Source organism: Lentzea sp. NPDC054927 (assembly GCF_053610285.1).
The window spans coordinates 22114-77284 of sequence record NZ_JBSGXZ010000035.1 but is presented as its reverse complement, the minus strand read 5'-3'; the positions used below and the strand labels follow the sequence as shown (position 1 = coordinate 77284).

57 protein-coding genes and 1 pseudogene (1 of these 58 cut by a window edge) are annotated in these 55171 nt (G+C 68.5%); 34 read left to right on the top strand and 24 right to left on the bottom strand.

Going from position 1 to position 55171, the window contains the following annotated elements; all coding sequences use genetic code 11:
- Both ACWGE0_RS33855 and ACWGE0_RS33850 read left to right on the top strand, forming a co-directional pair.
- On the top strand, positions 1-500 hold the 3' portion of the coding sequence (locus tag ACWGE0_RS33855; protein WP_452264966.1) for a GntR family transcriptional regulator. Its footprint begins 247 nt before the window's first position; the window shows 500 of its 747 coding nt (coding positions 248-747); the start codon falls outside the window, past its left edge; its stop codon occupies positions 498-500.
- Positions 497-1150 carry a phosphonatase-like hydrolase gene (locus tag ACWGE0_RS33850; RefSeq protein WP_452264965.1) on the top strand — a complete coding sequence of 218 codons (654 nt, stop codon included), beginning with the start codon at positions 497-499 and terminating at the stop codon, positions 1148-1150. The genes ACWGE0_RS33855 and ACWGE0_RS33850 overlap by 4 nt, the downstream gene beginning before the upstream one ends.
- Here ACWGE0_RS33850 and ACWGE0_RS33845 read toward each other — a convergent pair.
- Positions 1124-1552, bottom strand: coding sequence for a hypothetical protein (locus tag ACWGE0_RS33845; RefSeq protein ID WP_452264964.1), 429 nt, complete (start codon positions 1550-1552; stop codon positions 1124-1126). The genes ACWGE0_RS33850 and ACWGE0_RS33845 overlap by 27 nt on opposite strands.
- Entirely contained in the window at positions 1549-3189 is a 1641-nt protein-coding gene (locus ACWGE0_RS33840) for a DNA repair helicase XPB (RefSeq protein ID WP_452264963.1), read from the bottom strand. The genes ACWGE0_RS33845 and ACWGE0_RS33840 overlap by 4 nt, the downstream gene beginning before the upstream one ends.
- Before the next feature lie 110 nt (positions 3190-3299).
- Here ACWGE0_RS33840 and ACWGE0_RS33835 point away from each other — a divergent pair, with 110 nt between their 5' ends.
- The 4 genes from ACWGE0_RS33835 to ACWGE0_RS33820 all read left to right on the top strand — a co-directional run bounded on the left by ACWGE0_RS33835 (position 3300) and on the right by ACWGE0_RS33820 (position 6057).
- Positions 3300-3884: an LppU/SCO3897 family protein gene (locus ACWGE0_RS33835; RefSeq protein WP_452264962.1), complete on the top strand. Its 585-nt coding sequence runs from the start codon at positions 3300-3302 to the stop codon at positions 3882-3884.
- A 50-nt stretch (positions 3885-3934) separates the two neighbouring features.
- Positions 3935-4417 carry an LppU/SCO3897 family protein gene (locus ACWGE0_RS33830; RefSeq protein WP_452264961.1) on the top strand — a complete coding sequence of 161 codons (483 nt, stop codon included), beginning with the start codon at positions 3935-3937 and terminating at the stop codon, positions 4415-4417.
- A gap of 54 nt (positions 4418-4471) precedes the next feature.
- A complete protein-coding gene (locus ACWGE0_RS33825; RefSeq protein WP_452264992.1) occupies positions 4472-4984 on the top strand; it encodes an LppU/SCO3897 family protein in 513 nt (170 codons plus the stop codon).
- A 224-nt stretch (positions 4985-5208) separates the two neighbouring features.
- Positions 5209-6057, top strand: a complete 849-nt coding sequence (locus ACWGE0_RS33820; RefSeq protein ID WP_452264960.1) for an LppU/SCO3897 family protein — start codon at positions 5209-5211, stop codon at positions 6055-6057.
- Between the two features lie 107 nt (positions 6058-6164).
- On the opposite strand, the gene ACWGE0_RS33815 is transcribed toward ACWGE0_RS33820, so the two are convergent.
- Complete coding sequence (locus ACWGE0_RS33815; RefSeq protein ID WP_452264959.1) at positions 6165-7142, bottom strand: ABC transporter substrate-binding protein; 978 nt, start codon at positions 7140-7142, stop codon at positions 6165-6167.
- Positions 7143-7625: 483 nt separating this feature from the next.
- Between ACWGE0_RS33815 and ACWGE0_RS33810 the strand changes: the two genes are divergently transcribed.
- Genes ACWGE0_RS33810 through ACWGE0_RS33795 form a run of 4 tightly spaced genes read left to right on the top strand, consistent with a single transcriptional unit; the run spans position 7626 to position 12749 of the window.
- Complete coding sequence (locus tag ACWGE0_RS33810) at positions 7626-10970, top strand: nitrate- and nitrite sensing domain-containing protein (RefSeq protein ID WP_452264958.1); 3345 nt, start codon at positions 7626-7628, stop codon at positions 10968-10970.
- Complete coding sequence (locus ACWGE0_RS33805) at positions 10967-11386, top strand: roadblock/LC7 domain-containing protein (RefSeq protein ID WP_030470879.1); 420 nt, start codon at positions 10967-10969, stop codon at positions 11384-11386. Before ACWGE0_RS33810 ends, ACWGE0_RS33805 begins: the two co-directional genes overlap by 4 nt.
- Before the next feature lie 30 nt (positions 11387-11416).
- Entirely contained in the window at positions 11417-12163 is a 747-nt protein-coding gene (locus ACWGE0_RS33800) for a DUF742 domain-containing protein (protein ID WP_452264957.1), read from the top strand.
- Complete coding sequence (locus ACWGE0_RS33795; RefSeq protein WP_093605474.1) at positions 12144-12749, top strand: GTP-binding protein; 606 nt, start codon at positions 12144-12146, stop codon at positions 12747-12749. Before ACWGE0_RS33800 ends, ACWGE0_RS33795 begins: the two co-directional genes overlap by 20 nt.
- Positions 12750-12888: 139 nt before the next feature.
- Here the strand turns inward: ACWGE0_RS33795 and ACWGE0_RS33790 are convergent, their stop codons facing one another.
- Together ACWGE0_RS33790 and ACWGE0_RS33785 are read right to left on the bottom strand one after the other, a co-directional pair.
- Positions 12889-13614 carry a hypothetical protein gene (locus tag ACWGE0_RS33790; RefSeq protein ID WP_452264956.1) on the bottom strand — a complete coding sequence of 242 codons (726 nt, stop codon included), beginning with the start codon at positions 13612-13614 and terminating at the stop codon, positions 12889-12891.
- A gap of 120 nt (positions 13615-13734) precedes the next feature.
- Complete coding sequence (locus tag ACWGE0_RS33785; protein ID WP_452264955.1) at positions 13735-15987, bottom strand: helicase-associated domain-containing protein; 2253 nt, start codon at positions 15985-15987, stop codon at positions 13735-13737.
- Between the two features lie 102 nt (positions 15988-16089).
- Here ACWGE0_RS33785 and ACWGE0_RS33780 point away from each other — a divergent pair, with 102 nt between their 5' ends.
- The 4 genes and pseudogenes from ACWGE0_RS33780 (at position 16090) to ACWGE0_RS33765 (ending at position 19186) form a co-directional block, all read left to right on the top strand.
- Complete coding sequence (locus ACWGE0_RS33780; RefSeq protein WP_109633120.1) at positions 16090-16275, top strand: hypothetical protein; 186 nt, start codon at positions 16090-16092, stop codon at positions 16273-16275.
- A gap of 117 nt (positions 16276-16392) precedes the next feature.
- A complete protein-coding gene (locus tag ACWGE0_RS33775) occupies positions 16393-17775 on the top strand; it encodes an NAD-dependent malic enzyme (protein ID WP_090065350.1) in 1383 nt (460 codons plus the stop codon).
- 48 nt (positions 17776-17823) lie between these two features.
- The gene (gene moaC / locus ACWGE0_RS33770) at positions 17824-18297 is read left to right on the top strand and encodes a cyclic pyranopterin monophosphate synthase MoaC (RefSeq protein ID WP_452264954.1); all 474 of its coding nucleotides are present in this window, start codon (positions 17824-17826) and stop codon (positions 18295-18297) included.
- Positions 18294-19186: pseudogene (locus ACWGE0_RS33765) on the top strand (molybdenum cofactor biosynthesis protein MoaE). Before moaC ends, ACWGE0_RS33765 begins: the two are co-directional and overlap by 4 nt.
- Positions 19187-19777: 591 nt before the next feature.
- Here ACWGE0_RS33765 and ACWGE0_RS33760 read toward each other — a convergent pair.
- On the bottom strand, positions 19778-20416 hold the full coding sequence (locus ACWGE0_RS33760; protein ID WP_452264953.1) for a transglycosylase family protein: 639 nt from the start codon (positions 20414-20416) through the stop codon (positions 19778-19780).
- A gap of 456 nt (positions 20417-20872) precedes the next feature.
- Here ACWGE0_RS33760 and ACWGE0_RS33755 point away from each other — a divergent pair, with 456 nt between their 5' ends.
- Positions 20873-21289 carry a hypothetical protein gene (locus ACWGE0_RS33755; RefSeq protein WP_452264952.1) on the top strand — a complete coding sequence of 139 codons (417 nt, stop codon included), beginning with the start codon at positions 20873-20875 and terminating at the stop codon, positions 21287-21289.
- A 52-nt stretch (positions 21290-21341) separates the two neighbouring features.
- Positions 21342-23774 (top strand): AfsR/SARP family transcriptional regulator, encoded by a 2433-nt coding sequence (locus ACWGE0_RS33750; RefSeq protein WP_452264951.1) that lies wholly within the window; start codon positions 21342-21344, stop codon positions 23772-23774.
- On the opposite strand, the gene ACWGE0_RS33745 is transcribed toward ACWGE0_RS33750, so the two are convergent.
- Positions 23738-24025 carry a MoaD/ThiS family protein gene (locus ACWGE0_RS33745; RefSeq protein ID WP_452264950.1) on the bottom strand — a complete coding sequence of 96 codons (288 nt, stop codon included), beginning with the start codon at positions 24023-24025 and terminating at the stop codon, positions 23738-23740. The genes ACWGE0_RS33750 and ACWGE0_RS33745 overlap by 37 nt on opposite strands.
- Positions 24022-25080 (bottom strand): GTP 3',8-cyclase MoaA, encoded by a 1059-nt coding sequence (moaA, locus tag ACWGE0_RS33740; protein ID WP_452264949.1) that lies wholly within the window; start codon positions 25078-25080, stop codon positions 24022-24024. Before moaA ends, ACWGE0_RS33745 begins: the two co-directional genes overlap by 4 nt.
- Positions 25081-25195: 115 nt before the next feature.
- Here moaA and ACWGE0_RS33735 point away from each other — a divergent pair, with 115 nt between their 5' ends.
- The 4 genes from ACWGE0_RS33735 to ACWGE0_RS33720 are packed head-to-tail and all read left to right on the top strand — an operon-like array spanning position 25196 to position 28887.
- Entirely contained in the window at positions 25196-25642 is a 447-nt protein-coding gene (locus tag ACWGE0_RS33735) for a MarR family winged helix-turn-helix transcriptional regulator (RefSeq protein WP_452264948.1), read from the top strand.
- Positions 25643-25646: 4 nt separating this feature from the next.
- Positions 25647-26438, top strand: a complete 792-nt coding sequence (locus ACWGE0_RS33730) for an HAD-IIA family hydrolase (RefSeq protein WP_452264947.1) — start codon at positions 25647-25649, stop codon at positions 26436-26438.
- 53 nt (positions 26439-26491) lie between these two features.
- Positions 26492-27277, top strand: coding sequence for a metallophosphoesterase (locus ACWGE0_RS33725; RefSeq protein WP_452264991.1), 786 nt, complete (start codon positions 26492-26494; stop codon positions 27275-27277).
- Positions 27278-27291: 14 nt separating this feature from the next.
- A complete protein-coding gene (locus ACWGE0_RS33720) occupies positions 27292-28887 on the top strand; it encodes an AMP-binding protein (protein WP_452264946.1) in 1596 nt (531 codons plus the stop codon).
- 16 nt (positions 28888-28903) lie between these two features.
- Here ACWGE0_RS33720 and ACWGE0_RS33715 read toward each other — a convergent pair whose 3' ends face one another.
- Complete coding sequence (locus ACWGE0_RS33715) at positions 28904-29389, bottom strand: DUF3558 family protein (RefSeq protein WP_452264945.1); 486 nt, start codon at positions 29387-29389, stop codon at positions 28904-28906.
- A 117-nt stretch (positions 29390-29506) separates the two neighbouring features.
- Between ACWGE0_RS33715 and ACWGE0_RS33710 the strand changes: the two genes are divergently transcribed.
- Positions 29507-29899: a VOC family protein gene (locus tag ACWGE0_RS33710; protein ID WP_452264944.1), complete on the top strand. Its 393-nt coding sequence runs from the start codon at positions 29507-29509 to the stop codon at positions 29897-29899.
- 57 nt (positions 29900-29956) lie between these two features.
- Here the strand turns inward: ACWGE0_RS33710 and ACWGE0_RS33705 are convergent, their stop codons facing one another.
- Positions 29957-30331, bottom strand: a complete 375-nt coding sequence (locus tag ACWGE0_RS33705) for a YccF domain-containing protein (protein ID WP_452264943.1) — start codon at positions 30329-30331, stop codon at positions 29957-29959.
- A 22-nt stretch (positions 30332-30353) separates the two neighbouring features.
- On the opposite strand from ACWGE0_RS33705, the gene ACWGE0_RS33700 reads away from it, so the two are divergent.
- Complete coding sequence (locus ACWGE0_RS33700) at positions 30354-31310, top strand: Gfo/Idh/MocA family protein (RefSeq protein ID WP_452264942.1); 957 nt, start codon at positions 30354-30356, stop codon at positions 31308-31310.
- Here the strand turns inward: ACWGE0_RS33700 and ACWGE0_RS33695 are convergent.
- Together ACWGE0_RS33695 and ACWGE0_RS33690 are read right to left on the bottom strand one after the other, a co-directional pair.
- Positions 31289-32494, bottom strand: a complete 1206-nt coding sequence (locus ACWGE0_RS33695; protein ID WP_452264941.1) for an Nramp family divalent metal transporter — start codon at positions 32492-32494, stop codon at positions 31289-31291. The genes ACWGE0_RS33700 and ACWGE0_RS33695 overlap by 22 nt on opposite strands.
- 63 nt (positions 32495-32557) lie before the next feature.
- A complete protein-coding gene (locus ACWGE0_RS33690) occupies positions 32558-33115 on the bottom strand; it encodes a TetR family transcriptional regulator (RefSeq protein WP_452264940.1) in 558 nt (185 codons plus the stop codon).
- A gap of 52 nt (positions 33116-33167) precedes the next feature.
- Between ACWGE0_RS33690 and ACWGE0_RS33685 the strand changes: the two genes are divergently transcribed.
- The gene (locus tag ACWGE0_RS33685) at positions 33168-33785 is read left to right on the top strand and encodes an HAD family hydrolase (RefSeq protein ID WP_452264939.1); all 618 of its coding nucleotides are present in this window, start codon (positions 33168-33170) and stop codon (positions 33783-33785) included.
- Here the strand turns inward: ACWGE0_RS33685 and ACWGE0_RS33680 are convergent.
- Positions 33757-33960, bottom strand: coding sequence for a hypothetical protein (locus ACWGE0_RS33680; RefSeq protein ID WP_452264938.1), 204 nt, complete (start codon positions 33958-33960; stop codon positions 33757-33759). The two genes, ACWGE0_RS33685 and ACWGE0_RS33680, sit on opposite strands and share 29 nt — an antisense overlap.
- 125 nt (positions 33961-34085) lie before the next feature.
- On the opposite strand from ACWGE0_RS33680, the gene ACWGE0_RS33675 reads away from it, so the two are divergent.
- A complete protein-coding gene (locus tag ACWGE0_RS33675; protein ID WP_319971472.1) occupies positions 34086-34475 on the top strand; it encodes a cold-shock protein in 390 nt (129 codons plus the stop codon).
- A 13-nt stretch (positions 34476-34488) separates the two neighbouring features.
- A complete protein-coding gene (locus ACWGE0_RS33670; RefSeq protein ID WP_452264937.1) occupies positions 34489-35076 on the top strand; it encodes an HD domain-containing protein in 588 nt (195 codons plus the stop codon).
- Between the two features lie 10 nt (positions 35077-35086).
- Here the strand turns inward: ACWGE0_RS33670 and ACWGE0_RS33665 are convergent, their stop codons facing one another.
- From ACWGE0_RS33665 to ACWGE0_RS33655, 3 genes are read right to left on the bottom strand one after another with little or no spacing between them, the layout of a single operon-like run.
- The gene (locus ACWGE0_RS33665) at positions 35087-35542 is read right to left on the bottom strand and encodes a DUF2771 family protein (protein ID WP_452264936.1); all 456 of its coding nucleotides are present in this window, start codon (positions 35540-35542) and stop codon (positions 35087-35089) included.
- 10 nt (positions 35543-35552) lie between these two features.
- Positions 35553-37055, bottom strand: a complete 1503-nt coding sequence (locus tag ACWGE0_RS33660) for an MFS transporter (protein ID WP_452264935.1) — start codon at positions 37053-37055, stop codon at positions 35553-35555.
- A 3-nt stretch (positions 37056-37058) separates the two neighbouring features.
- Positions 37059-37811, bottom strand: a complete 753-nt coding sequence (locus ACWGE0_RS33655; RefSeq protein ID WP_452264934.1) for a glutaminyl-peptide cyclotransferase — start codon at positions 37809-37811, stop codon at positions 37059-37061.
- A gap of 58 nt (positions 37812-37869) precedes the next feature.
- On the opposite strand from ACWGE0_RS33655, the gene ACWGE0_RS33650 reads away from it, so the two are divergent.
- Both ACWGE0_RS33650 and ACWGE0_RS33645 read left to right on the top strand, forming a co-directional pair.
- On the top strand, positions 37870-38607 hold the full coding sequence (locus ACWGE0_RS33650) for a DUF3027 domain-containing protein (protein ID WP_452264933.1): 738 nt from the start codon (positions 37870-37872) through the stop codon (positions 38605-38607).
- Positions 38604-41378 (top strand): sacsin N-terminal ATP-binding-like domain-containing protein, encoded by a 2775-nt coding sequence (locus ACWGE0_RS33645; RefSeq protein ID WP_452264932.1) that lies wholly within the window; start codon positions 38604-38606, stop codon positions 41376-41378. Before ACWGE0_RS33650 ends, ACWGE0_RS33645 begins: the two co-directional genes overlap by 4 nt.
- Positions 41379-41557: 179 nt before the next feature.
- On the opposite strand, the gene ACWGE0_RS33640 is transcribed toward ACWGE0_RS33645, so the two are convergent.
- Genes ACWGE0_RS33640 through ACWGE0_RS33630 form a run of 3 tightly spaced genes read right to left on the bottom strand, consistent with a single transcriptional unit; the run spans position 41558 to position 44778 of the window.
- The gene (locus ACWGE0_RS33640; protein WP_452264931.1) at positions 41558-42874 is read right to left on the bottom strand and encodes an MFS transporter; all 1317 of its coding nucleotides are present in this window, start codon (positions 42872-42874) and stop codon (positions 41558-41560) included.
- A gap of 4 nt (positions 42875-42878) precedes the next feature.
- Entirely contained in the window at positions 42879-43304 is a 426-nt protein-coding gene (locus tag ACWGE0_RS33635) for a MarR family winged helix-turn-helix transcriptional regulator (RefSeq protein ID WP_452264930.1), read from the bottom strand.
- A gap of 40 nt (positions 43305-43344) precedes the next feature.
- A complete protein-coding gene (locus tag ACWGE0_RS33630) occupies positions 43345-44778 on the bottom strand; it encodes an NCS2 family permease (protein ID WP_452264929.1) in 1434 nt (477 codons plus the stop codon).
- Positions 44779-44794: 16 nt separating this feature from the next.
- Here ACWGE0_RS33630 and ACWGE0_RS33625 point away from each other — a divergent pair, with 16 nt between their 5' ends.
- Positions 44795-45058 (top strand): DUF2530 domain-containing protein, encoded by a 264-nt coding sequence (locus ACWGE0_RS33625; protein ID WP_452264928.1) that lies wholly within the window; start codon positions 44795-44797, stop codon positions 45056-45058.
- Here ACWGE0_RS33625 and ACWGE0_RS33620 read toward each other — a convergent pair.
- Together ACWGE0_RS33620 and ACWGE0_RS33615 are read right to left on the bottom strand one after the other, a co-directional pair.
- A complete protein-coding gene (locus ACWGE0_RS33620; RefSeq protein ID WP_452264927.1) occupies positions 45055-45357 on the bottom strand; it encodes a hypothetical protein in 303 nt (100 codons plus the stop codon). The genes ACWGE0_RS33625 and ACWGE0_RS33620 overlap by 4 nt on opposite strands.
- 58 nt (positions 45358-45415) lie before the next feature.
- Positions 45416-45880 carry a DUF6247 family protein gene (locus ACWGE0_RS33615; protein WP_452264926.1) on the bottom strand — a complete coding sequence of 155 codons (465 nt, stop codon included), beginning with the start codon at positions 45878-45880 and terminating at the stop codon, positions 45416-45418.
- Between the two features lie 61 nt (positions 45881-45941).
- On the opposite strand from ACWGE0_RS33615, the gene ACWGE0_RS33610 reads away from it, so the two are divergent.
- Complete coding sequence (locus ACWGE0_RS33610) at positions 45942-46706, top strand: ABC transporter permease (RefSeq protein ID WP_452264925.1); 765 nt, start codon at positions 45942-45944, stop codon at positions 46704-46706.
- Between the two features lie 136 nt (positions 46707-46842).
- Here the strand turns inward: ACWGE0_RS33610 and ACWGE0_RS33605 are convergent, their stop codons facing one another.
- Positions 46843-47466, bottom strand: coding sequence for a superoxide dismutase (locus tag ACWGE0_RS33605; RefSeq protein ID WP_319971459.1), 624 nt, complete (start codon positions 47464-47466; stop codon positions 46843-46845).
- Between the two features lie 90 nt (positions 47467-47556).
- Here ACWGE0_RS33605 and ACWGE0_RS33600 point away from each other — a divergent pair, with 90 nt between their 5' ends.
- From ACWGE0_RS33600 to ACWGE0_RS33585, 4 genes are read left to right on the top strand one after another with little or no spacing between them, the layout of a single operon-like run.
- Entirely contained in the window at positions 47557-49209 is a 1653-nt protein-coding gene (locus ACWGE0_RS33600; RefSeq protein WP_452264924.1) for an ABC-F family ATP-binding cassette domain-containing protein, read from the top strand.
- Positions 49206-49616, top strand: coding sequence for a hypothetical protein (locus ACWGE0_RS33595; protein ID WP_089949907.1), 411 nt, complete (start codon positions 49206-49208; stop codon positions 49614-49616). The genes ACWGE0_RS33600 and ACWGE0_RS33595 overlap by 4 nt, the downstream gene beginning before the upstream one ends.
- A 35-nt stretch (positions 49617-49651) precedes the next feature.
- Positions 49652-50503 carry a hypothetical protein gene (locus tag ACWGE0_RS33590; protein ID WP_452264923.1) on the top strand — a complete coding sequence of 284 codons (852 nt, stop codon included), beginning with the start codon at positions 49652-49654 and terminating at the stop codon, positions 50501-50503.
- Positions 50504-50535: 32 nt separating this feature from the next.
- A complete protein-coding gene (locus tag ACWGE0_RS33585; protein WP_452264922.1) occupies positions 50536-51522 on the top strand; it encodes a hypothetical protein in 987 nt (328 codons plus the stop codon).
- Between the two features lie 6 nt (positions 51523-51528).
- Here the strand turns inward: ACWGE0_RS33585 and ACWGE0_RS33580 are convergent, their stop codons facing one another.
- The gene (locus tag ACWGE0_RS33580) at positions 51529-53025 is read right to left on the bottom strand and encodes a glutamate--cysteine ligase (protein ID WP_452264921.1); all 1497 of its coding nucleotides are present in this window, start codon (positions 53023-53025) and stop codon (positions 51529-51531) included.
- 209 nt (positions 53026-53234) lie between these two features.
- Between ACWGE0_RS33580 and ACWGE0_RS33575 the strand changes: the two genes are divergently transcribed.
- Positions 53235-54026, top strand: coding sequence for a TrmH family RNA methyltransferase (locus ACWGE0_RS33575; RefSeq protein WP_452264920.1), 792 nt, complete (start codon positions 53235-53237; stop codon positions 54024-54026).
- Positions 54027-54047: 21 nt separating this feature from the next.
- On the opposite strand, the gene ACWGE0_RS33570 is transcribed toward ACWGE0_RS33575, so the two are convergent.
- Entirely contained in the window at positions 54048-54647 is a 600-nt protein-coding gene (locus tag ACWGE0_RS33570; RefSeq protein ID WP_452264919.1) for a DUF2537 domain-containing protein, read from the bottom strand.
- Between the last annotated feature and the right edge of the window lie 524 nt (positions 54648-55171).

Genomic DNA, 55171 nt, shown 5'->3' with positions numbered 1-55171 from the left:
TCTCCAGCTGGGCTGCGGGCCTCGGACACGTGCCGGGGCAACGAACTCTGGAGATCGCGCGCCGCCCGGCCGACGCGGACATCGCGGACGCCCTCCAGCTCGACGAGGGCACGCCGGTCGTGCAACTCCTCCGGCAACGGCTGATCGACGGCCGGCCGACGATGCTGGAGCGCACGACGTTCGTGGAACCGGTGGGGCGCCTGCTGTTCGACTTCGACTGCGACAGCGGCTCGCTCTACGCCTACCTGGGCGAGCAGGGCGTGGACATGACCGTTGCCCGGCACCAGATCGACGCCGTCGCGGCGGACGAGCACGACAGCGAACTGCTGGAAGTCGCGCTGGGAGCCCCACTTCTGCGGGAACGGCGGCGTGCGTCCGGAATGGACGGCCGGCCGGTCGAGTACTCCGACGACCGCTACCGCCCGGACATGGTCAGCTTTTCGATCGAGAACTCCCAGCAGGCGCACCCGGCGCTGCTGCGGGACTGGAGGGCCTCGTGATCGACCTCGTCGTGCTGGACATCGCCGGTACCACCGTGGAGGAGCACGGACTGGTCTACAAAGCCTTGGCGGACACCGTGATCGCGGCCGGTGGATCGGCGGACGACGTCGGCGACTGGATGGGCGCGGACAAGTACGAGGCGATCTCGTCGATGCTCGGGCGCTCCGATGTGGACGCCGAGTTCAAGGACTTCCACGAGCGGCTCGCGAGCCACTACGCCGAGACGCCGCCGACCCCGATCCCGGGAATCCCAGAAGCGCTCGAACACCTGCGAAGCAACAACATCAAGGTCGCGCTGACCACCGGCTTCGACCGGCCGATCGTGGACGGCCTGCTCGACGTTCTCGGCTGGCGCGAGGGAGTGCTGGACGCGGTGGTCTGCGTGGACGACGTGAAGGCGGGCCGCCCGGCGCCGTACATGATCTTCACGGCGATGGAGCTGACCGGCGTCAGGGACGTCAAGCGCGTGCTGACCGCCGGCGACACCGTGCGCGACCTGGAGGCGGGCACGAACGCCGGTGCCGGGTTCGTGGTCGGCGTGCTCAGCGGCAGCCAGACCGCCGAAGAGCTCCGCACCGCGAAGCACACACACCTGTTGAGGAGCGTCGCCGAGATTCCGGCTCTAATCCAGGGCGGCGGTGTGGCGTAGCTGCTCGGGCGTCGGGTCGGCGACCAGCACGCTCAACGCCCCGGCGAACTGGTCGAAGCGCCGGTCGAACTCGGCCAGTTCGCGCGAGGGCTCCGCGACCAGCGCCGCCCGCCCCGCCTTGGGGATGGCGGTCGCCAGCGCGTCACGAAGCGGCTGAGCCCGGCGCAGGGCCAGGAGCAGCGTCCACAGCCGTTGCTCGACCAGAGCCACCTGGACGGGATCACCGGTCACCCGCAGGAAGTCCGACCGCACGGCCGTGGCGCGGCGGCGCTGCGAGGGGCACGTGAAGTCGTCCGACCGGACCACCTGCGTGTCCGGGGCCGACCTGGCCAGCGACTCCTCCGACCGGAACCGCCGCACAGGCACGGTCCCGGCCGGGTCCCACATCCACCAGAACGTCATCCGACCAGGTCGTCCGCATCGACGATCTTGTACGCGTAGCCCTGCTCCGCCAGGAACCGCTGCCGGTGCGCCGCGTACTCGGTGTCGAGCGTGTCGCGCGAGACGACCGAGTAGAAGTGCGCCTGCCGGCCGTCGCCCTTGGGCCGCAGGATCCGGCCGAGGCGCTGAGCCTCCTCCTGGCGCGACCCGAACGTGCCGGACACCTGGATGGCCACGGACGCCTCGGGCAGGTCGATGGAGAAGTTCGCGACCTTCGAGACGACGAGCGTGCGCAGCTCGCCCTTGCGGAACTTGTCGAACAGTTCCTCGCGCTCTTTGTTCTTCGTCGATCCCTTGATCACCGGTGCGTCCAGCTCCTCACCAAGCTCGTCGAGCTGGTCCAGATAAGCACCGATCACCAGAGCCGGCTCGTCGGGATGCTGGTCCAGCACCCGCCTGACCACCGGGATCTTGGTCCGCGCGGTCGAGCAGAGCTTGTAGCGCTCCTCGGGCTCGGCCGTCGCGTACTGCAGCCGTTCGTTGTCCGTCAGCGTCACCCGGACCTCGGTGCACTCGGCGGGCGCGATCCAGCCCTGCGCCTCGATGTCGCGCCACGGCACGTCGTACCGCTTCGGCCCGATCAACGAGAAGACGTCGCCTTCCTGCCCGTCCTCGCGCACCAGCGTCGCGGTCAGGCCCAGCCGCCGGCGACTCTGCAGATCGGCCGTCATCCGGAACACCGGCGCGGGCAGCAGGTGGACCTCGTCGTAGACGATCAGGCCCCAGTCGCGCGAGTCGAACAGCTCCAGGTGCTTGTACTCGCCCTTCGACTTGCGGGTGATCACCTGGTAGGTCGCGATCGTGACCGGCCGGATCTCCTTGCGCTCACCCGAGTACTCGCCGATCTCCTCCTCGGTGAGCGAGGTGCGCGCGATCAGCTCGCGTTTCCACTGCCTGCCAGCCACGGTGTTCGTGACCAGGATCAGCGTGGTCGCCTGCGCCTCGGCCATCGCCGCCGCGCCGACCAGCGTCTTGCCCGCGCCACAGGGGAGCACGACGACCCCGGAGCCACCGGCCCAGAACGCCTGGGCGGCCAGCCGCTGGTAGTCGCGCAGCTTCCAGTCGGTCTCGTCGAGCGCGATCGCGTGCGCCTCGCCGTCGACGTACCCGGCGTGGTCCTCGGCCGGCCACCCGACCTTGAGCAGCAGCTGCTTGAGCCGCCCGCGCTCGCTGGGGTGCACGACGACGGTGTCGTCGTCGATCCGCGCCCCGAACATCGGTGCGACCTTCTTGTTGCGCAGCACCTCCTCGAGCACCGCACGGTCGTTGGAGTGCAGGACGAGCCCGTGCACGGGGCTGTTGGTGAGGACCAACCGCCCGAACCGGCTCATCGTGTCGACCACGTCCACCAGCAACGGCTGCGGCACGGGGTAGCGGCTGAAGCGCACCAGCGCGTCGACCACCTGCTCGGCGTCGTGCCCGGCCGCGCGGGCGTTCCACAAAGCCAGCGGCGTCACTCGATACGTGTGCACGTGCTCGGGCGCCCGCTCCAGCTCGGCGAACGGCGCGATGGACGTTCGCGCGTCGTTGGCGAGAGGGTGGTCGACCTCGAGCAGCAGCGTCTTGTCCGACTGAACGATCAGTGGGCCATCGGTCACGGTGACCAGTGTCCCTGACGACGCCAAATGGGTTCGACCTGCGTCAACTGGCGACAACCGACTGTGAGGCGACACACGCAGCCAACACGTCGTGTCGTACGTTCTCGCGCATGAGCACCGAGTCGACTGATCCCGTCGAGCCACCGGCCACGGTGGTACCGGCTCCTGAGGAGACCGAGCCCGACGAGTCGCCCAAGAAGAACACCTGGCTGAAGCCCGTCATCGTCGCCGTGCTGGCGATCATCCTGGTCGGCGGCGGCGTGTACGCGCTCACCGCGCTCAACGGCACCAAGGTCGGCGACTGCGTCAGCGCCTCGCCGAAGGACGTCGACAAGCCGGACGGCGACTGGAACGTCTCGTCGCAGGGCTGTGGCGACGCCGCCGCGACGCACCGGGTCGCCAAGGTGCTGAACAGCGCCGAGGACCCCTGCCCCGACGAGGGCATCTACGAGCCGGTGAAGTCGGGCGGCGACTCGCTGTGCCTGATGCCGAACCTCGCGGAGGGCAACTGCTACACGTCCGGTGACGACGGCGCCTTCAAGAAGGAGGCGTGCACCACCGAGTCGCCGGTGAAGATCGTGAAGAAGGTCGACGGCCTGCCCGAGGAGGGCTCGGTGTGTCCCGAGGGTTCGAGCGAGCTGCGGTTCAGCGAGCCGGCCTCGGTCTACTGCATGGGTGTGCACGAGGGGTCCTGATCGGGTGAACTCGGTTGAGTTGACCACCGTCTGACGCCGATACCCAGGCCATGAAGAAGGTCGGCCTGGGTATCGCCGTTGTGTTTGCGCTCGTCCTGCTCGGCGGGTTCGTGCTGAACCAGCTCGGTGACGTGAGCAAGACGGCCCAGGTGGGCGACTGCGCCCGCATCTCCGGCGCACTCGACAACCCGAGGTACGAGGCGCTCGACTGCGCCTCGGAGAAGGCGAACGTCAAGATCGCCAAGGTCCTGCAGTGGAACGAGAACAAGTGCCCCGACGGCGGCATGGACTACTCGACCTACACGGGCGACTCCACGTTCTGCCTCATGCCGAACTTCGTCGAGGGCGCCTGCTACGGCCAGAGCCAGGAGACCGGCATCGCCAAGGTCGACTGCGCGACCAAGGACTCCGTGAAGGTCGCCAAGGTGCTCGCCGGCAAGACCGACGGTGCCGCCTGCGGGAACTCACGCGCGGCGGTCTTCCCGGAACCTGCCGTCACCTTCTGCCTCGAGCGCGGCGACCAGCAACCGTGATCTTCAGCTAAAGCGCTCCGCCGTTCTGACCTGCATGACACCCTCTGCGGCGTGATGAGGGACGAGGGTGCCGCGCCCAAGGCGAGCGTGCCGAAGCGGATCGTGACCTACGGCGCCACGCTGATCGTCGCGGCCGTCGTGATCTACGGCCTCTCCGAGTACCTGACTCCGATCCAGAAGCCGAAGCAGGGCGACTGCGCGTACCTGACCGGCTCGTCCGACGAGGGCCGCTACAACGCCGTCGACTGCTCGGCGCCCAACGCGAACTACGTGGTCGCGGGGACCGTGGCCAGGTCGGCGGCCTGTCCCAATCCCGCGGACGCCGACTGGGTGCCGGTCAGGGCGATCGACCCGAAGATCCGGTTCTGCCTGGTGCCGATCTACGCCGAGGGCGAGTGCTACGACGCCGGGTCCGGCTTCGACCTCGCCGTCGTGGACTGCGGCTCCGAAGGGTCGTTCCGGGTGGCGAGGGTGAGCAAAGAGGTGCCGGCGCCGGCGTGCCCGGCGGGTGCGGACACCCGCGCGTTCCCCGAGGTGAAGCTGACCTACTGCGTCGCCTCGCAGTGAGCGGCACAAGCGGCAGTAACGTTTCCGTAAAGCCCCGGCGGATTCCCTCGCCGCGTGGCAACCTCTGCTCCGGCCATGTCGGGGGGCGTGGGCCGTTCGGAGCATGCGTGCGAAACGGCTAGAGGCGCGTCGACGACTCATCTGACATCAGCTTCCCCGGAACCGGAGCCCGTCCACGGCTCCGGTTCCGACGTCTTTCGCACGACCCATCGGAGAGGAATCCAGTGACAACCCCCAACTACCCGCAGCAGCCTGGGCCTTATGGCCCGCCTCCCGGTGGGCAGCCCCAGCAGCCCTACGGTCAGCCGCAGCAGCCGTACACGCCGTCGCAGGGCATGCCCCAGCAGGGCGGCTACCCCGCCGACCCCTACGCCCAGCCGCAGCCAGGTCAGCCGATGGGCCAGCCGGGTCAGCCCGGCCAGTACGGTCCGCCTCCCGGCGACCCCTACGGCCCGCCGCCCGGTCAGGTGCCGCCCGGCCAGCCCATGGGCCAGCCGATGCCGTACGGCCCGCCGCCCAAGAAGAAGGGTGGCGCGGGCAAGGTCATCGGTGCGATCGTCGCGTTCGTGCTGGTCGCCGGCGGTGTCTTCCTGGTGAAGTCGCTGATCGGTGGCGGCCTGAACGCGATCACCGAGCCGTCGGCGAAGGCCGGCGACTGCGCGAGCGTCACGGGCACCACGATCAGCCCGAAGTACAAGAAGGTCGACTGCGGTTCGGCCGAGGCGAACTACTTCATCGCCAAGGCCATGAACTCGACCACCGAGGCGTGCCCGAGCGAGGACTACGCCGAGTACACCGAGTCCGGTCGCCGCAGTTCCTCGCTGAAGCTCTGCCTGGTCGAGAAGCTCGAAGAGGGCAAGTGCTACCAGGAGGAGATCGTCAAGATCAACATGGAGGGCATGAAGCCCGTCACGTGCCCGGCGACCCCCAACGAGTTCGCCATCACGAAGATTCTCAAGATCGAGAAGGTCGTGAAGGCCGCGACCGCCGAGTGCGGTGAGGCCACGGCGGTCGCGTACGCCGAGCCGGCGCCGGGGATCACCTACTGCGTGATCGCTGTCGAAGGCAAGTGACGGGCCGACTGACGGGCAACTGACAAAGGCGGGCCGGTGACCGGCCCGCCTTTCTCATGTCCTGTGACAACCGATTGGGAAACTTTCGAAAACGGCTGTGAAAACAGCTAGCTGGTCGTGCCCGGTGGCAGCAACTGCTGCACGTCCAGGCGGCCGGACAGCACGTCCTCGGTGTCCATCATGTCGGCGACCCGCTGGAGCCGGATCGGGTTCAGCGACAGCGGGAACGTGCCCACGGACACGAGGGCCGCGGTCGGCTGGTCGACGTCGGCGTAGCTGGTCAGCGAGTCCTGCACGGCGAGCTTGTTGGCCTGCGCGCGCTGCTGGGCCTCGCGGAGCACGTCCCGGAACGCCTTGAGCGTCTTCGGGTTCGCCTCGGCGAACTTCTTCGACGCCGCGTAGCCGGACATCGGGAAGTCCAGTGTCGGGCCGCGCGCGGTGTCCGTGAGGATCTTCGCACCGATGTTGCGCTGCGACTTCGTGATGAACGGCTCGATCATGAACGCCGCGTCGACGGCGCCGGACTCCAGCGCCTTCTCCATCTCGGCGAACGGCATCGGCCGGAACTTGATCTTCTGCTTCTCGACCGCGGCGGTGTCCAGCACGGCACGCGTCGTGAGCGCGCCGATGTCTGTCTCGCTGTTCACGGCGATGGTCGGCGCGGCGTTCTTGCCGGGGTCGTCGTAGGCCGAGTTGGCCTTCGTGACCAGCGCCATCGAGTTCGGACCCGCCTGGTAGGCCTCGCCCTGCAGCTGCAGCTCGGTGCCTTCGGCGACGGAGCGGAAAAGGCTGACGTGCGTGGCCCACGTGATGTCGAGCGTGGTGTCCAGCTGCTTGATGGCCTCGGCCTCGCTGGGCTGGGTGACCAGGGTGACCTGCAGACCGGCCTTCTCGAACAGCTTCTCGGTCAGCGCGATCCGCAACGGGGCCACGTCGACGACCGGCAGCACGCCGATGCGCAGGTTTTGGCGCTCCACGTCCGCGGTGCCGCTGTTCGAGGAACTTCCGAACAGGCTGCAGCTCGCGGTCAGAACACACGTGATGAGCACTGCGGCAAGCCGCAGAGCTTTGGCTCGGGTAGCCATGGCACCTCTCGCCGGTAGGCCTTGAGTAGCATCGATTTGATCAGTGAGTGTCGTTACACACCTGGTCCTCCGCAGCCCCAACTGGGCGTTCGGACGGACGTAGGGCATGCCGACAACCGGGGATGTTAACCACCTGAACGTATGAAACGACACCCCATCTCGATACGGTGAGTGCTTCTGGAGACTTCCCCCGAGGAGGGGGTGGCCATTACGCTCCCCGCCGGGTGGCACTGGTTGTAGTAGACCGACGTGTCTTCAGACGGGGTAGGGCGCCTTACCGGGCGCACAGCCCCTGTGCTGCAATTCGGCCCGTTTGACGAGTCCATGCTCGGTCCTGGGGAGAGACCGGGACACTGCTGCTGGAAGAGGAAGCCCAGAGTGGCCCGACGTGAGAGAGGTCCCAGCCAGTTTGGCGTGGGTGACACCACACGCTCCGAAAGGCCCGAATCGGGTGACGGACTGGCTGCGCTGGGTAACGGCACCATGACGGCGACACCGGACCCGGTGAAGGCCGACGGTGCTGGACCCGCATCAGGACCTGCCGCCCGATCCGCGGGGTGGCGGCTGCGCAACTGGCGGTTGCGCACGAAGCTGCTCGCGGTTCTGCTGATCCCGACTGTCTGTGCGCTCGTCCTGGGTGGCCTGCGCGTGCGCAGCGACCTCCAGGCCGCGACGGAGCTCAACAACCTGGCGAACCAGATTCGCCTGGAGACAGCGGTCGCGGACCTGGTGCAGCAGCTGCAGCGCGAGCGCGACCTGTCGGTCAGCTACGTCGCCTCGAACAAGAAGGTCGACCGAGTCGTCCTCGAGCGCCAGCTGCGCAGGGTCAACGACACCAGCGAGGCGTTCAGCAACAAGATCTCCGAGCTGAGCTCCGACCTGAACCCGGCCGCGGTCGAGCGCTTCCAGGTCGCGTTCAACCAGCTCAACCGCCTGAACAGCCTCCGCAACTCGGTGCGCGACACGCAGTACCCCGCCGAGGCCGTCCAGCGCACCTACTCGGAGTCGATCGAGACGCTCATCAGCCTCGGTGAGCAGACGATCTCCGAGATCAACGACCCCGAACTGGTGCGACTGCACCTGACCACGAACGCCATCGCGCGCATCAAGGAGCAGGAGTCGCTCAAGCGAGCGATCCTCCTGGACGTCTTCCAGCGCAAGGCGTTCACGCCGTCCCAGCTGCGTGCCCTGCAGGCAGCGGACGCCGAGCTCGAAGCGGCCCGAAACGACTTCCGCAAGTCCGCGACGCCCGACCAGGCCAAGATCTACGACGACACCGTCACCGGCCTCATCGTCGACACCGCGAACGACATGCAGGAATCGGCGATCAACCAGCAGTCCAGCACCGGCAAGAAGGACTTCACGCAGCTGACGTCCGAGAAGTGGGACATCGCCGCCACGCTGACGGTCAACCTGACCCGTGACGTCGAGAACCTGCTGGTCGAGCAGCTGCAGAACAAGACCGACGACACCGCCGGCGCCACCAGGACCCAGGCGTACATCGCGTCCGCCCTGGTGCTCGCGTTCCTCGCGCTCGCGTTGCTGATGGCGCTGTTCGTCGCCCGCTCGATCCTCAACCCGCTGCGCACGCTGCGCCGCACCGCCCTCGACGTCGCCGACCACGGTCTTCCGGACGCGGTCGAGCGGATCCTCGCGGACCCGAACCCGGAGAACGCGGCGAAGACCGCCGTCGAGCCGGTGCCGGTGCACACGCGTGAAGAGATCGGTCAGGTGGCGCGCGCGTTCGACGCGGTGCACGGTGAAGCGGTGCGACTGGCCGCCCAGCAGGCCCTCCTGCGTGACAACGTCAACGCGATGTTCGTCAACCTGTCGCGCCGGTCCCAGGCGCTGGTCGAACGCCAGCTGAACCTGATCGACCGGCTGGAGCAGGATGAGCAGGACCCGGACCAGCTGGCCTCGCTGTTCGAGCTGGACCACCTCGCGACCCGCATGCGCCGCAACTCGGAGAACCTCCTGGTTCTCTCGGGCACGGACCTCTCGCGGCGCCTGACCCGGCCAGTCCCGGCCGCCGAGGTTCTCGGCGCCGCGGTCTCCGAGGTCGAGCAGTACGCCCGCGTGCAGGTCGGCCAGACCCCGGACCTCACGGTTCAGGGTCGCGCGGTCAACGACCTCGTGCACCTCATCGCCGAGCTGCTGGACAACGCCACGGCGTTCTCCGACCCGGTCACCAAGGTCACCGTTCGCACGGCGAAGACCCGCAAGGGCGAGCTGGCGATCGAGATCCAGGACCGCGGCGTCGGCATGGGCGACCAGGAGATCATCGACGCCAACGACCGGCTGGCCGACCCGCCGGACGTCGACGTCGCCGTCTCCCGCCGAATGGGCCTGTACGTGGTCGCGCGGCTCGCCAAGCGCCACGACATCAAGGTCCGGCTGCGCGGCAACGAGGACATCGAGGGCGGTACGACGGCACTGGTGATCGTGCCGGAGACGCTCATCGCGTTCCCCGGTCAGGCTCCGGTCTCGACCCCGCCGTCCGGATCCGGATCGCTCGCCTCCGCGTTCGGCATGCCGTCCCCGGCTCCCGGCCTGGTCTCGGCCGAACTCACCACCGAGATCGGCACCACGGCCACCAGGGCCAGCGGTATCGCGGGTGCGTTCGGCGGTGCCACCGGCACCACGCCGAGGATCGACGAGTCGAGCCCCAGCAACCCGAGCATCCCGGTCAGCTTCGTCCCGAGCTCCATCACCGACACCGGTGCCGGAGCGACGGCGGTGCCGGTCTACAGCGAGCCGCCGATCGAGGACGCGACGCCGTCCGAGCGGTGGCGTCGCGACCAGCTGGCGGCCGTGGAGCCCGAGGGCTCCTTCGGCGAGCCGACCCTCTTCACGGCCTACGAGGACCGGCACGAAGAGGCCGGCGAGATCTCGTTCGAACCGGGCTACGAGACCACGCAGTTCGTCCCGATCCCTCCGATCGACGACGACTCGCACTCGAGCAACGGCGTCTCGCGCGCTCCGGTCGACACCGGGTCGCTGGACATCGGCATGGGGCACCGCAACGGCACGTCCGAAGCTTCTCGTAAGCAGGTCGAGCACGACCTGGACGCACCGACCGAGCGCCTGCCGATCTACGAGGCGGTCCTGTCGCAGTGGTTCCAGGCAGTCGGCAGCGAGACGTCCGCGTCCGCCGCCCAGCCTGTTCCCGCGGCGGCGGACGAGCACCCCGAACCCGCCGCGGCCAACGGCCGTGTCGAGTCGAGGCTCGGCGGCGTCGACAAGGCCGACAAGAACGGCGTCGAGTACATCGACGAGCCGGTCAAGGCTCCTCCGCTCTCGGACGGGCCCGAACCGGAACTGCCGACCCGCAAGCCCAAGCCTGTCCCGGCGGTGGCACCCACCACCACGTCGGCCGCTGGTCTTCCCGTGCGCCCGCCGCGCGCGAAGGTCCAGCCGGTGGTCGAGGAACCAGTGACCGCACCCGCCGAGCAGGAGCGAGTTGTGGAACCGGAGCCCGTTGTGGAGGAGACTCCAGCGGCGGCATCCACTTCCGAATCGGCTTGGCAATCGCCTGCCGACGAGGGATGGCAAGCGGCTCAGGCGTTGTTGAACAAGGCGCCGGAGTCGAAGACATCGGCAGGATTGCCAAAACGGACACCGAAGGCTCAGCTCGTGCCAGGATCTGCGGCACCCAAGCCGCAGGGCACGACGCAGACCGCGCAGCGGCCTCCGCTGCCGCCCCGCACCGCCGATGCGGTGCGCGGGCGGATGTCGAGCTTGCAAAGTGGTGTCAAGCGAGGCCGGCACGCATTGATCGAGGCATACGCTGGTGACCAATCGAGCCGGCAGAACGAGGAGCAGGAGTGACGACCGCAGCGCAGCCAGGCAGCTTTGGTTGGCTTATCACCGACTTCGTGCGGAGGGTGCCAGGAGTGGCACATTCCGTCGTGGTGTCCGCGGACGGGCTGTTGCTCGCGGGATCCCAGGGCCTGCCCCGGGACCGTGCAGAGCAGCTCTCCGCCGTCGCGTCCGGGCTGGTCAGCCTCACACAGGGCGCCGCCCGCTGCTTCGAGGCAGGCGGGGTCAACCAGACCGTGGTCGAGATGGAGCGGGGCTACCTGTTCCTCATGTCGATCAGTGACGGTTCGTGCCTTGCCGTCCTCGCCGCCCCCAACTGCGACATCGGCCTCGTGGCCTACGAGATGACGCTTTTGGTGGAGAGAGTCGGCCAACAACTCACCCCTGAGCTGCGTGCGCAGCTTCAGGGCGTGGTCCGTCGCTAGACCTCACTGGCAGTTCAGGGGTGAGAACAGATGGCTAGCAGACCTGGCGCTAGAGGCCGTGGCTTCGGTAGGAACTTCAACTACCAGGAGTGGGCCGCTGGTGGGTTCCAGTTCGACGAGCCTGACGCGATACCCCAGGAACAAGAGGAAGCCGAGGACACCCCCCACGATGAGCGGGTTACAGGGCAAGGGCTAGGCGATATGTCTCAGCGTGAGGTGGATGACTCGTCGTCGTATCCGTACGACGACGTGCCGAACCGGTTCGACATCGACGGGTACGGCTCCGGGTTGTTCGGTGGCCCGGGCGCGGACCTCTTCGGCCAGCACGAGATGCCGGAAACGGTGCCAGAACAACTGCCGTACACCACCGGGCCGCAGCCGGTGTACAGCACCGGCGCGCAGTTCGCTGTGCGTCCGGAGGAAACTTCTTCTGCGGACTCGGGTTCACTGGTGCGGCCTTACACACGCACCGGTGGGCGCACACGACCTGATTACGATCTTGCGATCGAGGCGCTGATCTCGACCAGCGAGCGTGGCCTCGAACGGGATGCCGCAGTACTTCCCGAGCACAGGTCGATCTGCGGGTTGTGTGTGGACACGCGGTCGGTGGCCGAGGTCGCGGCACTCCTACGCTTGCCTCTTGGCGTCGTGCGGGTGTTGATCGGCGACATGGCAAGCATGGGTTTGGTTTTGATTCACCAGGGCGGTCTGGTCGTGGGGGACCGGCCTTCCATGGAATTCCTGGAGAGGGTGCTCAGTGGGCTTCGCAAGCTCTAGTCCCCAGGGCGCCGAGGGCGCACGGAAGCCGACGACGTCTGCCAAGATCGTGGTGGCGGGTGGCTTCGGTGTGGGCAAAACGACGTTCGTCGGCTCGGTGTCCGAGATCGTCCCGTTGACCACCGAGGCGGTGATGACCGAGGCCAGCGCGGGGGTGGACGACCTCTCCGCCACGCCCAACAAGGTCACCACGACCGTCGCGATGGACTTCGGTCGCGTGTCGCTCGACAGCGATCTGATCCTGTACCTCTTCGGTACACCGGGTCAGCACCGGTTCTGGTTCATGTGGGACGACCTGGTTCGTGGTGCCATCGGCGCCATCGTGCTGGTCGACACCCGCCGCCTGGCCGACGCGTTCGCCTCGATCGACTTCTTCGACGACCGGCAGCTGCCGTACGTCGTCGGCGTCAACTGCTTCGACGGCCTCCTGCACCACAGGCTGGAGGACGTGCGTGAGGCGTTGACGATCGACGAGTCGGTGCCGATCGTCACGTGCGACGCGCGCAACCGGCAGTCGACGAAGCAGACGCTCATCACGCTGGTCGAGCACGCCATGCGCCAGTGGATGTCCGTCCGCGCGGGCTGATCTCCTCCCTCGCGGGGACCAACTCCAGAACGAACGAGGCGAGCGCCACCTTCGGGTGCGGCGCTCGCCTCGTCGTTGCGGTCTGACTCAGTTGGTTCGGTGATCGTCCAAGCAGTGGTCCTTCCGCCGTGACTCGCTGCTATCCGATGGTCAGGCCGACGCCGATGTAGGCGCTGGCACCGACGTCACCGGAGCCGAGGTCGACGCTGGCGTCAGCGGCGACCCCGGCGCTGGCGTTGATGTTCGCCAGGTCCGAGTTGACGCCCACGTCCGCGCCGAGACTGACGTCGGCTGAGACGTTCACGTCTGCCGTGATGTCGGCATGCGCGTCGAGCATCGCTGCGGCGTGCGGTCCGACGTTGATCGAGATGCCGCTGATGTGGATCGCGTTCGTCTTGTCCTCGGCAACGGTTTCGGTGACCACCGGCGCGGGTTCCACGACGGGTGCCGCTTCGACGACCGGTTCGACGGTGGCCTCGACGAGCGGGGTGGGCCCGCGGTCGTCCGTTGCGCTCACGTCAGCAGCGACATCTGCGTCTACTGCCACCGCGGCGTCAACGTGCGCACCCACGCCCAGTCCCACACCCACGCCGACGTCCGCGTGGCCGCAGAGGCCCAGCGCGACCTGGATGCCACCGTTGGCCAGGACGCTGATGCCCGGCCCGGTGTCGAGCGCGACGTGGGCGCCGGCCGCGACGTCGAGCATGTCGACGTTGCCGCTCACCCCCACCGTCGCGTTGACGTGGTTGTCCTGCAGGAGCACGAGGATCGGGTCGGCGGACGCCGTACCCGATGAGAACGGCAAGGCGAACGCCAAAGCCGTGACGGTGGCGGCGGCTCTGAGCGCCCACCGGGAGCTGACCATTGCGCGGGTCCTCCTTCGTCGACGTGGGCGTCTCTCGGGAACGCCCACGTCAATCGACGCTAGGTCGCGAAATGGTCACGCAAGGGTGGACGTGCGGCACGTCCGGGGGATGACCGACCGTCAGCTCTCGTCGACCAATGCGGCGGAGGTGATGCGATGAAGAGGGAACCTGAGTACCTCTCCGTAGCTGTGGTCATAGCCTTCGAGCACGCCACCGCCGACGACGTGCGGCTCGATCACGCGCTGTGCGGCTGTGCCGTGGGAGTCGACGAACCCGACCAGCACCCTGCGTCGCGCCCGTGCAGCCTGCTGGAGCAAGGACAGGGTGGCCGACGGCCCCGCGCCGAGGTGGCCGGGGACGGCGATCCGTTCACCCCGTGGTGTCGCGGCGGCACGATCACCGGCCCGGACCAGCCTGACGAGTTCACCCAACCGCTCGTCGGCGGGCACTGCGGGTGACGCGTTTTTGCGCGCACTGCGTTGCCGGGGCGTCGTCCGGCGCCCGCCCGGCCGCAGGTCGAGGACCTGGCCGTCGGGGCCTTCCGCGGCCGGGGCGAACCCGGCCGATCGCAGTCCGTCCAGCACGTCCGCCAGCGGCAACGGGCTGACGATCACGGTCGGGGCGATCCGGCGCAGCTCCAGCCGGGCGGCCTCCGGATGCGCGAGCACCTCGCTGATCAGCACCGAGTCGTCGCACCGCAGGAACGAACCAGCCGCGCCGCCGCGGAGCCTCCCGTGCCGGCGCGCGGCGTCGTCGATCAGGTAGGTCAGCGACTGCGGAACGGGCGTGCGCGAGCGGGTCTTGAAGAGTTCGTGCAGCTCATCGGCGGTGCGGCCGGAGTCGAGCGCACGGCGGACCGTGCTCTCGCTGATCCGGTAGACGGTCGCGCTGCCGGCCGACTCGACGTTCGCGACGATCGCCATCTCGTCCGCGAGGTCCGGTTCGAGCCTGCCCGGTGCGACGACGGTGAGGTCGGCCTGCACCAGCACGTGGTCGAGCGGTTCCGGCAACGCCTCCCCGAGGGTCTTCGCGGCGTGGCCGGGCCCCTCTTCGAGCAGCGCGCGGCCCGCGGTGGTGATCGCGCCCAGGGCGAGCACGCCGACCGCGGTGCCCTCCTCGACGGTCCAGCGCACCAGCTCGTCGCGCTGCCGCCCGCCCCGGCGCGGCGCCCGCCAGCCGAGCAATGCGGCCAGGTCGGCGGGGTTCGCGATGGCGGTGCTCTTGGGGAACGCGGCGATCGCTTCGAGAATCCACCGGCGGTCGCGCGGCGCCTGGGCGCGGCGGACCTCGTCCGCGAGCGGGGTGAAGAGCCTGTCCTTCTCGTCGCGGCGCCCGATCAGCGCGGGCAGCCGGGGCAGCTCCAGCCAGGCGTGCGCGATCGTGGCCCAGCGGACCTCGGTGGTCGCGGCCAGCCACACGTCGGCCTTGGTCGTCGGCACCCACTCCGGCTCGGCGGCCTCGGTGTTCGCGGCGAGGTCGGCGCCGACCACGAGCTCGATCAGCAGGGCGGCGCGGCGTTCGTCGACGTCGAGGTCCTTGGCGGCCTTGCGCAGCTCGCGGACGCCCATGCCGCCCGTCCGCAGCACCGGTGGCGGTTCGGCGGACCAGCTCGCGATGAGTTTTTCCACGTGCCGGACGAGTTCCAGGGCTTCACCGCCGCCGGTGGCGTCGATGGTGGTCTGCTGGCGCGTCGCGGTCTTCGGCTTCGGCTCGGTGACCTGGATCAGGCCGAGAGGGCGTTCGCCGCGCAGTTTGAGGGCGATCTCGCGCGGCAGCTCGACGGTGCCGGGATCGCGCCGCAGCAGCAGGTTGCGCGCGAGCAGTCGTTGGACGGGCGTTTCGGCCTTCTCCAGCGGCACGACCCGTGAGGCGTCCTTGGTGTCGCCGATGGGCGGTCCGGCGGCGAGCTTCTGCAGCACGCGCTGTTCGCCCTCGGTGATGCCGCTCAGGTCGTACGTCTGCCCGGTGGAGCGGCCGAGGTTGCCGGGATACGTGCCGAACGCCTCCCGCGTGACCGGAGGGACCGACATCGCGTCGTCGTCACCCCACACGAGCGCCTGGGCCCTGAGCTTGGCGACGGCCTGCTTGAGCGGCCGGGGCTTCACGTCGGGTCCGAGCAGCTCCGCGAGTGTGGCCAACGCCACGGGCTCGGCGTCCGCGCCCTGCACGACCAGGCCTTCGAGCACGGCGAGCGTGAACGTGTCGAGGTCCTCGCAGGCGCGCGCGATCGACGCCCTGGTGCCGACCCGTGTCGCGAGCACGGACATATCGGCAGGTGGGGGCGTTGCCAGGTCGGGGCGCGCGCGCAGCAGCGCGACGAGTGCGACGTCGTCCTGGGCGCGCAGCCAGTCGGCGAGAGTGATGCCGGACATTCTCACCACGGTATATGGGCCGCTGGAGATCCTGTCGTCGCCCGGATGAGAAAACAGGTCTGTCACACTTGTCGCGTCATCGGCACCACCGAGGAGGAGAACGTGGCGAAAGGACGCCCGGGACGGGTCGACCCGCACTGGCCGGAGGGCCCCGACGGCGGCCACCCCGTCACCGAACTGACCAGTGACGTGCAGGGTGCGCTCTCCCCGTTCGGCACGGTGACGTTCCCGTTGCCCGTGGAGGACCTCGGCTACACGCACCCGGTGACCGAGATCAACAAGTCCTGACCTGTCCTGATCGGACTGTCAGAGCGGTCTTAAAAAACGCCGAGTCGCGTGAGTACCGCAATGGGCCCGGGGATAGGCTCGTTTCCCGCTTGAGCTGTATTTCGTGGGAGGAAGACGATGCCGGTCCCCGGCCCTGGTTACTCGATCACCGTTCGCCTGGAGGCGCCGCCGTCAGCGAGCGCCGCGGGTGACCTCACGTCGGCCGTCGGCCGCGCGGGCGGGGTGATCACGGCGTTCGACGTCGTGGAGTCGCACAACGACCGCGTCGTCATCGACCTCACGTGCAACGCGCTGTCCGCGAACCACGCCAAGGACATCACCGACACGCTGGAGACGTTGCCCGGCATCGTCGTGCGCAAGGTGTCGGACCGCACGTTCCTCGTGCACCTCGGCGGCAAGATCGAGATCGCGTCCAAGGTGCCGCTGCGCAACCGTGACGACCTGTCTCGTGCGTACACGCCCGGTGTCGCTCGCGTGTGTGAGGCCATCGCCAAGAACCCGGACGACGCCCGCCGCCTGACGATCAAGCGCAACACCGTCGCGGTCGTCACCGACGGCTCCGCCGTGCTGGGCCTGGGCAACCTCGGCCCCGCCGCCGCACTGCCGGTGATGGAGGGCAAGGCGGCGCTGTTCAAGAAGTTCGCCGGTGTCGACGCCTGGCCGGTCTGCCTGGACACCCAGGACACCGAGGAGATCATCCGCGCGGTCGAGCTCATCGCTCCCGTGTACGGCGGCATCAACCTCGAGGACATCTCCGCGCCGCGCTGCTTCGAGATCGAGGCCCGCCTGCGCGAGAAGCTCGACATCCCGGTCTTCCACGACGACCAGCACGGCACGGCCATCGTCGTGGTGGCCGCACTGCGGAATGCGTTGCGGGTCGTCAAGAAGGACATCAAGAACTGCCGCATCACGGTCTGCGGCGTCGGCGCCGCCGGCTCCGCGATCATCCGCCTGCTGCAGGCCCAGGAGCCCGGCGACATCATCGCCGTGGACGTCGACGGCATCGTGCACCGCGACCGCCCCGGCCTGGACTCGAACCTGAAGTCCATCGCCGCCACGACCAACAAGGGCAACGAGTCCGGCCGCCTGCACGACGCGCTGGTCGGCTCGGACGTGTTCATCGGCGTCTCGGCCCCGAACCTCTTCGGCGCGGACCAGGTCGCCACGATGGCCAAGGACGCCATCGTGTTCGCGCTGGCCAACCCGGACCCGGAGATCGACCCGATGGAGGCCCAGCAGCACGCCGCCGTCGTGGCGACCGGCCGCTCGGACTTCCCGAACCAGATCAACAACGTGCTGGCGTTCCCCGGCGTGTTCCGCGGCCTGCTGGACGCGCACGCCCGCACCATCACCGACGCGATGCTGCTGGCCGCCGCGCAGGCCATCGCCGACGTGGTGGACGGCGACAGGCTGAACGCGTCGTTCATCGTCCCGTCGGTCTTCGACAACACCGTTGCTCCGGCCGTGGCAGAAGCCGTTCGCAAAGCAGCGACTTCCTAGGGTCTTAACGCACAGGCTGTACGTCGGGCCCAGGCATACGATCTCGGTATGACCAAGCAGTTCACCCACCTGGACTCACAAGGCGCGGCCCGGATGGTCGACGTCTCCGGCAAGGAGCAGACCACCCGGACCGCCGTGGCCACCGGGATCCTGCACACGACCGCCGAGGTGGTTGCGTTGCTGGGCGCCGACGGCCTGCCCAAGGGCGACGCCCTGGCCACCGCTCGCATCGCGGGCATCATGGCGGCCAAGCGCACCTGGGAGCTCGTGCCGCTGTGCCACCCGATCGCCCTGTCGTCGGTGGTGGTGGACCTGGCCCTGGCCGATGACGCCGTGCTGATCTCGGCCACGGTCCGCACCACCGACCGCACGGGCGTCGAGATGGAGGCCCTCACCGCGGTGTCGGTGGCCGGCCTGACCCTGCACGACATGGTGAAGTCCGTCGACCCGGCCGCGTCGCTGGACGCGGTGCGGGTGGAGCGCAAGGAAGGCGGCAAGTCCGGCCTGTGGGAACGCCCGTGAAGGCAGTGGTGATCACGGCCTCCAACCGTGCCGCCGCTGGTGTCTATGAGGACCGCAGCGGACCGATCATCGTTTCGTGGCTTTCCGACCGCGGGTTCTCGGTTTCCGCGCCGGTCGTCGTGCCGGACGGCGAACCGGTTCGGGAGGCGCTGGCCGCAGCGGTGTCCTCGGGTGCCGATCTCGTGGTGACGACGGGCGGCACCGGCATCAACCCGACCGACCGCACCCCCGAGGCCACGCGCGCCGTCCTGGACTACGAGGTGCCCGGCCTGGCCGACGTCATCCGGATGTCCGGCTGGCCGCGCGTGCCGGGTTCCGTGCTCTCGCGCGGCGTGGCCGGGGTGGCCGGCCGGACGCTGATCGTGAACCTGCCGGGGTCCACCGGCGGCGTGCGCGACGGGCTGGACGTGCTCGGCAACGTCGTAGAGCATGCGCTGGACCAACTGCGTGGAGGTGACCACAAATGAGCGTGGTGCTGCGAGCCGTCGTGACCGAGGAACCCCTGTCGGTCGAGGAGCACGCCGCTCTGGTGGCTTCCGACCGGGCAGGCGCGGTCGTGACGTTCTCCGGCGTCGTGCGCGACCACGACGGCGGCCGATCGGTGCTGGAGCTGGAATACCACTCGCACCCGTCCGCCGGCGACGTCGTGGCCGAGGTGGTCTCGGAGCTGGCCTCGAAGTACTCCGGGGTGCACGGGATCGCGGTGTCGCACCGGGTCGGGCCGCTGAAGATCGGTGACGTCGCACTGGCCTGCGCGGTGGCCGCCGAGCACCGCGGGGAGGCGTTCTCGTTGTGCTCAGACCTGGTGGACGAGGTCAAGGCGCGGCTGCCGGTGTGGAAGCGGCAGGTGTTCTCGGGCGGCGAAGACGAGTGGGTCAACTGCCCCTGAGTGACGGGATCGCGGTGGTCCGGTTACGGGCGGGTGGTTGCGTTCCAGCGGGGTTGGTCGCCTTGCGTGCGAGTGGTCGCGTTCCAGCGTGGTTGCGTGGGCATTGACGAGGCGTGGGAGTCCATCGCCGCTTCGCGACGATTGCGATTGGGGCTTGACCTTGAGCCTCTGGCGGGATGCTGGACGGCCTCCAAAAGCCGGGGATTAAAGCGCCCCGGCCGAACCCGAACAGCGAAGCATCCCGCCCCCTCAAGGTAAAGCCCCAATCGCGGGGCGTGGGGGGTGCACCGCTACCCATCGAGGCACCACTGCGCGGGCTCACCCGGTGCGGCAATACCGACAGAGTTGCCGGCGTGGTGATACCGACAGAGCAGCCATCCGCGCCTTGGCCGTGGGCGTACCTATCGCGGCACCGTTTGCCCGCACGGCGCACTTCGAGCCGCCGCAACCGTCGCTGCCGTCGCGGTTGCCACCGCCGGTGTCCGGAAACGCAGGCAGGGACCTCACCGTCGGGGGGTAACGGTGAGATCCCTGGTTCCTGCATCAGCCCACGTCAAAAGGGGCCAACGTTCGATCGGCCGAAGTTCCTGCTCAGATCAGGATCTTGTGGCCCGGGAAGATCAGGTCCGGGTTCGTGAGGAATTCCTTGTTCTTCTCCACGATGGCCTGGTAACCGCCGGCGACCTTGTTGGCGTCAGCGATCTTCGACAGGGTGTCGCCCGCCTTGATCTCGTAGTTGCCGGACGGGTTCGACTTCGAGCCCGCGACGGCGACCGGTGCCTGCTGCACCGGAGCGGCCTGGCGCTGCTGCGGCTGCGCCTTGCGCTGCTGCGGGGCAGGGGTGGCCTTCTTGGGGGCCTGGCCCGTGTAGTTGCCCAGCTTGGCGCTGCAGGCGGGCCAGGCGTTGCGGCCCTGGCCGGCGAGCACGCGCTCGGCGACAGCGATCTGCTGCTCGCGGGAGGCGTTGGCCGGGTTGCCCTGGCCGCCGTAGGCGTTCCAGGTCTGCTGCGTGAACTGAAGGCCGCCGTAGTAACCGTTGCCGGTGTTGGTGGCCCAGTTGCCACTGGCCTCGCACTGCGCGAGTGCGTCCCAGTCCATTCCAGGGGCCGCGTTGGCGGTGCCAACGGCGAGGCCCAGAGGGGCGCTGGCGAGGATGCCGAACGCCGCGACCTTGGCGATAGTGCGAGCTGCGGAACTCTGCTTGCCCTGCTTGCCTCGGTTGAAAGCCATTTGCCTCTCGGTCCACCGCACCTGCGGTCAGGAACTCGGGTTCGGGGCCCGGTACGTCCCTGCGTCCCAGTCCGGCGGTTTCTCTCGCTCGGGGTGTGTTCCGGAGAACCCTCGGACTGGGCTCGGTGCTGGTCCTCCGGTCGTGCTCGTGACTGGTCGGGGCCAGTCGAGGAGCGACCGTACGTAACCGACGGAGGTCTCACCAAACGTTTCGAGCTGTGACCCGCATCACAGTAACAGTTCGGATCGTTGTGGGGAGCCTACAAACGCGCAGCTCAAAGGCGTCGTTATCGGTCCGTTTCCATTCTGAGATCGACCGAGATCTATTACAGAAAGTGAGGCGTGGCTCACGCGCTTTGGGCCATCGGAGACACGCTCCTCACGGTCGAGCGACGGGCCCGGCGACAGCCGTTGCGGGCGGGACCGGTCCCCTGGAGAGGGCGCCACGCTGAGTCCATGACCGAGCCTGCCGAGCCTGCTGAGCGTCCGAATCGTCCGAAGCGCCCGCGCGTGTTGATCGCCGCCCTGGTGGCCCTGCCCCTGGCGGCGATGTTCTACGCCATGACGGCGAACAGGGTCGACGGCACGGGCAGCGGCCTCCCCACCCTGGCCCTGTTGTTCTCCCTGCTGGCGAGTCGATTCAACTGGCAACGCATCGCGTCGGTGGTCTTGCTGACCCTCCTGACGCTCCAATGGGTGCCGGGCGCCATCGTCTACGCGAGCCATGAGGGGGCGAGTCAGGCCGCGAGCTACGCCCTGATCGGCGCGGCCTTCTTCGTGATGGGCGTCGTGCTGGTGTTCCAGCCCCCGTCGAACCAGTACTACCGCCGGGTCGCGGACTGGCGGCGCGAGCGGAAGCGGCAGCGCGCCTGAACGTCCCCGTCGCCGTCGACTGCTCAAGATCAAGTGACCAAGATCTGAAGGCATGAGAATCGACGCGCTCCGGCAGGCGCTGGCCGCCAAACCGGGACAGCCCGTCTCGTTCGACGAGTTGATCGACGCGATCTGGGGCGTGGACCGGCCGGCGAACCCGAAGCAGGCCTTGCGCAACCTCGTGCAACGGCTGCGCGCCACGGAGCAGATCGTCACCGAACCGTCCGGCTACCGGCTGGTGCCGCGCAAGCAGGGGCCGCGGCAGCTGCCCGCTGACCTGCCGGACTTCGTCGGGCGTGCGCACGAGGTCGCCGCGGCGCTGGACAGCACGGCACCCGTGCTCGCGATCACCGGGCCGCCGGGCGTCGGCAAGACGTCGCTGGCGGTCCACCTCGCGCACCAGCTCAGCCCGAGCTTCGCCGACGGCCAGCTGTACGTGAACCTGCGCGCGTTCTCGCCGGGCGCCCCGGTCACGCCCGAGCAGGCCGTCTCCCGGTTCCTGCGCGCGCTCGGCGTCGACGACGTCCCCGTCACCCTCGACGCGCAGACCGAGCTGTACCACCAGCTCACCGCCGACCTGGCGGTGCTGATCGTGATCGACAACGCCACCCGCGACCTGGCCAGCCCGCTGCTGCCGGCGGGCGAGCGGTGCCGGGTGATCGTCACCAGTCGCACGGATCTGCCCGAGTTCGAGCAGCTCAAGCTCGGCGTGTTCGACCAGCGCGAAGCCCAGGACCTGTTGTCCCACCTGGACATCGGTGGCAGCCACGTCGACCGCGCCGAACTCGCGCGGCTGTGCGGGCGCCTGCCGCTGGCGTTGCGGATCGCCGCGGCGAACATCGCGGAGGGCCACCTGCCCGACTACCTGACCGAACTGCGCGGGGACGACCGCCTCGGCGTGCTGGAGATCGAGGGCGACGCCGCGGTAGGGGCGACCTTCGACCTGTCGTATCGCGCACAGTCCGTTGTGGCGCAACAGTTGTTCCGGTTGCTCGGTCACGTGCCGGGCCCGGACTTCGGGGTCGTGGGCGCCACGGCGTTGCTCGGCTCGGACGCCACCGCGCCCCTCGGTCAGCTCGTCGACGCGAACCTCGTGCAACGCCACGGAGACCGCTACCTCCTGCACGACCTCCTGCGCATCTACGCGATGCGGCTGGGTGAGCCGTCGCTGACCCGGCTGCACGACTACTACCTCGTCAACGCCTTCGCGGCGGGCCGGACGCTGCACCCGGAGTTCCGCCGACTGCCGTTGCCCTCGCACGAACCCGTGCCGGAACATGACCTGTCGGCCACACCCGAGGCGCTCACGTGGCTCGACGCAGAACGGGCGAGCATCGTGGCGGCGATCCTCGCGGCCGCCGGTCGGCCGCTGACGTGGCAGCTCACCGATGCCATGCGGGCCTACTTCTACTTCCACAGCCACCTCGTCGACTGGGTCACCTCGGCCGCGGCCGGCCTGCACGCCGCCCGCGAACTCGGTGACCTGAACGCCGAAGCCACCATGCGCAACGCGCTCGGGCTCGCCCATTGGCGCGGAGGCCAGTTCACCGAGGCGCTGGCGGAGTTCCAGCAGGGCGTGGCGATCGCCCGCGAACTCGACGACGAGCAAACCGTGAGCTCTCTGCTGATCAACCTCGGCATCGTGAACTGGGAGCACGGCAGGCTCACCGAGGCCGCCGCCTCCATCCGCGAGTCCCTGGGCATCAACCCCGGCAACCCGCCGGCGGTGTTCAACCTCAGCGGCATCTACATGGACCTGGGCCCGCTCGACCTGGCCATCTCCTACGCCGAGGAGGTCGGCCGGCTGTCCGACGAGCAGAACATCCCGATGGGCAGGGCGTTCGCCGCCAGCCACCTCGCGGACGGCTACGTGCTGATCGGCGACGTCGAGCGGACCTCAGCCCAGTTCGACGAGCTCGCCCGGCTCGACCTGACGGCGGCAGGCCCGGTGTTCATCACCCGGACCGCCGACACCCGCGCACTGCTGGAACTGGAACGTGGCGACTTCGCGGCCGCGGAGGCCAGCTCTCGCCGCTCGATCGAGCTGGCGATCGACTGCGGTGACCCCAAGTCGGAGGCGGACGGGCACAACAGCCTGGGTTTCGCGCTGTCCGCCCAGGGGCACGCGGACGATGCCTGCCGGCACCACCAGGAGGCTCTCGAGCTTTGCCACAAGGTCGGCTTCCTGCGCGGTGAGGTCGACGCCCTCACCGGCCTGGCCGCCTGCCTGCGCGCGGGAGGTCACCTGTCGGAGGCGTTCGAGCACGCCGCCGAGGCCGTTGCCGCGGCCGAACGCGGTCAGCTGCGGGTGCGCGAGGTGCCTGCGCTGGCCGAGCTCGCCGAGGTGCACCAGGCGATGGGGGCGGTGGAGCAGGCAGAGGAGTGCCGGGCGCGTGCGCTCGAACTGGCTCGCGTCACCGGGCGCCGCTCGTGGGAACGGAGGCTGGCTCAGCCGCCCGCGAACGGAGGCAGCACGTCCAGCTGAGCACCGGCGGGCACGCGCGTCGACGTGTCCCGCACGGCGACGCCGTCCAGCAGGAAGCTGGACGCGGCGAGAACCTTGCCGAGCTGGGCGCCGTGCCGTTCGCCGATGGTGCTGACCACGAGCGCCACGGTGGGTTCGGAGGTGTCGAGCAGCAGGTCCTCGTCGGTGACTCCGGCCGCGGCCCGCGCACCCGCGAAGTAGCGGATCTTCACGGCTGTCCCAGGAGATGTCCCAGGAGATGTCACTGTCATCCTCCGATGGCGCTCATGGGACGGTCGGGCTGCGAGAAGCCCGCGTCGTTGATGCCGTGACCGGCCGCCTTGGCCCACATCGTGGCGCGCCAGGCGTCGGCGATCGCGGCGTCGGGGGAGCCGTCGCGCAGCAGTGCGCGCAGGTCGGTCTCGGTCTGGCTGAACAGGCAGTTGCGGATCTGACCGTCGGAGGTGAGCCGGGTGCGGTCGCAGGCGGCGCAGAACGGCCTGGTCACCGACGCGATCACGCCGACGACCGCGGGGCCGCCGTCGACCAGCCAGCGTTCGGCGGGGGCACCACCGCGCGGGGTTGACTCCGGGGTGAGCGTGTACGCGGTCGAGAGCATCGTGAGGATCTCGTCGGCCGTGACCATGTTCGTGCGCGTCCAGCCGTGCTGCGCATCGAGCGGCATCTGCTCGATGAACCGCAGCTGGTAGCCGTTCTCCACGCAGAACCGCAGCAGCGGGACGGCCTCCTCCTCGTTCAGGCCGCGCATCAGCACGGAGTTGACCTTCACCGGCTCCAGCCCGGCCTCACGGGCGGCGTCCAGGCCGTCCAGCACGTCCGTGATGCGGTCGCGCCTGGTCAGCGTCGCGAACCGGTCGGGGTCGAGGGTGTCGAGCGAGACGTTGATCCGGTTCAGGCCAGCGTCCTTCAACGACTGGGCCCTGCGCTTGAGACCGATGCCGTTCGACGTCATCGACATGCGCGGACGCGGCTCCAGCTCGGCCGTCGCGGCGATGACCTGCTCCAGGCCGCGCCGCAGCAACGGCTCGCCGCCGGTGAAGCGGATGTCCGTCACGCCCAGGTCGACCACCGCGATCCGCATGAGCCGGATCAGCTCGGCGTCGGTGAGCAGCTCGTCCTTCTGCAGCCAGTCGAGGCCCTCGGCCGGCATGCAGTACGTGCAGCGCAGGTTGCAGCGGTCGGTCAGCGAGACCCGGAGGTCCTTCGCGACCCGGCCGAACTTGTCGAGGAGCAGCGGCGTGTCTGGCCGTGCGGACACGTCAGAGGTGCCGCGCACAATGGGTAGTCCCAGATCAACAGCTGTCACCCCTCCCAGGGTAATGAACATCCCCTTGTGGATGACGCTACAAATAGGGTTTCTCACGTTCCGCCCGTTTGGAGCACCCTCACAAGGAATTGTCTTAGCAGCTAAGATGTTCAACATGGAACCTGAAGTGCTGGATAGGTTCACCTGGTACATGAGGGAGCAGAGCGCGCTCACCGTCATGTTCCACACGAAGGTCGCCGCGAAGATGGGCCTGTCCGCGACCGACGAGAAGTGCATCGACCTGGCCATGAGAGCCGAGGGGCCGCTGACGGCCGGCCGCCTCGCCGAGCTCTCCGGCCTCTCCACCGGCGCGGTCACGGGCGTGATCGACCGCCTCGAGCACGCCGGTTTCGTCCGTCGTGTCCGGGATCCGCACGACCGCCGCAAGGTGCTCGTCGAGGTCACCATCGGCGACGTGGAGAAGTTCGGGCACCTCTTCGAGGAGGCGCGGCAGAGCCTCATCGAGGTGCTCGGCCACTTCGGCGAGGATGAACTCCACGTTATCGAGCGTTATCTCCAGCTCCAGATCGCGACGTTCAGGGCGCGCGTGATCGATACTTAGACCCATGTGGCACTACTTGATGGACATGGACGGCGTCCTCGTGCACGAGGAGCACCTCATCCCGGGAGCGGACGAGCTGGTCGCGGAGCTGCGTGCTGCCGAGACCCCATTCCTCGTGCTCACCAACAACTCCATCTACACGCCACGTGACCTGCGCGCGCGTCTGCAGCGCACCGGCCTGGACATCCCGGAGAAGTCGATCTGGACGTCCGCGCTGGCCACGGCCAAGTTCCTCGACTCGCAGCGCCCGAACGGCTCGGCGTTCGTGATCGGCGAGGCCGGCCTCACCACCGCGCTGCACGAGATCGGCTACGTGCTGACCGACCGCGACCCGGACTACGTGGTGCTCGGCGAGACCCGCACCTACAGCTTCACCGCGATCACCAAGGCCATCCGCCTGGTCGAGGAGGGCGCGAAGTTCATCGCGACCAACCCCGACGCGACGGGCCCCTCACGTGAGGGCTCGCTGCCCGCGACCGGTGCCGTGGCGGCGTTGATCGAGCGCGCCACCGGCCGTGAGCCCTATTACGTCGGCAAGCCGAACCCGTTGATGATGAGGTCGGCCCTGCGCGCGCTGGGCTCGCACTCCGAGAACGCGCTGATGATCGGTGACCGGATGGACACCGACGTGCGCTCAGGCCTGGAAGCCGGTCTGTCGACCATCCTCGTGCTCTCCGGCGTCTTCACCGCCGAGAGCGCCGAGATGTTCCCGTACCGGCCGACGCGCGTGCTCAAGTCGATCGCCGAGCTCGTCGGTCACTCTCAGGACCCGTTCGGCGACTGGACTGACCACTGACGCGCGAGCATCCATCGCTTATCGTCGCGGACGTGGACACGGATCGACGCCCGATGTACGTCGTTGGTGACGTGCACGGGCACCTCGCAGAACTGACCAGAGCCCTGCACGTCGCCGAACTGTGCGACGAGGAAGGGCACTGGACGGGCGGCGAGGCCGAGCTGTGGTTCCTCGGCGACTTCGTGGACCGCGGACCGGACGGCGTCGGCGTGATCGATCTGGTCATGCGCCTCGGCGAGGAGGCGGCCGAGGCGGGCGGCTCGGTCAGCTCGTTGATCGGCAACCACGAGGTGCTGCTGCTCGGCATGCACCGGTTCGGCGACGACCAGGTGCCGGACAGCATGGGCCCGCGGTCGTTCGCGCGGAGCTGGCTGCTCAACGGCGGGCTGCGCAGCGACCAGGACCGGTTGACCGACGAGCACGTCGAGTGGCTGACGACGCGGCCGGTGCTGAAGCTGCGCGACGACCACCTGCTGATGCACTCCGACACCGTGGCCTACCTCGAATGGGGGTCCTCGATCGAGGAGGTCAACGAGGCAGTTCGCCAGGTGCTCAAGAGCGACGACCTGGTCGACTGGTGGGAGTGCTGGCGCAAGATGACGACCCGGTACGCGTTCCGGGGTCCGCAGGGTCCCGAGATCGCGGACGAGCTGCTGGCGACGTTGGGCGGCAACACGATCGTGCACGGCCACAGCGTGATCGCCGACCAGCTCGGGGTGACGCCGGAACAGATCGACGGGCCGCTCCTGTACGCCGACGACAAGGTGCTGGCGATCGACGCGGGTCTCTACAGCGGCGGTCCGTGCCTGGTCGTGCCCTTGCCATACGCCGAAGCCTGACTACGGTCGGGTGGATGACCGCCAGCTACTCCTCGGGCACGTCCGCCGCCCCGCTGCTGGGCGACACGATCCACGCGAACTTCGCCGCGACCGTCGCGCGCTTCGGTGACCGCGAGGCACTTGTCGACAAGGCCACAGATCGACGGTGGACCTACGCGGAACTGTCCGCGGAAGTGGACCGCGCCGCCGCCGGGCTCGTGACGCTGGGCGTGCGCAAGGGCGACCGGGTCGGGATCTGGGCGCCGAACTGCGCCGAGTGGGTGTTCGTGCAGTACGCGACGGCCCGGATCGGCGCGATCCTGGTCAACGTCAACCCGGCGTACCGGGTGCACGAGCTGGAGTACGTGCTGAACCAGGCCGGCATCCACACGCTGGTGTCCGCGCGCACGTTCAAGACCTCGGACTACGCGGCCATGATCGAGGAAGTGCGGCCGCGCTGTCCCGAGCTTCAGCACGTGGTGTTCGTCGACGATCCACAGTGGACCGGATCGTTCATCCCCGACGTCGAGCTGGACCGCGACGACCCGATCAACATCCAGTACACGTCCGGCACCACGGGATTCCCCAAGGGCGCAACGCTTTCGCACCACAACATCCTCAACAACGGCTACTTCGTCGGCGAGCTGATCGACTACACCGAGCACGACCGCATCTGCGTCGTCCCGCCGTTCTACCACTGCTTCGGCATGGTCATGGGCAACCTCGCCGCCACCAGCCACGGCGCGTGCGTCGTGATCCCCGCACCGGCCTTCGATCCCGCTAAAACCCTTGCAGCGGTTCAGGAAGAGCGCTGCACGTCGCTGTACGGCGTGCCGACGATGTTCATCGCCATGCTCGACCTGATCGACGGCTACGACCTGTCGTCGTTGCGCACCGGCATCATGGCGGGCTCCCCGTGCCCGGTCGAGGTGATGAAACAGGTCGTCGACCGCATGGGCATGCGCGAGGTGTCGATCTGCTACGGCATGACCGAAACCTCCCCGGTGTCAACACAAACGCGCACCGACGACTCTCTCGACCGTCGAGTTGGGACGGTCGGTCGCGTCGGCCCCCACCTCGAAGTCAAGGTGGTCGACCCGGAAACGGGCCTCACCGTGCCCCGCGGGGTGCCGGGGGAGCTGTGCACCCGCGGCTACTCGGTCATGCTCGGCTACTGGGACGAGCCGGAGAAGACGGCGGAGGCGGTCGACCAGGCGGGCTGGATGCACACCGGCGACCTGGCGGTGATGGACGACGACGACTACGTGAACATCACCGGCCGCATCAAGGACATGGTCATCCGCGGCGGCGAGAACATCTACCCGCGCGAGATCGAGGAGTTCCTCTACACCCACCCGGACGTGCTCGACGCCCAGGTGATCGGCGTGCCCGACGCCAAGTACGGCGAGGAGCTCATGGCCTGGGTCCGCCTGCGCGAGGGCGCCGCACCGCTGACCGCCGAGACCGTCCGGGAGTTCTGCACCGGCAAGCTGGCCCACTACAAGGTGCCGCGCTACGTGCACGTCGTGGAGGAGTTCCCGATGACGGTCACGGGCAAGGTCCGCAAGGTGGAGATGCGGGCGAAGGCCGTGGAGCTGCTGAAGCTGGACGACGACACCCGCCACGCCTAGCGAGTCGTCCTGACGCTCAGGACGGCAGCTTCGGCTCGATCACCGTCATCACGGCCTGGGCGATCTCGCACGCCTTGCCGCCCGCCTCGGTGAGGACCTGGGCGGAGGTCAGGTCGCCGGAGTGGGTCAGCACGACACCGCACGTGCCAGGGCCCGTGCTGTTCTCGGCCAGCACGCCGGAGTGCTCGCCGATGGTGATCGGTGAGGTCTTCAGCCCGTTCGGTTTAGCGAGGTACTGCGCCGGCGTCAGGCGCTCGCGAACGCTGATCATCAGGGCGCCGGCGTCGTCGGAGATCCAGAAGCAGCTGGAGGCGTTGGCGTAGCCGTTGCGGAACCGGTGCTCGGTGAGCTGGGCCGGGTCGAACAGCCGGCACGCGGGTGTGTCCGAGGGCGTGGTCGACGGCGCGACGAAGGGTTCGATCGGTTCGATCGCGGGCCCCGCGAACCCACAACCGGACAGTCCGAGGGCGGCGGCGAGCACGGCGAGGCGCGGAGTGTTCACGGAGCGAAATCGTTCCGGCAATCAACTGTCTCCGCAGGTCACGAACGGGTGAAAGGGCACTTGTGCATCCGGTGTGACGCGCGCAACATCGGTGGATTCCGTCGAAGGAGGCGCCCCATGCTCACCGCCACCAAGACCACCACGATGCTGCCTGTGGAAGACCCGGAGCGGGCCGGGCGCTTCTACACCGACGCGCTCGGGCTCAAGCCCGTCACCACGGCGCCGGACGGCACGCGGATCTTCGCGCTCGGTCAGGGCGACGCGCTGGGACTGACGCCTGCGGAGAAGGGTGCGCAGACCGGGCACACCGTCATCAGCTTCGAGGTGCCGGACCTGGAGTCCGAGATCCGCGAGCTCGAGGACAAGGGCGTGCACTTCGAGGACTACGACCTGCCCGACTTCAAGACGGTCAACCACATCGCGGTCATGGGCAACGAGCGCGCGGCGTGGTTCACCGACACCGAGGGCAACATCCTGTGCCTGCACGAGCTGCTGGGCGACGACGCCTGACAGCCGTGCCACCGAGTGGTCTCCCGCTTCTCGCCCCCGATGAGGGGCGGGAGACCCTCACGGGACGTCGACGATCTCCTTGCCCAGCGGCACCAGTGAGACCTTCACCAGCTTGAAGTTGGCGATGCCGAGCGGGATGCCGATGATCGTGATGCACAGCGCGATGCCGGTGACGATGTGGCCGATGGCGAGCCAGAGGCCGGCGACGATGATCCAGATGACGTTGCCCAGCAACGACCCGGTGCCCGCGCCCGGCTTCTCCACGACCTCGCGGCCGAACGGCCAGAGCGCGTAGTTCGCGATCCGGAACGACGCGATGCCCCACGGGATCGTGATGATCAGGATGCAGCAGATGAGGCCGGCGACCGCGTAGCCGACGGCCATCCAGAACCCGGCGAGCACCAGCCAGATCACGTTGAGGATGAGGCGCATGCCTCCAGCCTAAGCTCACCTCATGAAGTGGGGTGTGATCGCAACGGGCGGAATCGCGCAAGCTGTTACCGCCGACATGCTGAAAGTCGAGGGCGTCACGGTTCTCGCGGTGTCCTCGCGTGACGTCACGCGTGCGCAAGCGTTTGCCGAGCGGTTCGGCATCGAGCGCGCGTACGGCGACTACCACGATCTGCTCGCGGATCCGGACGTCGACGTCGTCTACGTGGCCACGCCGCACGGCCAGCACCACGAGGTCACGCTCGCCGCGCTCGACGCCGGCAAGCACGTGTTGTGCGAGAAGGCCTTCGCACTCACGGTGGCTGACGCCGAAGAGATGATCGAACGGGCGAGGTCGAAGAACCTCTTCCTGATGGAAGCCATGTGGACGCGGTTCAACCCGTTGATCCGCAAAGTTCACCAGGCCGTCGAGAACGGTGAGATCGGCGAGATTCGCACCGTCCACGCGGACTTCGGCTTCGCGCACACCTTCGATCCCGGCGACCGGTTGTGGGCCAAGGAAGCCGGTGGCGGCGCGACCCTCGACCTCGGCGTCTACCCGGTCGCGCTCACGCACCTGCTGCTCGGTGTTCCGGTGGAGGTCCGGGCGTGGGGCGGCAAGGCACCGTCCGATGTGGACTCCGATGCCGGTCTGCTGCTCGGCTACCCCGGTGGTGCGCACGCGCTGCTGAACTGCTCGCTGCTCGCGGACGTGGGGTGCAGCGCGAGGATCATCGGGACCAAGGGGCGTATCGAGATCGACGAATCGATGTACAACCCGACCAAGGCCGTCATCAACGGCGTCGAGCACACCATCGAGGACGAGGGCTACACGCACCAGATCCGTGCGGTCGAGGAGTCCATCGCCGCCGGCCTGACGGAGAACCCGTCGATCACCTGGCAGAACACGCTGGAGGTCATGCGCACGCTCGAAGAAGCGCTGGCCCAGCTCGGCGTCTCCTACGCGGACACCGTCAAGTAGATCAGCGCCACGTTCAGCACGACCACCGCGAACGCCACCACGCACGCGGCAACGGTGACCGAGCGCCGGTTCGCGAAAGAACCCATCACGGATCGGCGCGCGGTCAGCCACACCAGCGGGATCAGCGCGAACGGAATCCCGAACGACAGCACGACCTGCGACAGCACCAACGCGAACGTCGGGTCGACGCCGAACGCCAGGATCGCCAGCGCGGGCACCAGAGTCACCAATCGGCGTGCCAGCAACGGAATCCGCACCCGCAGCAGCCCGTCCATCACCACCGCGCCGGCATAACAACCGACGGCCGTGGACGCGAAACCCGAAGCCAGCAATCCCAAAGCGAACAGCAGCGCGATCCCGCCACCCAACTGGGCCGAGACGGCCGCGTGCGCTCCTTCGAGCGTGTCCACGCCTTCCTGGCCCTGCAACGCCGAAGCCGCGAGCAGCAACATCGCCATGTTCACCGCGCCGGCGAGCAGCATCGCGACGACGACGTCGATCTTCGTCGCGCCGAGCACCGACGGGTTCCTGCCGTGCCGGTCGCGCGCCAGCGCCGAGTGCAGGTAGACCGCGTGCGGCATGACCGTGGCACCGAGCATTCCCGCCGCGAGCAACACGCTGTCCGCGCCGTCGAACCGCGGCGCCAAGCCGGAAACAGCTCCGGAAACCGATGGCGGTGCCACGAAAAGCCCCGCCATGAACCCGACCGCGATGACGATCAGCATCGTCGTGATCACGCGCTCGAACGGCTTCTGCCCGCGCTTGTCCTGCACCAGCAGCAGAATCGTCGACACGACACCGGTGATCACGCCACCGAGCAGCAGCGGGAGGTCGAACAACAACGCCAGCGCGATCGCCCCGCCGAGCACCTCGGCGAGATCGGTCGCCATCGCGACCACCTCGGCCTGGCCCCAGTACGCGAGCCGCACCGGACGCGGCAGGTGATCGCGCACCGCCTCGGGCAGCGACTTCCCGGTGACCAGGCCGAGCTTCGCCGACAGGTACTGCACGAGCCCCGCCATGACGTTCGCGACGACGAGCACCCAGACCAGCAGGTACCCGTAGCGAGCGCCCGCCGCGGTGTTGGTGGCCACGTTGCCGGGATCGACGTACGCGATCGCGGCGACGAACGCCGGACCGAGCAACGCCGCACCCGCACGCAGACGCGTCGAAACAGCGACCACCGGACACCTCCCCTTGCTGCAAGATTATTGCAACAAGGGGCCGCCTACTCGCGGAATGTGGCCTCAAGCACCTCGGGGAAGCGCCTCCAGCATCGTCCTCGCCACCCCTACAACGGCGTCCATCGCGCTGTCGAGATCGCCGCTCGGCATCAGCAGGTGGCTCAACGCCAGCCGCACGGTCGTCTCGGCGGTGAGCCGCACGTGCCGGCCGGGGAAGTGCTCGATGAGGTGCCGCTCGACGACCTCGGTCGCGTGGAACAGCACCGGATGGCCGCGGATCGTGAGGAACGGCAACAGGTCTTCGGCGTCCTGTCCGGTCAGCACGGCGGAGACCAGGCGGTCCTTCTCCGTCCGTTCGAAGGTGTAGCGGAAGGCCGACCGCATCGCCTCCCACGGATCGGGGTTCTCCTTGAGCCGCGTCACGATCCCGGTGAGGTACTCCTCCGTCTGATGGGCCGCGACGGCCTGGACGAGTCCCTCCTTGTTGCCGAACTCGTTGTAGACGGTCTGTCGGCTCACCCCTGCGCGGGTGGCGACCTCGATCATGCGCAGCCCGTGGAAACCGTGGGTTGCGAGCAGGTCCGCAGCTGAGTCCAGTAACTGCTCGGTGATGTCGCTCACGCCCTCAGCTTTACACAGTTATGGGTTTTGTAAAGACGTAGAGTGAGGTTCTGTGCCGTTCACCGTGGGTTTCGACCTGGACATGACCCTCATCGACCCGCGACCTGGCATGGCCGCCGTGCTGAACGAGGTGGGCGCGCGCACCGGCCACGCCCTCGACGGCGAGCACTTCGCGGCGAACCTCGGCCCGCCCCTCGACATGACCTACCGCGACATGGGCGTGCCGGAGGAGGAGATCCCCGAGCTGGTGACGCTCTTCCGCGCGCTGTACCCGGACCTCGTGATCCCCGGGACGGTCGCGCTGCCTGGCGCCGCTCAGGCGTTGCAGAGCGTCCGGGAGCTCGGCGGTCAGACCATGGTCGTGACCGGCAAGTACCGCAAGAACGCCGCGCTGCACCTGGAAGCGCTCGGCTGGGAGGTCGATCACCTCTACGGCGAGCTGTGGGCGACGGGCAAGGCCGAGTCGCTCAAGCTGCACGGCGCGGCGGTCTACGTCGGTGATCACGTCGGCGACATGCGCGGGGCGGAGGCGGCCGGAGCGCTGGGCGTCGGCGTCGTCACGGGGCCCTGTTCGCGAACCGAGCTGGCAGCAGCGGGTGCCGCGGTCGTCCTGGAGGACCTGCGCGAGTTCCCGGACTGGCTCAGGACTTCTTCTGGCGTGCTTTCCTGACCACCGCGATGATCCCGAGCCCCAGGCCGATCGCAGGGGCGTAGGTCGCGATCACGTTCAGCCACACCGGCAGGTCGCTGTGGCCGGTGGCGAACAGCACGAAGACCGCGATGATCGCGAGCACGCCAACGGCGAACACGCCCACTGCCAGCGGCATCAGTTTCACGGCGGTCATGGCCAGCAGCGTAGTCGCGCTAACGGAGGTGCCCTCCGCCTGGTCTTCTGGCTACTCTGGTGGGACGCGTCCTGGGTACGCCTGGGGCGCGTTCGTTGTGCAGATGCAAGGGAATGGTGAGCGCGGTGCCGACCGGCAAGGTCAAGTGGTACGACACGGAGAAGGGCTTCGGATTCGTCACCCAGGACGGTGGCGAAGACGTTTACGTCCGCAAGGCGGCGTTGCCTCCGGGTGTCACCGGTCTGAAGGCCGGCCAGCGCATCGAGTTCGGCATGGCGGAAGGCCGGCGTGGCCCGCAGGCGCTGTCCGTGCGCCTGGTGGACCCCGCGCCGTCCGTCGTGGAGGCGACCCGCCGTCCCGCGGAGGAGCTGCACGGCCTGATCGAGGACATGATCAAGCTGCTGGAGAGCAAGGTGCAGCCTGACCTGCGCCGCGGCCGTTACCCGTCGGACAAGAAGAGCATGAAGCTCGTCGCCGAGGTCGTCCGGGCGGTGGCGCGGGACATCGATCCGTAAAAGGATCGGCGTCATGTCGTCAGACGCGGACAGGATCGTCGAGTTCCTCTACGAAGTCGGCCAGCTCAAGCGCCTGCCCCGAGCGGGGTGGCTGTTCGCCGGGGTGCAGAACCCCGAGTCGGTGGCCGCCCACTCGTTCCGGGTGGGCGTTCTGTCGTACGCGATCGCCGTGCAGGAGGGCGCGAACCCGGACCGGGCGGCGACGCTGGGGCTGTTCCACGACGTGCCGGAGACGCGGATCGGCGACATCCCGTACGTCGGCAAGCTCTACCTCGACGTGAAGGTGCCGCCGGAAGCCGTTGCCGCGGACCAGGTCCGGCACCTGCCCGCGCCGCTGGCCGCGCACATCGAGGCGTTGGTCGCCGAGCACGAGTCCGCGAAGAACTACGACCACACGCCGGAAGCGCGCTGCTCGCGTGACGCGGACAAGCTCGAACTCCTGCTGCAGGCGCGGGAGTACCAGGCCGCGGGGATCACGAAGATGGAGCGCTTCATCCAGACCATGCAGGCGTCGGTGGTCACCGACACCGGCAAGGCCCTGATGGACAGCGCTTTGCGGATCGTGCCCAGCGAGTGGTGGGAAGCGTTCGGACGGCGCTGATCAGCGTGCGTCAGCGGGTGATGTCGACGACCCACGAGCCGCGCATCAACGGCTGGCCGGTCTCCAGCACCGCGCCGGCCGCCTCGTGCACCTCGATGCGCAGCAGCTGGTCGGAGTCGTTCGGCACGGCCAGCGTGTAGGTGTAGTTGTCGCCCTTGCCGAGCAACGGCGAGGAGCACCCCTCCTGCACCTTGGCAGCGTTCTCGTACACGCACACGACCTCCCAGAGGCCGTCCGCGAGCTGCCCGTCCACCGAGATCTGCACGACCTTGCCCGCCGGCACCTTGAGCGAACCGGGCGCGTTCTTCTCCGCGCAGTTGTCGCCGGCGACGTCGCAGTAGATCGTCGGCTCCATGCGGATGGCCTTGCCGTTCGCGTAGAACGTGACCTCGGGGTCGTGCTGCTGGAGCGAGCATCCGGACAGCACGAGAACGCTGGCGGCCATTACAGAAGCAAGTCGACGCACGTCAGGCAGCCTACGGGGTGGCGTGGGCCGGCCTGCGAACGAGCCTCTGCAACGACGTGCCGTTGCGGTACATCCACGTCTGCGCGAGGCCCAGCGCGAGCAGCACGGAGAGCACCAGGAAGCCCACCCAGAACGTCGCGGGCAGCAGCACGCCGAGCGCACCGCCGAAGACCCACGCGAGCTGCAGGATCGTCTCCGAGCGGCCGAACGCGGACGCGCGCGACGCCTCCGGCAGGTCGTCCTGGATCACCGCGTCCAGGCCCACCTTGGCCAGCGAGGACGCCGTCGCGCCCAGCAGACCGACGATGGCCGCCGTGGTGAGGCCGGGCAGCGCCGCGGCGACGATCGTGGCGCCGAGGGCCGTGCCGACGCAGGCGAGGATCACCTCGTCCGGTTTGCCGAAGTGCTGGCGCGCGCCGATGGCGTTGCCCAGGAAGCTGCCGATGCCCGCGGCCGCGGCGATCACACCGAGCAGCAACAGCTGCCGCACCGCGTCGCCCTCGGTCTGCGCGCGGACCACGAAGGCCGCGAACAGCGTGAGGAACCCGGTCAGCATGCGGATGGAACCGTTGCCCCACAACGCGACCACGACGTGCCGCGACACGCGTTGCTTGGCGGGCCTGGGAGTGAGGGTGGCCGGGACCTCGCCCTCGGTCACCTCGACCCACGACGGGATCTTCATGCAGACGACCGCGTTCACCAGGCACAGCACGGCGGTGAACCACAGCGCGCCCGGCGAGCCGAACAGGTGCGCGAAGCCCGCGGCGAACGCACCGAACACCGCACCGGCCGCGAGACCGAAGACCGTCATGCGGGCGTTGGTCTTGGACAGCGTGATCTCCGGCGGCAGCACGCGCGGGGTGATCGCGGACTTGAGCACGGTGAACGACTTGCTCAGCACCATGCTGCCCAGCGCCGCCGGGTACAGCAGCCAGTTGTCGAAGTTGAGCGCCATCACGATCGCCAGCACGATCCGCAGCACGCAGGACGCGGCCAGTGCGAGCCGCCGGCCTCGCTGGATCTTGTCCAGCAACGGCCCGATGACCGGCGCGATCAACGCGAACGGCGCGACGGTGATCAGCAGGTAGAGCGCGACCTTGGTCTTGGACTCGGCGGACGCCGCGGAGAAGAACAGGGTGTTCGCCAGCGCCACGGCCATCGCCGCGTCGGCCGCGTAGTTCATCATCACGGCGTAGGTGACCGAGGTCATGCCGGATTTGCCGGCGCCGTCCGCGTGGGCCGCGCGCCGGAACGCCGCGACCGCCTGCTGCGAGATCTGCTTGCCGCGGAACCAGGCGACGCGCGTGACCGTGAGCTTCTTCGGCGGCTTGGGCGTCGGGGTGGTCTGCTGGTCCTGGTTGGGCAGCGGGCGGGTGTTCTGGGGCCGGCGCGGCGGGGGCTCGAAACCGTGTTCGGACGCGGCCTCGCGACGCCGCCGCGGCTGGTACTCGTCGTCCTGCCACGGGTAGCGCTTAGGAGTCGGTTCGTCACTCCACCCGCGGTCGCCGGTCACACGTCAATCCTGCCCCATCCCGTTGAACCTCACCCGGAAGATGGTCGGCCAGTTCTTGCCTGTGACCAGGAACTCGTTGGTTCCGGGGATGTGCGCGATGCCGTTGAGGACGTCCACGTCACCGGAGGGCTTCAGCGAGGCGAGGTCGTAGGTGTTGACGACCTGACCGCCGGCCGGGTCGATGCGGATGATCTCGTCGGTCTTCCACACGTTCGCCCAGACCTTGCCGCCGACGCACTCCAGTTCGTTGAGCTGCTCGACCGGCTTGCCGTCCCTGGTGACCTGCACGCTGCCGGTCTCCTTGAACGACTTCGGGTCGCGGAAGGTCAGCTTCGCGGTGCCGTCGCTCATCACCAGCCGCTGGCCGTCGTCGCAGATGCCCCAGCCCTCGCCCTCGTAGCTGACGCGGCGGGTCTCGGCGAGCGTCTTGCGGTCACGTTCGATGGCGACGCCGTTGCGCCAGGTGATCTGCCAGATGGTGTCGCCGACGACGGTGATGCCCTCGCCGAAGAAGTCCTGCGGGAGGTCGACCTTCTTCTGGACGTTCCCGCTCGACGGATCGAGGGCCCGCATCGTCGACTGACCCTCGAGGCCGGTGCCCTCGTAGAGGACGCCGTCGACGAGTTCCAACCCCTGGGTGAACGCCGACGTGTCGTGCGGAATCTTTTGCAGGACTTCTACCTGCGGTTTTGCTGGCTCCTGGGTTGAGCAGGCAGCCAAAACCGCGACGAGGACCAGCCAGACGGGTGAGCGCACCCAACGGAGGGTGGCACGAGTTTTCGTCCCGGCGAAGTCCTGCGGCACAATTCACCACGTGACCGCGACTGAGATGCTCCTCGACGCCGTTGATCTCGCCCGCGCCGCCGCTCTGGAAGAGGCGGGTGTGGACAGCGTCGGCGCTCACGTCGGGGTGCACAGTGAGGACGAGTACTCCGTCACGCACCTGTTCGAGGCCGAGCACGCGGGCTACCGCGGCTGGAACTGGGCGGTGACCGTCGCCTACGCGGGCGAAGGTTCCCCGGTGTCGGTCAGCGAGGTCGTGCTGCTGCCGGGCCAGGACGCCCTCGTCGCCCCCGAGTGGGTGCCGTGGAGCGAACGGGTCCGTGCCGGCGACCTCGGCGTCGGTGACCTCATGCCGCCCCGCGAGGACGACGCGCGCCTGATCGAGGCCTACGTGCAGTCCGACGACCCCGCTGTGGAAGAGGTCGCGCTGGAGATCGGCTTCGGCCGCACGCGCGTGCTGTCCCGCGAAGGCCGCCTCGAAGCCGCGGATCGCTGGGTGAACTCCGACTTCGGCCCCAAGTCCGACATGGCCCGCAGCGCCCCCGCGCACTGCGGCACGTGCGGCTTCTACACCCGCGTGGCCGGTGCGTTCGGCGCCGCGTTCGGCGTGTGCGCGAACGAGATCGCGCCCGCGGACGGCCACGTCGTGCACGTCGAGTACGGCTGCGGCGCCCACTCGCAGGTCGAGGTCGACATCAGCCCGATGGTGCCGGTCGCCGACCTGGTCTACGACGACGCCCAGCTGGACGTTCTGGACGTCTCGGAGTGACCGACCCGTTCGGCACCGAGGCCCTGCGCACCTCGGTCGTCGCCGCCTGGCGTGGTTCGCCCACCCGGTTCCGCGAAGACGCGAACGCCGAAGAAGACCTCCGCCTCGGTGGCTACCGGGACCGGCTGCTCGTCGAGCTCGCCCAGAACGCGGCCGACGCGTCCGGTGCCGAGCCCGGCGTGTTGCGGATCACGCTGGTCGACAACGAGCTCAGGGCCGCCAACACCGGTGCCCCGCTGACCGTCGCCGGTGTCGCCGCGCTGGCCTCGCTGCGCGCCTCGGCCAAGGAGTCCGGGGTCGGGCAGTTCGGCGTCGGGTTCGCGGCTGTGCTGACCGTCACCGACGCGCCGCGTGTCGTTTCCACCTCGGGTGGCGTGGAGTTCTCCGCCGAGCGGACCCGTGCCGAGGTGCCGGAGCTGGCGTCCGAACGTGGCGGCGACGTGCCGGTGCTGCGGCTGGTGTGGCCCGTCGACGAGGTCGTGCCGGACGGGTTCACGACCGAGGTCCGGTTGCCCCTGAAGGTCTCGCTCTCGCTCGAGGACCTGGCCGCCGAGGTTCCGGACCTGCTGCTGGCGTTGCCGGGGCTGCGCCGGATCGAGGTCGGCTCCGAGGCGTGGGAACGCTTCGTCACCGCGGACGGCGTCGTCACCGTCGGGTCGTCGCGCTGGCTGGTCGAGCGTGCTGTCGGTGAGCTGCCCGCGGAGTTGGTGCAGGGGGTCGAGCAGCGTCCTCAGTGGACGGTCTCGTGGGCTTACCCGCTGGAGTCTCCGCTGGGCGAGGACGTGTTGCACGCGCCTACGCCGACCGACGAGCGGTTGTCGTTGCCTGCTCGGTTGATCGCGACTTTGCCGGTCGAGCCTTCGCGGCGCCGGATTCTGCCCGGGCCGGCCGCCTGGGCGGTGCTGGACGCGGCTGCTGAGTTGTACCCGGCTCTGGTGGCCCGGGTTCCTGCTGTCGAGCGGACCGCGCTGGTGCCACTGCCGGGGTTCCCGTTGTCCGAAGTGGACGATCGGCTGCGGACCGCGGTGCTCCGTTCGTTGCGTGCCGCGGAATGGCTGCCGCTGGCTTCTGGCGAATGGATCGCGCCTGCTCGTGCGCGCGTGCTGGACGTCGGGTCCGAGGAGCTCGTCGAGCTGGTCGAGGACACCCTGCCCGGCCTGCTGGACGCCGAACTCTCCGCCCCGGTGCACGCCAAAGCGCTGGCAGCACTGGAAGTCCCGCGCGTGACCACCGCCGAGGTCGTGGCCGCCCTGGCCGGCGCCGACGGCGACCCGGCGTGGTGGCGTGAGGTCTACGCCGCGTTCGCGCCTCTGGCCGAGGTCGACCCGGACGTGCGCGAGGCGCTGCAGTCTCTGCCGGTGCCGTTGGCCGATGGGCGGACGGTCACCGGGCCGCGGACGACCTTGATCGCGGACGAACCGTTGCCAGGGCTTCGAGTTGTGCATCCGGACGCCGTGCACCCGTTGCTGGTGCGGTTGGGGGCTGTTGAGGCCGGGGCGACCGAGCTGCTGGCTGATCCTTCGTTGCGCGAGAACGTGGCGCGGTCGTTGGAGGATGCCGAGGCCGGGCTCGAGGGCGACGACCTGATCGAGACCGTGTTGCGGTTGGTGGATCGGGCGGCTCTGCGGGCTGGAGAGGAGCCTTGGCTGGGGGCGTTGGCCCTGCCGGACGCTACCGGTGAGTGGCATCGGGCGGACGAGCTGCTGCTGCCTGACTCGCCGTTGGTCGGCGTGGTCGAGGCTGACGCGTTCCCGTTGCTGTCCAAGGACATTGCCGAGACTTATCCGCGTGCCGCGCTGGTCGCTGTCGGGGTGGTCGACGGATTTTCTGTGGTCGTCGACGACGAGCCTTCTGGCCCGGAGCACGACCTGGCCGACGAGGCCGCGTGGTGGTCGTCGGTGCCGGACGAGCCGACTCGGGTGGTGGCGGTCCGGGATCTGGACCTGGTGGCCGACTGGCCGGCGGCGCTGAGGTTGCTGGCTGCTGATCCGGTTACCTGGCGAGCTGTTTCCGAGCCTGACGGGTACACCGGGTGGTGGATCGCCCGGCACGCAACGCTGGCCGGCAAGGCTCCGCGCGAGTACCGGCTTGCTGAGGCTTCGCTGCTGGACGGGCTGTTCGACGTGGTGCCGGATCTGGAGCTGCCGGAGCACGTGCTGCGGGCCGCCGGGGTGCGGTCGCGGCTGGAGATCCTGGACGAGGACGACGCCGAGTTCGTGCTGGGGCGGTTGGGGGATCCGGATCGGGTTGTCGCGGACGCGGTGGTGCTGCGGGCTCATGCCGCGTTGCCGGACTGCGAGTTCGTGCCGCCTGCCCGGGTTCGGGTGTTGAGCGGTGAGGTTGTAGCGGCGGACGACGTCGTGGTGCTGGATCACCCGTGGTTGCTCGGGGTCGTGCCGGCTTCTCGGGTTCTGCTGGCTGACGGGTCTGAGGAGTTGGCGGACCTGCTGGACCTGGCGTTGGCTTCCGAGGAGTTCGACGGGTCACCGGATCATGTCGGTTCGGTGGTGCGGTGGGAGGACCTCGGGGCGGTGCGGATGGCTTGTGAGCTGCTCGAGGTCGCGCTGCCGGACGGGGTTGTCGTGGTGCACGATGAGCTGTTCGTTGACGGGCAGCGGGTTGAGTGGTGGATGGCGGACGGGGTGCCGCATGCCGCTGACACGCCTGAGGGGTTGGCTCGGGCGTTGGCTTGGGTGGCTGGGCGGTGGGGGGACCGGCATACCTTTGTGGCGCTGATCGGGGATCCGACGGCCGCTACGTTGTTGGGCTGACGCGCTGGTTTTGTTGGTGGTTGGGTTGCGTAGGGCGGGTCACCTTGCGTGCGTTTCCTGGGGGCGCTGCCCCCAGACCCCCGCCAATCTGATCAGGGGGTCCGCGCCATTCGCGGGTTGATGGCACGCCTGTTGCGTTGGGCGGCTGCCGGTTGCGTAGGTGGAGCGCACTGGAAAAGCTAACGATCCGCTGGCTGTAGTTCTTGGCTGGTCTCGTTTTGTCGCTGCTTTTGTTTGCGCAGTCTTGGTTTTGCTATGTCGCCGCGTTTGGTCAGGATGATCCAGGCGGTGATCGTTACTAGCATTGAGACTGCGCCGCCGATGATGATCGGCGCGCGGCCGTTGATCTCGCCCAGCCAGCCCATCAGCGGGCCGCCCACTGGGTTGCCGCCCAGGAACACGAGCATGTAGATGCCCATTACCCGGCCGCGCATTTCTGGTTCTACGGCTAGTTGGATGGTGGCGTTCGCGGTGGTGTTGAAGGTCATCATCGCTATGCCCACGGGGATCATCATCAGGCCTGTCAGGAGCATCGTGGGCATGAGGCCGGACACGATTTCCAACAGGCCGAAGAGCACGCCGGAGCCGATGAAGACCGATAGGCGTGGGGTTTTTCGTCTGGCGGCCAGGGTTGCGCCTGCCAGGGTGCCCACTGCGATCAGGGTGGAGAGCAGGCCGTAGGCGTCGGCGTCGCCGTTGAAGACGTTGCGGGCCATGATGGCCAGGGTCATGTAGAAGTTCATGCCGAAGGTGGCGATGAAGAAGACCAGGACCATCACGGTCAGGAGGTCTGGGCGGCTTCTCACGTAGCGGAGGCCTGAGAGCAGTTGGCCTTTTTCGCGCGGTACGGGGTCGGAGCGTTGTAGTTGGGACGTTCGCATCAGCCAGATGCCGCCTACTACGCCTACGAAGCTGATGGCGTTGGCCAGGAAGACCCAGCCCGTGCCGATGGCGACGATGGTGACGCCTGCGATGGCCGGGCCGATGATGCGGGCCAGGTTGAACATCATCGAGTTGATGGCCACGGCGTTGGTCAGGGAGTCGCGGCCGACCATTTCCACTACGAAGGATTGACGTACTGGGGTTTCCACTGCGGAGAAGCAGCCGAGCAGGAAGCAGAGGACGTAGACGTGCCAGAGTTCTACTACGCCTGTCACGTCTAGAAGGCCGAGTGCCAGTGCGCAGATGCCCAGGGCGGATTCGAGCCACAGCAACAACTTGCGCTTGTCCATGCGGTCGGCGAGGACGCCGCCCCACATGGAGAGGATCAGGACTGGCAGGAACTGCAGGGAGGCGGCCAGTCCCAGGGCTATGGGGGAGCCGTTGGTCAGTTCCAGGACGAGCCAGTCCTGGGCCACGCGCTGCATCCAGACGCCTACCAGCGAGATGATCTGGCCTGAGGCGTAGAGGCGATAGTTGTATATGCCTAAGGAACCGAACATTCCGGTACGACGAGGTGGCGAACTGTCTGCTCCACCACCCGCGTAACCCGACACGTCCTTACTGCCCCGCCATCCTGTCGATGATCTCGGCGGCGCGCGAGAGGAGTTCCCGTTCTTCGGGTGGCAGCTCCGCGAGCCTCTTGTCCAGCCACGCTTCGCGGGCTGTGATCTCGTCTTCGAGGTACGACAAGCCTTCGCTGGTCAGCTCGACGATGGCTTGACGGCCGTCGGTGGGGTGCGGGCTGCGCGTGGCGAAGCCGAACTCCTCCAGGGCGGCGATCACTCGGGTCATGGAGGGCGGTTGGACGCCTTCCTTGGCCGCTAGTTCGCCTGGGGTCAGCGGGCCGCACTTGTGCAGTGTGGACAGCGCGGACACCTGGGTCAGCGACACCGACGAGTTGGTGCGCTGCGCTCGCAGGCGACGGTTGAGGCGCACGACGGCAAGCCTCAGCCTGCTCGCCAGTCCGTGCTGATCGATCGCCACGTAGTTAGCATACCTCACGAAATAGTTTCCTGCCGAAAGGTCAGTTGAGCAGGGCCTGGATCGGGCCCAGTGCGAAGTAGACGACGAAAGCGGCCGCCACGATCCACATCAGCGGGTGGATTCCTCGTGCGCGGCCGGTCAGGGCCTTGAGCAGCACGTAGCTCACGAAGCCCGCGCCGATGCCGTTGGCGATCGAGTAGGTGAACGGCATGACCACGATCGTGAGGAACGCGGGCAGGGCGACGGTGAAGTCGCTGAAGTCGATCTCGCGGACCTGCATCATCATCAGCGCGCCGACGATCACCAGTGCGGGGGCGGCGGCCTCGATCGGGACCACCTCGTAGAGCGGCGTGAAGAACATGGCGAGCAGGAAGAGGACGCCGGTCACGACGTTCGCCAGGCCCGTGCGCGCGCCTTCCGCGATGCCGGAGGCCGACTCGATGTAGACGGTGTTCGACGAGCTGGACGCGGCGCCGCCGGCCACCGCGCCGAGGCCGTCGACGAACAGCGCCTTGCCCACGTTCGGCAGCTGGCCGTCCTTGTCGATCAGGTCCGCTTCCTTGCCGAGGCCGGTCATCGTGCCGACCGTGTCGAAGAAGTCGGTGAGCACCAGCGTGAAGACGATGAGGGCCGCGGCCAGCGCCGGCAGCCGCGTCCAGGCGCCGAACGACACGTCGCCGAGCAGCGACAGGTCCGGCACGCCGAAGACGTGGTCGGGCAGCGCGGGGTAGCCGAGGTTCCAGCCCTTCGCGTTGACGCCCGCGGACGGGCCCGCCTTGACGAGGGCTTCGAGGATGATCGCGAAGATCGCGGTGCTCACGATGCCGATGAGGATCGCGCCCTTGATCTTGCGCGCGAAGAGCACGCCGGTGACCACGAGTCCGACCACGAAGACGAGCGTCGGCCAGCTCGCGATCGACCCGTTGATGCCCAGCCCGACCGGCACCGTGGTGTTCGCGGCGTCCGGCAGGCGGCGCACGAAGCCGGCGTCGACCAGGCCGATGAAGGTGATGAAGAGTCCGATACCGACCGCGATCGCGGCCTTCAGCTCGTTCGGCACGGCGTTGAACACCGCGGTCCGCACACCCGTGACCACGAGCAGGAGCACGACGAGGCCGTTGACCAGGATCAGGCCCATCGCCTCCGGCCAGCTGACCTTCGCGGCCACGCTGACGGCGACGAACGAGTTGATGCCCAGGCCGGTGGCCAGCGCGAACGGGTAGTTCGCGATCAGTCCGAAGAGGATGGTCATGACGCCTGCGACCAGCGCCGTCACCGCCGCGACCTGGCCGACCGGCAGGATGTTGCCGAGCACGTCAGGGTGCGCTCCCGGACCTGTCGGCGCGAAGCTGCCGATGATCAGCGGGTTCAGCACGACGATGTACGCCATCGTGAAGAACGTCACGACACCGCCGCGCACTTCCCGCGCCACGGTCGACCCGCGCTCGGAAATCTTGAAGAACCCGTCCAGCATCTGCTCTCCTTACGATGTGTCCGAACGCGACCCCGCCCCACACCCACCGCCGTTGCCTCACCGGCTGGCCGATCCCGTGCCGGTGGTGCTGGGCGGTACCGCGCTGTGGTTCCTCGGGTTTTTCGTCGTTCTGCTCGTCGACCGCTCGAACAGCACCCTGCTCTGGACGACTCTGTCCGGCGGTCTGCTGGGGATCATCGGGTACGGAGTCTTCTACTGGCAACGCCGGGCCGCGAGGCGGGGATCACGTGGGGCCCAGCAGGGCCTCGACGACGCCTAGTCGGTCAGCTTCGGATGGCCGGTGCCGGCCCAGGTGAGCCAAACAGTCTTTCGCTCTTCCGCGGTGACGTACCAGATACGTCCTCCCGCGGTGACCTCGTATTGCCACTGGTCGAGCTCGACGCCATCCACCGTCAAGCGCGCCAGATCGCCTTTGAGCCGGTGCTGGCGGGAACTGTTCTCCGGAGGAGAAGTGGGGCGTTCAGTCAGAGCGACCCATGCGTCCCAAGCGTTCGACGCGGCGGTGCGACAGAGTTCTTCCCATCCTTTGGCTGCTGGGGTGGTGGCGAACCGTGCCACGTAACCACCTGGACGTTGTGGCGGGGCGGCACGATCGCCGCGCTTCGCTGGCAAATGCTCACTCGTTCTCAGAAGAAGGGGCCGGGTCGAGGTCATCGGTGGTGATCGGGGTGCTGAGCGCACGATGCAGCTCAGGGTCCGCGTGCACGATGGCTGTGTTGGCCCACTCGTGCATGACCTGTGCGAGCAGGGACCACTGGCCGAGCTCTGCGGACGCTTGGATAGCCTGGATGAACTCCTGCACGAACTCCGCACGGTCGGACTTCGGCAACACCGCGATCCAGGGGAACTCGTCCAGCAACGCATCCCCCACGGCGTCGGGGCCTGCATGCCGGAACACGGAACGCATCGCGCGGGCCGCCGTGACAGCTGCGCTGTGGCGGTACTGGTGGTGGTCGGCCCGCACGAGCAGTAGATCGGCCCCATCGCGGCGCTTGACGCGCACTTCATGTTGGTCGGCGATGGCGGCGACGCTCTTCGGGTCGCGAGCCAGCTCGCTCCACTGCACTTCGTTGACAGTCACCCTGCAATTCTGAACTTATTCAGCATTGTTGGCAACTGCACGATCGGGTGTGATCACGGCCATGATCGACGCCACCGACTGGGTCCGGCTGCTGGTCGTCTGCGTCTTCTTCACGGCCGCCGCCGCGGCGGCGGCCTGGGCGACGAGGCTCACCAAGCCGCAGCCGTTCCTCACCGCGGCCGCCAGGGCTGTCGCGCAACTCGCCGCGGTCAGCGCCGTGATCACGTTCGTGCTGACGCACCTGGGCCTCACCGGCGTGTTCCTCGCCGTCATGGCGATCGTGGCCACCGCGACCTCGGCCCGCCGCACCGAGACCGGCTGGAAAGGCGCGTGGGTGGCGGTCGCGATCCTGATCGGTCCCGTGCCCGCGCTCGGCCTGCTGATCGCCATCGGCCTGCTGCCGGTGCAGGGCATCGCGCTGATCCCGGTCGGCGGCATCCTGATCGGTGGCGCGATGACCGCGACCACCCTCTCGGTCAGAAGGGCCCTCGACACCCTCAAGGACCGCCACGGCGAGTACGAGGCTGCGCTGGCGTTGGGGTTCACGGAGCCGGCGGCGGCGAGGTTTCTCATCCGTCACCCGGCGGCGGAGGCGTTGCTGCCGGCGCTCGACCAGACGAGGACGGTCGGGCTTGTCACCCTTCCGGGTGCTTTTGTCGGGATGCTCCTGGGCGGGGCTCCCGTGTGGCAGGCCGGCGCACTGCAGATCGTGGTCCTGCTCGCCTTGCTCGCGGTCGAGGTGGCCGCTGTCGCCACCGTGGTCGAGCTGGTCGCGAGGGGTTTGATCAGGAGGGCTTCCCAAGGTAGCGAAGTTAGGCTAACCTAAGTCTCGTCGCTTCGTGGTGGGAGCGGCAGTCAGTTCGGGAACGGACGAGGCCCCCGCTCTGGGCAGAGCGGGGGCCTCGTCGTGTTCGGCGAGCGGGAAGCTTTGTCGGAGCACCCACCGCCGAAGTCTCGAACCGTCAGCCGAGCCGCAGGCCGTTCTGGCCGGCGCGCGCCGCCTCGAAGCGGGCGGAGACGTCCTCCCAGTTGACGACGTTCCACAGCGCCGAGATGTAGTCGGCCTTCAGGTTGCGGTACTGCAGGTAGTACGCGTGCTCCCAGATGTCGAACGCCAGCAGCGGCGTGGTCGCGATCGACAGGTTGGAGTGGTGGTCCTTGAGCTGCAGCGTGACCAGCTTCTGGCCGATCGGCTCCCACGCGAGGATGCCCCAGCCGGAACCCTGGATCGAGGACGCCGCCGCGTTGAGCTGACCGCGGAACTTGTCGAACGACCCGAAGTGCTCGTCGATCGCGGCCGCGAGTTCGCCGACCGGCTTGTCGCCGCCGTTGGGCGAGAGGTTCTTCCACCACACCTGGTGCAGCGCGTGGCCTGCCAGGTGGAACGCCAGCGTGGTCTCGAGGCCGACGATGGAGCCGAAGGACTCCTTGTCGCGGGCTTCCTCGATCTGCTCGAGCGTGTCGTTCGCACCCTTCACGTACGCCGCGTGGTGCTTGCCGTGATGCAGCTCGTTGATCTCGCCGATGATCGCGGGCTCCAGGTCGCCGTAGTCGTAGTCGAGATCCGGCAGCACGTACTGGGCCATGACAACTCCCCATTTGCAATCACTTGGTACTTGCAACTTACTGGCAACAACGCCAGTTAACCAGTTGCGGGGGCACGTAACGTCAGAAGCGTGTCCGTGCTGACAGCCAGGAACATTTCGCTGTCGTTCGGTCCGAGGACCGTGATCTCGGAGGTTGATTTCGATGTTTCGCCTGGTGACCGCGTCGGTCTGATCGCGCCCAACGGTGTCGGCAAGTCGACTTTGCTGCGCCTGCTGTCCGGTGAGCTGAGTCCGGAGACCGGATCTGTCTCAAGCACTGGAACCGTCGCGCACCTGACGCAGGAGACCCTCCACGTTGCTGGAGAGTCGCTGCGTGACCACCTCGCGCGCCGCACCGCCGTCGCCGAAGCGGAGGCGTGGCTGCAACGTGCGGCCGAGGCGCTCGGCGATGGTGGAGGCGCGGACTACCCGGACGCGCTCGACCACTGGACCGCGATCGGTGCCGGTGACTTCGACGAACGTGCGGACGCCGTCTGCGAACGCCTTGGGCTGCCTGCGGATCTGCTCGACGGCCGTGCGCCGGACGAGTTGTCCGGCGGGCAGCAGGCGCGGCTCCGGCTCGCCGCGGTGTTGCTGACTCGGGCGGACGTGCTGCTGCTCGACGAGCCGACGAACGACCTCGACGCCACCGGGCTCGACCTTCTGGAGTCCCACGTGAGCGGGTATCCGGGCGCGATCGTGCTGGTGAGCCACGACCGGGAGTTCCTGGCGCGCACCACGACCGCGATCGCCGAGCTCGACGAGTTCTCGCACCAGCTCACCGTGTTCGGTGGCGGCTGGGAGGCCTACGTCGAGGAGAAGGCGAACGCGGGCCGCCGGGCCCAGGAGGAGTACGAGGCCTACTCGGTCAAGCGCGACTCGTTGGTGCAGCGCAGCCGTCAGGTCAGGGAGTGGTCGCGGCAGGGCGTGCGGCGTGCGACCAGTGCCAAGGCGCGCAACGACGAGCCGGACAAGAACGTCCGTGCGGCTCACAAGCGGGGAGCGGAGGGCCTGACCGCGAAAGCGTCCGTTGTGGACCGTCAGCTGGCCAGGCTGGACGAGGTCGAGGAACCGCGCGAGGCGTGGGAACTGCGGCTCACCCTGCCGTCGGCCGGGCGGGGCAGCTCGGTGGCGTTCACGTTGCGGCAGGCCGTGGTCAGCCGCGGTGACGTGACGCTCGGGCCGATCGACCTCACGATCGGCGCGGGCGAGCGCTGGCGGATCACCGGACCGAACGGCTCCGGCAAGTCGACGCTGCTCGGCGCGCTGCTCGGCCGCATCCCGCTGGTCTCCGGTGACCGTTCGATCGGGCCCGGTGTCGTCGTCGGCGAGGTCGACCAGCTCCGCGCGGAGTTCGCTTCGAACGACTCGGCGTTGCGGATCGTGGCCGGCGCGACGGGGCTGCAGGACGTCGAGGTGCGCACGTTGCTCGCGAAGTTCCGGCTGGGCGCCGACGCCGTGCTGCGGCCGGCGCGCGAGCTCTCACCGGGCGAACGGACCCGTGCGGGCTTGGCCTTGTTGCAAGCTCGTGGCACTACGTGTTTGGTGCTCGACGAACCTACGAATCATCTCGATTTGCCTGCCATCGAACAACTGGAACAGGCGTTGGAAAATTACGAGGGCACGTTGTTGCTGGTCACGCACGATCGGCGGCTCGCATCGGCCGTGCGGGTGGATCGCGAGATCAACGTTAGTGACCTCCTCACGTTTCCTCGTGTTAAGGGTGGAAGATATGAGTCATGACCACCGAGGAGGACTGGCCGGTCGAACAGACCTGGTCAATGCGCAACACCCACTGGCACGCCTATGTGGAGCACACGTCCCTCGACCACGCTTCTCCTCGGCAGGTCCGGCTCGAGCGCACGCCTGAGGAAGTGCTGACCTCGCCAGCCGAGGTCGCGGCGTGGCTGGAGGTCAACCTCCGCAGCGCCACCAGGCCCGAGGAGACCGGCAAGAAGCGGGTCAAGGACGAGCGCGACTTCACCGACTCGAACCGGGTGCACGCCTCCCTGGCGTCCCGCGGCGAGTCGATCTACACGGGTGTGAAGGGCGAGTTGACGCTGGCCGTCGAGGCCGTGACGCCGGACGAATGCCGGATCTCCCACGACGGTGCGGACGTAGCACCCCTGAAGTCAGGCCGTCGCCGCTAAATTAGGCCCCGGGGGATGAACTCTGGGGGAGTTTCATGAAGCGTTTTCTGCCGAGTTTCGGCGCGCTGGTTCTGGTCGCGGCGCTGGTCGGTGCGGTGGTGTGGCTGAGGCCTGAACCTCCCCGACCCGCGCCGCCGCCGTCGCTGGGGGTCGTCCTGCAGTACGTGGACGGCTCCAGGCTGTGGAGCAGTACCGACGGCTATCCGCGGCCGTACCTCGTGCGCCGGGTGCTCGCGGAGCTCGAGGAACAGGGGCTGTCGCTCGACCGGCTCCGGACCAGTGGCGCCGTGGTTCAGACGACGATCGACGCGAAGGCGCAGACGGTGGCCGCCGCCGTCGTGGGGAAGCTGGTCGCTCCAGGGCAGCGGGATCTGGGCGCGTCGGTGACCGCGATCGATCCGAGTTCGGGCGAAGTGCGGGTGTACCTGGGACTCAGCCGGGCCACCGATCTGGCCGGGGGCGAGCCGCGGGCACTGACGCCCGAGATCGTCCGCCCGTTCGCCGACGCGGGCGTGCCGGACCTGGTGCGAGCGCAGATGAGCCCGCTGGACGTGACGGCGGCATACGCGGCTTTGGCCGGTGGGGGCATCAAGCACACGCCGCGTTTCGTCACCTCGGTCACCGGCGCCGACGGTTCGCTGCTGTACCGCAAGGTGGGCATCGCCGACGTCGCGTTCGACCGGCAGGTGGCGGACCGGGTCACCGCGCGGCTCAAGGAGAAGTCCGGTTGCAACGGGATCGCCTGCGTGCCTGACGGCCGCCAGTGGACGGCCGGCTACACGCCGCAGCTCGCGGTCACGGTGTTCGTGGACCAGGCCGGGGCCACGACCGACGCGGACATGGCCAGGGTCGCCTGGCAGGAGTTCCTGGCGTCGCTGGCAGGGTGAGAGCCGGCCGAAATCGTGTTCTGGGGGATCAGATGAGGCGACTTCTTCCTGTTCTGGGTGTGCTGGTTCTCGTCGGTGCCGTTGCGGCGGTGGTGTGGGAACGGTTCGACGAACCGGAGCCGCGCTATGTGGTGTTGCAGTACGCGGACGCCTCGGAGCTGTGGCGGTCAGGCGAGCCGGAGACGCCGCTGGTCAGGCAGATCGTCCGGGAGCTCGCGGTGCGGGCGTCGTTGTCGCTGGACCAGCTGCGCAACACCGGTGCCGTCGTGGTGACGACGATCGACGCGAGGGCGCAGTCCGCTGCTGCGGCGGCGATGCGGGAGAGGTCGGCGGCCAAGGCATCGGTGACCGCTGTCGATCCCGCCCGTGGCGCGGTGAGGGCCTACGCGCCGGGCGGTGATCCCGCGGTGGACTTCGCGGGCGGCGTGGTGAAGGAGCCCGGTTCGGTGTTCTTCCCGTTCACCGCCGTCGCGGCGGTGCAGGAGGGCAAGGCGCTCGGGGAGGGCGACGCGCAGCGGGCGATCGCCATCGCGCATCGAGCCGGTGTGCCGGAGTTCGCGGATGTCGAGGGCACCCGGACGAAGCTGCTCGACGGTGCGGGTGGTGTGCTGCGGCCGCTCGATCTGGCGTCGGCTCAGGCGACGTTCGCTGCGGACGGCGTGCACCGGGACGCTCACTTCATCACGCACGTGACCGACGTGCACGGTGCGACGCTCTACCAGGCGCTGGACACGCCGCAGCCCGCGTTCGACCGGGATCCGGCGCGCAGCAAGGAGATCGCCCAGCAGGTCACCAAGGTGCTCCGAGACGACCCCGCTTGCGGCAACGACCCCTACATGGCGTGCCGTGCTGGTGTGTGGCCGTTGGAACCGGCTTCGACCAGGCACGCGTGGATGACCGGGTACACCCCGGAGCTCGCGGTGGCGGTGTACGTCGGCGGGGACGAGGCCGGCGGCGCCGTTGACGCCGGCCTGCCCAAGGCCGTGTGGGGGACGTTCCTGGAGAAGCTGCGCCCCTAGCTGTACCTAACCCACGTGCCACGTGTGCACGGGTTCGCCCGCGTGCATCAGCTCCATGTACCGCTTGAGCATGCCGCTCAGGGCCGCGTCCCTCGACAGGCCGCGTTCCTCGAGCAGTGCAACGGTTTCCCGCTGCCACGACGATCCTGTGCGCCGTGCGAGGCAGCGCTGCTCGATCACGCCGAGGTAGCGCTCACGGGCCTCGTCGGAGACACCGCACTCGCGCAGGCCCTCGTGCGCCATCGGCAGGAGTCGGCGCAGCACCAGCTCGTCCGGCGGGATCCAGCCGATGCCCGGCCAGTACAGCTGGGCGTGCATGCCGTGCCGGGCGCCGGTGTAGAGATTCTCCTCCGCCGCCTGGAACGACATCTGAGTCCACAGTGGACGTTCCTGGGCGGCGAGCGCGCGCTGGGTGCCGTAGAAGAAGGCGGCGTTGGCCATCGTGTCGAGCACCGTGGGTCCCGCTGGCAGGACGCGGTTCTCGACGCGCAGGTGCGGCACACCGTCGACGACGTCGTAGACCGGGCGGTTCCAGCGCCAGATCGTGCCGTTGTGCAGGCGCAGCTCGGAAAGACGAGGCGCGCCACCGGCTTCGAGGGTCTCGATCGGGTCCTCGTCGTCGGTTTCGGGCAACAGGCTGGGGAAGTAGCGCACGTTCTCCTCGAACAGGTCGAAGATCGACGTGATCCACCGTTCACCGAACCACACGCGCGGACGGACGCCCTGGTTCTTCAGCTCGTCCGGGCGGGTGTCGGTGGCCTGCTGGAACAGCGGGATCCGGGTCTCGTGCCAGAGGGCTTTGCCCAGCAGGAAAGCCGAGTTCGCGGCGATGGCGACCTGAACCCCTGCCAGGCACTGCGCGGCGTTCCAGTGCGCGGCGAAGTGCGTCGGTTCGACCTGCAGGTGCAGCTGAACCGATGTGCACGCGGCCTCGGGCAGGATCGACTCGGCGTAGCTGAGCAGCTTCTCCGGGTTCTTGCCCGGCATCGCCGGACCTTCCATGTGCAGCACCATCTCTTCGCCGCGGGCCTTGAAGATGGTGTCGTTGAGCAGCGCGTATCTCGGTGCCTCGGAGAGCCACTTGCGGTCGAAGTGCCTCTCCCGCAACGTCGGCAGCAAGCCGATCATGGCGAGGTTCGCGCCGACGTCGTTGGCCTTCGAGTCCGCGTTGTCGAGCGATGCGCGCAGTTCCTCTTCCAAGCCAAGCATTTCACCCCCCGCGAGCTCGCGCGGCGGGACGTTGATCTCCAGGTTCTGCTGTCCCAGCTCGAGCGTGTAGGAGGGGTCGTCGATCTTCTCGAGCACCTCCGAGTTCGCCATCGCCGGCCGCATCGCGTCGTCGACGAGGTTCAACTCGATCTCGAGCCCCATCTGCCGACGGGGAAAGGAAAATGTGTCTTCGGCCAACATCGTGGCCAACGCGTCGAGACTTCGCTGCATCTTCTCGCGATAACGCTGGCGATCGTCTCTGGTGAACGTGCGGCTGGACACTTCACTTCCCATGCCGCTACCCCTTCGCTCGGCGCTGGTGGGCGCGGGCCAGGCGGAACGCCCAACGTGACACAGCGGAAACCTTGTTTACATCGCCCAAAACGGTGCTCTCTGTCACGTCGAGGTAACAACCAGCGATCATCCGCTGGTCGGGCGTGCGCCGTTCCGCCCTCCGGACTACCTGGCCTGTTCCACATCACGCAGGATGCGAAACTTCCGGCGTGGCGAAGGTGATCGAGATCAACGACCCGGCTGATGCGAGGTTGGACGACTTCCGCGACCTCTCGACGGCCGACCGCAGGCCTGACCGGCCGGGAGGGCGAGGTCTCGTCATCGCCGAGGGCGTCGTGGTGGTGGAACGCCTGCTGGCATCGCCGTACCCGGTGCGCGGGCTGCTCGGCGTGCGCCGGCGGATCGAGGCGCTGGACCTCTCCGACCTGGACGTTCCCGCCTACGTGACGTCCGCCGAGCTGATGGCGTCAGTCGTGGGATTCCACCTGAACCGCGGCGTGCTGGCCGCCGCCGACCGCGCTCCGGCGGTGTCTTTGGAGGTGCTGGCCTCCACTGCCCAGCGCCTGGCCGTGCTCGAAGGCGTCGGCGACCACGAGAACCTGGGTTCGATCTTCCGCAACGCCGCCGCCCTGGGCGTGGACGGCGTGGTCCTGGGCCCGGGATGCAGCGATCCGCTGTATCGACGCAGCGTGCGGGTGTCGATGGGCCACGTGCTGCGCGTGCCGTTCGCTACCACGGATGAATGGCCCGCGGCGCTGAACATGTTGCGGCACAAGGGGTTCACAGTTGCCGCTCTGACCCCGCGCGCCTCCGCCCTGCATCTGGCGGACGCAGGCCTGCGCGGCCGCCGCGTCGCGGTGCTGCTGGGCTCGGAAGGCCCGGGCCTCACCGAGGAAGCCATCGACGCCGCCGACGTGGCCGTGCGGATCCCGATGTCGTCCGGCGTGGACTCCCTGAACGTCGCCACCGCAGGCGCAGTGGCGTTCTACGCGTTGCTCTAGGGCCGTTCTACGCGTTGCTTTCTAAAGCAGCGTCAGGATCAGCGCGAGCCAGGCCACGAGCACACCCGTGACCACGCCGTAAGCGACCCAGCGCCACACCGGCACCCTGCGGCCCAGCCAGACGGACGGCGCCAGACCGCCGACCACCAGCACGTTCGCGACCAGCGCGAGCCACCGGCTGGTCTCGCCCAGGCCCAGCGACAACGACACCACGGTCACGGTGACGATCGCCGCGGTGATGATGCTGACCGTGAGCCCGGTGCCCCACGGCGTGGGCTCCGGCTCGGAGGGCTCAGGCGGCGTCGGTTCGGCCTTGACCGGGGCTTCAGGGGCGTCGACGCTCACCAACTCCCCGCTGACCGGGTCGGTGTAGCTGATCGGGGAGTTCATGACCGCCGCGATCCGCCCCGCGAGCTGCTTGCCTCTGCGCGTGACCAGCGCACTGGCCACACCGTCCGCCGGCGTCTCGGTGCGCACCACCGCGTCGGCGACCTTCGCCCACTCGTGCAGCGCCTCGGCCAGGTCGGCGCCGAGGGGCAGGCTGTGCGGATCGACCTCGCGCTCACCGGACTCGTCCTCGCCGGCGAGCACGGCGCGGCCGTCCCGGACTCGCAACTCCACGAACTCTCCCTCGGTCTTTCGGGGCCTCGCGCAGAACCTATCGGACGGGGGTGGAGGGGAGAACGGACGAGTTCAACTGGGGGGCGACTTGTTCGGGGCGGGTTGCGTGCGGGGCGGCTGGCGGTGGTCCTGCTGCGTTGTCGGGTCGCGTTCCAGCGGGGTTGGTTGCCTTGCGTGCGAGTGGTCGCGTTCCAGCGTGGTTGCGTGGGCATTGACGAGGCGTGGGGATGCACCGCTACCCATCGAGGCATCACTACGCGGGCTCACCCGGCGCGGCAATACCAACAGAGTTCCCGGCGCGGTCATACCGACAGAGTTCCCGGCGCGGCATCGCACGTGGGTGCACCCAGCGTGGCGAGGTGCCGACGCGCCCGCCTTTGCGTTGCCGTGGCGGGTGCGTGCCGTTCCGGGCCTGCCCGAGAAGGCGAGGCCGCCCGGCTTGGGCCGGGCGGCGGCGGAGTCGTGGGGGGCGGTTAGCCCCCCAACCCCCAGTGGGGGCCCACCCCCCCACCCAAGGGCGGCGA

Excerpts from the sequence above, each read along its gene's own strand:
- ACWGE0_RS33845 (WP_452264964.1), bottom strand. The coding sequence starts at position 1,552 with ATGACGTTCTGGTGGATGTGGGACCCGGCCGGGACCGTGCCTGTGCGG.
- ACWGE0_RS33835 (WP_452264962.1), top strand. The coding sequence starts at position 3,300 with ATGAGCACCGAGTCGACTGATCCCGTCGAGCCACCGGCCACGGTGGTA.
- ACWGE0_RS33830 (WP_452264961.1), top strand. The coding sequence starts at position 3,935 with ATGAAGAAGGTCGGCCTGGGTATCGCCGTTGTGTTTGCGCTCGTCCTG.
- ACWGE0_RS33825 (WP_452264992.1), top strand. The coding sequence starts at position 4,472 with ATGAGGGACGAGGGTGCCGCGCCCAAGGCGAGCGTGCCGAAGCGGATC.
- ACWGE0_RS33815 (WP_452264959.1), bottom strand. The coding sequence starts at position 7,142 with ATGGCTACCCGAGCCAAAGCTCTGCGGCTTGCCGCAGTGCTCATCACG.
- ACWGE0_RS33810 (WP_452264958.1), top strand. The coding sequence starts at position 7,626 with ATGACGGCGACACCGGACCCGGTGAAGGCCGACGGTGCTGGACCCGCA.
- ACWGE0_RS33800 (WP_452264957.1), top strand. The coding sequence starts at position 11,417 with ATGGCTAGCAGACCTGGCGCTAGAGGCCGTGGCTTCGGTAGGAACTTC.
- ACWGE0_RS33790 (WP_452264956.1), bottom strand. The coding sequence starts at position 13,614 with ATGGTCAGCTCCCGGTGGGCGCTCAGAGCCGCCGCCACCGTCACGGCT.
- ACWGE0_RS33785 (WP_452264955.1), bottom strand. The coding sequence starts at position 15,987 with ATGTCCGGCATCACTCTCGCCGACTGGCTGCGCGCCCAGGACGACGTC.
- ACWGE0_RS33775 (WP_090065350.1), top strand. The coding sequence starts at position 16,393 with ATGCCGGTCCCCGGCCCTGGTTACTCGATCACCGTTCGCCTGGAGGCG.
- moaC (WP_452264954.1), top strand. The coding sequence starts at position 17,824 with ATGACCAAGCAGTTCACCCACCTGGACTCACAAGGCGCGGCCCGGATG.
- ACWGE0_RS33760 (WP_452264953.1), bottom strand. The coding sequence starts at position 20,416 with ATGGCTTTCAACCGAGGCAAGCAGGGCAAGCAGAGTTCCGCAGCTCGC.
- ACWGE0_RS33755 (WP_452264952.1), top strand. The coding sequence starts at position 20,873 with ATGACCGAGCCTGCCGAGCCTGCTGAGCGTCCGAATCGTCCGAAGCGC.
- ACWGE0_RS33750 (WP_452264951.1), top strand. The coding sequence starts at position 21,342 with ATGAGAATCGACGCGCTCCGGCAGGCGCTGGCCGCCAAACCGGGACAG.
- ACWGE0_RS33745 (WP_452264950.1), bottom strand. The coding sequence starts at position 24,025 with ATGACAGTGACATCTCCTGGGACATCTCCTGGGACAGCCGTGAAGATC.
- ACWGE0_RS33735 (WP_452264948.1), top strand. The coding sequence starts at position 25,196 with ATGGAACCTGAAGTGCTGGATAGGTTCACCTGGTACATGAGGGAGCAG.
- ACWGE0_RS33730 (WP_452264947.1), top strand. The coding sequence starts at position 25,647 with ATGTGGCACTACTTGATGGACATGGACGGCGTCCTCGTGCACGAGGAG.
- ACWGE0_RS33725 (WP_452264991.1), top strand. The coding sequence starts at position 26,492 with ATGTACGTCGTTGGTGACGTGCACGGGCACCTCGCAGAACTGACCAGA.
- ACWGE0_RS33720 (WP_452264946.1), top strand. The coding sequence starts at position 27,292 with ATGACCGCCAGCTACTCCTCGGGCACGTCCGCCGCCCCGCTGCTGGGC.
- ACWGE0_RS33710 (WP_452264944.1), top strand. The coding sequence starts at position 29,507 with ATGCTCACCGCCACCAAGACCACCACGATGCTGCCTGTGGAAGACCCG.
- ACWGE0_RS33705 (WP_452264943.1), bottom strand. The coding sequence starts at position 30,331 with ATGCGCCTCATCCTCAACGTGATCTGGCTGGTGCTCGCCGGGTTCTGG.
- ACWGE0_RS33700 (WP_452264942.1), top strand. The coding sequence starts at position 30,354 with ATGAAGTGGGGTGTGATCGCAACGGGCGGAATCGCGCAAGCTGTTACC.
- ACWGE0_RS33680 (WP_452264938.1), bottom strand. The coding sequence starts at position 33,960 with ATGACCGCCGTGAAACTGATGCCGCTGGCAGTGGGCGTGTTCGCCGTT.
- ACWGE0_RS33670 (WP_452264937.1), top strand. The coding sequence starts at position 34,489 with ATGTCGTCAGACGCGGACAGGATCGTCGAGTTCCTCTACGAAGTCGGC.
- ACWGE0_RS33630 (WP_452264929.1), bottom strand. The coding sequence starts at position 44,778 with ATGCTGGACGGGTTCTTCAAGATTTCCGAGCGCGGGTCGACCGTGGCG.
- ACWGE0_RS33610 (WP_452264925.1), top strand. The coding sequence starts at position 45,942 with ATGATCGACGCCACCGACTGGGTCCGGCTGCTGGTCGTCTGCGTCTTC.
- ACWGE0_RS33605 (WP_319971459.1), bottom strand. The coding sequence starts at position 47,466 with ATGGCCCAGTACGTGCTGCCGGATCTCGACTACGACTACGGCGACCTG.
- ACWGE0_RS33595 (WP_089949907.1), top strand. The coding sequence starts at position 49,206 with ATGACCACCGAGGAGGACTGGCCGGTCGAACAGACCTGGTCAATGCGC.
- ACWGE0_RS33590 (WP_452264923.1), top strand. The coding sequence starts at position 49,652 with ATGAAGCGTTTTCTGCCGAGTTTCGGCGCGCTGGTTCTGGTCGCGGCG.
- ACWGE0_RS33585 (WP_452264922.1), top strand. The coding sequence starts at position 50,536 with ATGAGGCGACTTCTTCCTGTTCTGGGTGTGCTGGTTCTCGTCGGTGCC.
- ACWGE0_RS33580 (WP_452264921.1), bottom strand. The coding sequence starts at position 53,025 with ATGGGAAGTGAAGTGTCCAGCCGCACGTTCACCAGAGACGATCGCCAG.